53 protein-coding genes (2 of these 53 only partly in view) are annotated in these 57,671 nt (G+C 61.4%); 27 read left to right on the top strand and 26 right to left on the bottom strand.

Annotated elements, in window-relative coordinates:
- A protein-coding gene (locus REA38_RS12165) for an ATP-binding cassette domain-containing protein (RefSeq protein WP_164134145.1) crosses the window boundary here: on the top strand, positions 1-400 show its final stretch. Its footprint begins 1,352 nt before the window's first position; the window shows 400 of its 1,752 coding nt (coding positions 1,353-1,752); its start codon lies off the left edge, out of view; the stop codon is at positions 398-400.
- A gap of 77 nt (positions 401-477) precedes the next feature.
- On the opposite strand, the gene REA38_RS12160 is transcribed toward REA38_RS12165, so the two are convergent.
- Both REA38_RS12160 and pepT read right to left on the bottom strand, forming a co-directional pair.
- Complete coding sequence (locus tag REA38_RS12160; protein ID WP_308885947.1) at positions 478-1,566, bottom strand: malate/lactate/ureidoglycolate dehydrogenase; 1,089 nt, start codon at positions 1,564-1,566, stop codon at positions 478-480.
- A gap of 90 nt (positions 1,567-1,656) precedes the next feature.
- Positions 1,657-2,886 carry a peptidase T gene (gene pepT / locus REA38_RS12155; RefSeq protein WP_004941154.1) on the bottom strand — a complete coding sequence of 410 codons (1,230 nt, stop codon included), beginning with the start codon at positions 2,884-2,886 and terminating at the stop codon, positions 1,657-1,659.
- Positions 2,887-2,943: 57 nt separating this feature from the next.
- On the opposite strand from pepT, the gene REA38_RS12150 reads away from it, so the two are divergent.
- From REA38_RS12150 to REA38_RS12125, 6 genes are all read left to right on the top strand, one after another.
- Positions 2,944-3,216, top strand: a complete 273-nt coding sequence (locus tag REA38_RS12150; RefSeq protein WP_101456414.1) for a hypothetical protein — start codon at positions 2,944-2,946, stop codon at positions 3,214-3,216.
- A 25-nt stretch (positions 3,217-3,241) separates the two neighbouring features.
- Positions 3,242-4,357: a spermidine/putrescine ABC transporter ATP-binding protein PotA gene (gene potA / locus REA38_RS12145; protein ID WP_033653862.1), complete on the top strand. Its 1,116-nt coding sequence runs from the start codon at positions 3,242-3,244 to the stop codon at positions 4,355-4,357.
- Positions 4,341-5,201 (top strand): spermidine/putrescine ABC transporter permease PotB, encoded by an 861-nt coding sequence (gene potB, locus REA38_RS12140; RefSeq protein WP_033646379.1) that lies wholly within the window; start codon positions 4,341-4,343, stop codon positions 5,199-5,201. Before potA ends, potB begins: the two co-directional genes overlap by 17 nt.
- Entirely contained in the window at positions 5,198-5,980 is a 783-nt protein-coding gene (potC, locus tag REA38_RS12135; RefSeq protein WP_308885946.1) for a spermidine/putrescine ABC transporter permease PotC, read from the top strand. The genes potB and potC overlap by 4 nt, the downstream gene beginning before the upstream one ends.
- Before the next feature lie 219 nt (positions 5,981-6,199).
- Entirely contained in the window at positions 6,200-7,759 is a 1,560-nt protein-coding gene (locus REA38_RS12130) for a PTS transporter subunit EIIC (protein WP_041034745.1), read from the top strand.
- Between the two features lie 24 nt (positions 7,760-7,783).
- Positions 7,784-9,169 (top strand): glycoside hydrolase, encoded by a 1,386-nt coding sequence (locus REA38_RS12125; RefSeq protein ID WP_308885945.1) that lies wholly within the window; start codon positions 7,784-7,786, stop codon positions 9,167-9,169.
- 17 nt (positions 9,170-9,186) lie between these two features.
- Here the strand turns inward: REA38_RS12125 and REA38_RS12120 are convergent, their stop codons facing one another.
- Complete coding sequence (locus tag REA38_RS12120; RefSeq protein WP_033638186.1) at positions 9,187-9,888, bottom strand: MurR/RpiR family transcriptional regulator; 702 nt, start codon at positions 9,886-9,888, stop codon at positions 9,187-9,189.
- Between the two features lie 236 nt (positions 9,889-10,124).
- On the opposite strand from REA38_RS12120, the gene potD reads away from it, so the two are divergent.
- Positions 10,125-11,168, top strand: coding sequence for a spermidine/putrescine ABC transporter substrate-binding protein PotD (gene potD, locus REA38_RS12115; protein ID WP_308885944.1), 1,044 nt, complete (start codon positions 10,125-10,127; stop codon positions 11,166-11,168).
- A gap of 48 nt (positions 11,169-11,216) precedes the next feature.
- Here potD and cobB read toward each other — a convergent pair whose 3' ends face one another.
- From cobB to lolC, 5 genes are read right to left on the bottom strand one after another with little or no spacing between them, the layout of a single operon-like run.
- The gene (cobB, locus tag REA38_RS12110; RefSeq protein WP_033638183.1) at positions 11,217-12,053 is read right to left on the bottom strand and encodes a Sir2 family NAD+-dependent deacetylase; all 837 of its coding nucleotides are present in this window, start codon (positions 12,051-12,053) and stop codon (positions 11,217-11,219) included.
- Between the two features lie 11 nt (positions 12,054-12,064).
- The gene (gene nagK, locus REA38_RS12105) at positions 12,065-12,985 is read right to left on the bottom strand and encodes an N-acetylglucosamine kinase (RefSeq protein WP_308885943.1); all 921 of its coding nucleotides are present in this window, start codon (positions 12,983-12,985) and stop codon (positions 12,065-12,067) included.
- A 53-nt stretch (positions 12,986-13,038) separates the two neighbouring features.
- Positions 13,039-14,286: a lipoprotein-releasing ABC transporter permease subunit LolE gene (gene lolE, locus REA38_RS12100; RefSeq protein WP_033646382.1), complete on the bottom strand. Its 1,248-nt coding sequence runs from the start codon at positions 14,284-14,286 to the stop codon at positions 13,039-13,041.
- On the bottom strand, positions 14,286-14,990 hold the full coding sequence (lolD, locus tag REA38_RS12095) for a lipoprotein-releasing ABC transporter ATP-binding protein LolD (protein ID WP_033638178.1): 705 nt from the start codon (positions 14,988-14,990) through the stop codon (positions 14,286-14,288). Before lolD ends, lolE begins: the two co-directional genes overlap by 1 nt.
- Positions 14,983-16,185, bottom strand: a complete 1,203-nt coding sequence (gene lolC / locus REA38_RS12090) for a lipoprotein-releasing ABC transporter permease subunit LolC (RefSeq protein ID WP_060452862.1) — start codon at positions 16,183-16,185, stop codon at positions 14,983-14,985. The genes lolD and lolC overlap by 8 nt, the downstream gene beginning before the upstream one ends.
- A gap of 38 nt (positions 16,186-16,223) precedes the next feature.
- On the opposite strand from lolC, the gene REA38_RS12085 reads away from it, so the two are divergent.
- The 4 genes from REA38_RS12085 (at position 16,224) to dauA (ending at position 22,513) form a co-directional block, all read left to right on the top strand.
- Positions 16,224-16,472, top strand: a complete 249-nt coding sequence (locus tag REA38_RS12085; RefSeq protein ID WP_060418453.1) for a hypothetical protein — start codon at positions 16,224-16,226, stop codon at positions 16,470-16,472.
- 22 nt (positions 16,473-16,494) lie between these two features.
- Positions 16,495-19,968: a transcription-repair coupling factor gene (gene mfd / locus REA38_RS12080; protein ID WP_101426814.1), complete on the top strand. Its 3,474-nt coding sequence runs from the start codon at positions 16,495-16,497 to the stop codon at positions 19,966-19,968.
- A gap of 138 nt (positions 19,969-20,106) precedes the next feature.
- Positions 20,107-20,592, top strand: a complete 486-nt coding sequence (locus REA38_RS12075; protein ID WP_101426813.1) for a heme-degrading domain-containing protein — start codon at positions 20,107-20,109, stop codon at positions 20,590-20,592.
- A gap of 232 nt (positions 20,593-20,824) precedes the next feature.
- Positions 20,825-22,513: a C4-dicarboxylic acid transporter DauA gene (dauA, locus tag REA38_RS12070; protein WP_308885941.1), complete on the top strand. Its 1,689-nt coding sequence runs from the start codon at positions 20,825-20,827 to the stop codon at positions 22,511-22,513.
- A gap of 47 nt (positions 22,514-22,560) precedes the next feature.
- On the opposite strand, the gene kdsA is transcribed toward dauA, so the two are convergent.
- The 6 genes from kdsA to hemA are packed head-to-tail and all read right to left on the bottom strand — an operon-like array spanning position 22,561 to position 27,935.
- On the bottom strand, positions 22,561-23,415 hold the full coding sequence (gene kdsA, locus REA38_RS12065) for a 3-deoxy-8-phosphooctulonate synthase (protein WP_004941087.1): 855 nt from the start codon (positions 23,413-23,415) through the stop codon (positions 22,561-22,563).
- Positions 23,416-23,473: 58 nt separating this feature from the next.
- Positions 23,474-24,283, bottom strand: coding sequence for an invasion regulator SirB1 (gene sirB1, locus REA38_RS12060; protein ID WP_033646388.1), 810 nt, complete (start codon positions 24,281-24,283; stop codon positions 23,474-23,476).
- Positions 24,280-24,681, bottom strand: coding sequence for a SirB2 family protein (locus REA38_RS12055; protein WP_170310367.1), 402 nt, complete (start codon positions 24,679-24,681; stop codon positions 24,280-24,282). The genes sirB1 and REA38_RS12055 overlap by 4 nt, the downstream gene beginning before the upstream one ends.
- 41 nt (positions 24,682-24,722) lie before the next feature.
- Positions 24,723-25,556 (bottom strand): peptide chain release factor N(5)-glutamine methyltransferase, encoded by an 834-nt coding sequence (prmC, locus tag REA38_RS12050; RefSeq protein WP_308885940.1) that lies wholly within the window; start codon positions 25,554-25,556, stop codon positions 24,723-24,725.
- Positions 25,556-26,641, bottom strand: coding sequence for a peptide chain release factor 1 (gene prfA, locus REA38_RS12045; RefSeq protein ID WP_033638166.1), 1,086 nt, complete (start codon positions 26,639-26,641; stop codon positions 25,556-25,558). Before prfA ends, prmC begins: the two co-directional genes overlap by 1 nt.
- 31 nt (positions 26,642-26,672) lie before the next feature.
- Positions 26,673-27,935: a glutamyl-tRNA reductase gene (gene hemA / locus REA38_RS12040; RefSeq protein ID WP_033638164.1), complete on the bottom strand. Its 1,263-nt coding sequence runs from the start codon at positions 27,933-27,935 to the stop codon at positions 26,673-26,675.
- 468 nt (positions 27,936-28,403) lie between these two features.
- Between hemA and lolB the strand changes: the two genes are divergently transcribed.
- The 3 genes from lolB (at position 28,404) to prs (ending at position 31,012) form a co-directional block, all read left to right on the top strand.
- Complete coding sequence (lolB, locus tag REA38_RS12035; RefSeq protein WP_033638163.1) at positions 28,404-29,027, top strand: lipoprotein insertase outer membrane protein LolB; 624 nt, start codon at positions 28,404-28,406, stop codon at positions 29,025-29,027.
- A complete protein-coding gene (gene ispE / locus REA38_RS12030) occupies positions 29,024-29,890 on the top strand; it encodes a 4-(cytidine 5'-diphospho)-2-C-methyl-D-erythritol kinase (RefSeq protein ID WP_033638162.1) in 867 nt (288 codons plus the stop codon). Before lolB ends, ispE begins: the two co-directional genes overlap by 4 nt.
- A gap of 174 nt (positions 29,891-30,064) precedes the next feature.
- Complete coding sequence (gene prs, locus REA38_RS12025; protein ID WP_004941061.1) at positions 30,065-31,012, top strand: ribose-phosphate diphosphokinase; 948 nt, start codon at positions 30,065-30,067, stop codon at positions 31,010-31,012.
- Positions 31,013-31,197: 185 nt separating this feature from the next.
- Here prs and ychH read toward each other — a convergent pair whose 3' ends face one another.
- Positions 31,198-31,476, bottom strand: coding sequence for a stress-induced protein YchH (gene ychH / locus REA38_RS12020; protein ID WP_025302491.1), 279 nt, complete (start codon positions 31,474-31,476; stop codon positions 31,198-31,200).
- Positions 31,477-31,777: 301 nt separating this feature from the next.
- On the opposite strand from ychH, the gene pth reads away from it, so the two are divergent.
- Complete coding sequence (gene pth / locus REA38_RS12015) at positions 31,778-32,368, top strand: aminoacyl-tRNA hydrolase (RefSeq protein WP_308885939.1); 591 nt, start codon at positions 31,778-31,780, stop codon at positions 32,366-32,368.
- A gap of 37 nt (positions 32,369-32,405) precedes the next feature.
- Here pth and REA38_RS12010 read toward each other — a convergent pair whose 3' ends face one another.
- Positions 32,406-33,935 (bottom strand): SulP family inorganic anion transporter, encoded by a 1,530-nt coding sequence (locus REA38_RS12010; RefSeq protein ID WP_033653847.1) that lies wholly within the window; start codon positions 33,933-33,935, stop codon positions 32,406-32,408.
- Positions 33,936-34,269: 334 nt separating this feature from the next.
- Here REA38_RS12010 and ychF point away from each other — a divergent pair, with 334 nt between their 5' ends.
- Complete coding sequence (gene ychF / locus REA38_RS12005) at positions 34,270-35,361, top strand: redox-regulated ATPase YchF (protein WP_033646394.1); 1,092 nt, start codon at positions 34,270-34,272, stop codon at positions 35,359-35,361.
- 244 nt (positions 35,362-35,605) lie between these two features.
- Here ychF and REA38_RS12000 read toward each other — a convergent pair whose 3' ends face one another.
- Entirely contained in the window at positions 35,606-36,286 is a 681-nt protein-coding gene (locus REA38_RS12000; protein WP_230298428.1) for a helix-turn-helix transcriptional regulator, read from the bottom strand.
- Between the two features lie 375 nt (positions 36,287-36,661).
- Here REA38_RS12000 and REA38_RS11995 point away from each other — a divergent pair, with 375 nt between their 5' ends.
- The 6 genes from REA38_RS11995 to REA38_RS11970 are packed head-to-tail and all read left to right on the top strand — an operon-like array spanning position 36,662 to position 43,601.
- Positions 36,662-37,204 (top strand): fimbrial protein, encoded by a 543-nt coding sequence (locus REA38_RS11995; RefSeq protein WP_033638153.1) that lies wholly within the window; start codon positions 36,662-36,664, stop codon positions 37,202-37,204.
- A 59-nt stretch (positions 37,205-37,263) separates the two neighbouring features.
- Complete coding sequence (locus REA38_RS11990) at positions 37,264-38,016, top strand: molecular chaperone (RefSeq protein ID WP_223182005.1); 753 nt, start codon at positions 37,264-37,266, stop codon at positions 38,014-38,016.
- A gap of 20 nt (positions 38,017-38,036) precedes the next feature.
- Positions 38,037-40,571: a fimbria/pilus outer membrane usher protein gene (locus tag REA38_RS11985; RefSeq protein WP_308885938.1), complete on the top strand. Its 2,535-nt coding sequence runs from the start codon at positions 38,037-38,039 to the stop codon at positions 40,569-40,571.
- Positions 40,572-40,600: 29 nt separating this feature from the next.
- The gene (locus tag REA38_RS11980; protein WP_161765114.1) at positions 40,601-41,941 is read left to right on the top strand and encodes a fimbrial protein; all 1,341 of its coding nucleotides are present in this window, start codon (positions 40,601-40,603) and stop codon (positions 41,939-41,941) included.
- The gene (locus REA38_RS11975) at positions 41,941-42,690 is read left to right on the top strand and encodes a molecular chaperone (RefSeq protein ID WP_308885937.1); all 750 of its coding nucleotides are present in this window, start codon (positions 41,941-41,943) and stop codon (positions 42,688-42,690) included. The genes REA38_RS11980 and REA38_RS11975 overlap by 1 nt, the downstream gene beginning before the upstream one ends.
- A 44-nt stretch (positions 42,691-42,734) precedes the next feature.
- The gene (locus REA38_RS11970; RefSeq protein ID WP_043147256.1) at positions 42,735-43,601 is read left to right on the top strand and encodes a hypothetical protein; all 867 of its coding nucleotides are present in this window, start codon (positions 42,735-42,737) and stop codon (positions 43,599-43,601) included.
- 5 nt (positions 43,602-43,606) lie between these two features.
- Here the strand turns inward: REA38_RS11970 and REA38_RS11965 are convergent, their stop codons facing one another.
- From REA38_RS11965 to ebgR, 7 genes are all read right to left on the bottom strand, one after another.
- On the bottom strand, positions 43,607-44,200 hold the full coding sequence (locus tag REA38_RS11965; RefSeq protein ID WP_033638144.1) for an ATP-dependent Clp protease proteolytic subunit: 594 nt from the start codon (positions 44,198-44,200) through the stop codon (positions 43,607-43,609).
- Positions 44,201-44,243: 43 nt separating this feature from the next.
- Positions 44,244-44,573 (bottom strand): SRPBCC domain-containing protein, encoded by a 330-nt coding sequence (locus tag REA38_RS11960; RefSeq protein WP_033646406.1) that lies wholly within the window; start codon positions 44,571-44,573, stop codon positions 44,244-44,246.
- A complete protein-coding gene (locus tag REA38_RS11955; RefSeq protein ID WP_033646407.1) occupies positions 44,570-44,884 on the bottom strand; it encodes a helix-turn-helix transcriptional regulator in 315 nt (104 codons plus the stop codon). Before REA38_RS11955 ends, REA38_RS11960 begins: the two co-directional genes overlap by 4 nt.
- A 102-nt stretch (positions 44,885-44,986) precedes the next feature.
- The gene (locus tag REA38_RS11950) at positions 44,987-46,489 is read right to left on the bottom strand and encodes an amino acid permease (RefSeq protein WP_041034703.1); all 1,503 of its coding nucleotides are present in this window, start codon (positions 46,487-46,489) and stop codon (positions 44,987-44,989) included.
- A 58-nt stretch (positions 46,490-46,547) separates the two neighbouring features.
- The gene (locus REA38_RS11945; RefSeq protein ID WP_033646409.1) at positions 46,548-47,000 is read right to left on the bottom strand and encodes a beta-galactosidase subunit beta; all 453 of its coding nucleotides are present in this window, start codon (positions 46,998-47,000) and stop codon (positions 46,548-46,550) included.
- Positions 46,997-50,086 (bottom strand): beta-galactosidase subunit alpha, encoded by a 3,090-nt coding sequence (ebgA, locus tag REA38_RS11940; protein WP_308885936.1) that lies wholly within the window; start codon positions 50,084-50,086, stop codon positions 46,997-46,999. Before ebgA ends, REA38_RS11945 begins: the two co-directional genes overlap by 4 nt.
- A 166-nt stretch (positions 50,087-50,252) precedes the next feature.
- A complete protein-coding gene (gene ebgR, locus REA38_RS11935) occupies positions 50,253-51,233 on the bottom strand; it encodes a transcriptional regulator EbgR (RefSeq protein WP_033646411.1) in 981 nt (326 codons plus the stop codon).
- A 331-nt stretch (positions 51,234-51,564) separates the two neighbouring features.
- Between ebgR and ygjJ the strand changes: the two genes are divergently transcribed.
- Together ygjJ and ygjK are read left to right on the top strand one after the other, a co-directional pair.
- Positions 51,565-52,635, top strand: a complete 1,071-nt coding sequence (ygjJ, locus tag REA38_RS11930; RefSeq protein WP_308885934.1) for a protein YgjJ — start codon at positions 51,565-51,567, stop codon at positions 52,633-52,635.
- A gap of 17 nt (positions 52,636-52,652) precedes the next feature.
- Positions 52,653-55,028, top strand: coding sequence for an alpha-glucosidase (gene ygjK / locus REA38_RS11925; protein WP_308885933.1), 2,376 nt, complete (start codon positions 52,653-52,655; stop codon positions 55,026-55,028).
- 43 nt (positions 55,029-55,071) lie between these two features.
- Here ygjK and REA38_RS11920 read toward each other — a convergent pair whose 3' ends face one another.
- Both REA38_RS11920 and REA38_RS11915 read right to left on the bottom strand, forming a co-directional pair.
- The gene (locus REA38_RS11920; RefSeq protein WP_033638134.1) at positions 55,072-55,497 is read right to left on the bottom strand and encodes a universal stress protein; all 426 of its coding nucleotides are present in this window, start codon (positions 55,495-55,497) and stop codon (positions 55,072-55,074) included.
- 147 nt (positions 55,498-55,644) lie between these two features.
- A complete protein-coding gene (locus REA38_RS11915; protein ID WP_308885932.1) occupies positions 55,645-56,163 on the bottom strand; it encodes a hypothetical protein in 519 nt (172 codons plus the stop codon).
- A 236-nt stretch (positions 56,164-56,399) separates the two neighbouring features.
- Here REA38_RS11915 and metQ point away from each other — a divergent pair, with 236 nt between their 5' ends.
- Both metQ and REA38_RS11905 read left to right on the top strand, forming a co-directional pair.
- Positions 56,400-57,215, top strand: a complete 816-nt coding sequence (metQ, locus tag REA38_RS11910) for a methionine ABC transporter substrate-binding lipoprotein MetQ (RefSeq protein WP_060426322.1) — start codon at positions 56,400-56,402, stop codon at positions 57,213-57,215.
- 185 nt (positions 57,216-57,400) lie between these two features.
- On the top strand, positions 57,401-57,671 hold the start of the coding sequence (locus REA38_RS11905; RefSeq protein WP_033638131.1) for a TAXI family TRAP transporter solute-binding subunit. It continues 764 nt past the right edge of the window; 271 of the gene's 1,035 nt are visible here — the first part of the coding sequence; the start codon lies at positions 57,401-57,403; its stop codon lies beyond the right edge, outside the window.

Raw genomic sequence — 57,671 nt, 5'->3', positions numbered from 1 at the left:
GAAGCACGCACAGCTCAATGACCTTCCACTTAATAACTCAACCTCGTTATTGGATCTCAGAATTGGCGACAATGGCATGACATTATCCGGAGGGCAGCGCCAGCGATTATCTTTGGCTCGACTGTTTTTACGTCAACCTAAAATCATCATTTTGGATGAAGTGACTTCATCTCTTGATATCATTAATGAAAGAGAGGTACTGGAAAACATCAAAGCCGCTTATCCATCTTCTATCGTGATTAATATCAGCCATCGACGTTCCACCTTCGATTACTCAGATGAAATCATCGTGCTGGATCAACAAGGCATTGCAGATAGGGGGGAGCTGTCCTCATTGGCTGATAGAAACATCTATATTCAATCCATTCTGCATAAAAATACATTGGACGCCGCTGTCTGAAAGAATCAATACCAAACGCCCCGACAGTATCAGTAGCGTAACCAGGCTCGTCATCCAATGTACCAATCATAAAGTTTTTATCCCTGGCGCGCCTGCGCGCGGTAATCCGCCAGTTCCCCCGCCGTCATGCCCGCCTGTTCCGCCGCCGCGCAAATCTGCCGCCAGGTATTGGCATCGATCGGGATGCCCTGCTCCAGCCGCGCCGCGCGGTTGGCCTCTTCCCATTCTCCCGGCACCGCGATCGGCTGTTCGCCGTTCGGCGGCGAAGCCTTCACCCAACCGATAAACGCTTCGGCCTCGGCCTGCATTTGCGGGGCGTCGAAGGCCAGAGGATCGAGGATCAGGGTGGTCATGCAGTTGAAGATGGCGTCGCTGTCGGCTTTCAGCGTGGCGTCGTGGGTGGTGCGGCCGCCGGAGAGCGCGCCGCCGAGGATTTCGCACATCGCCGCCAGCGCGTAGCCTTTGTGCAAGCCGAACGGCAGCAGCGAACCGAACGGCGCTTCGTGCATCACCTTCGGTTCGGTAGTCGGCTGCCCGTGTTCGTCGATCAGATAGCCCGGCGCCACCGACAGCCCTTTGTTATAGGCCACCCGGGTTTTGCCGAAGGCGATACCGCTGGTGGCAAAATCCAACAGCAGCGGCGTGCGGCCCGGCCGCGGGAAAATGGCGCAGAACGGGTTGGTGCCGAAGCGGCGATCGCTGCCGCCGAACGGCGCCACCATCGGATCGCCCACCACGTTGACGAAGTGAATCGAGATAAAACCGGCGCGGGCGCACTGCTCCGCCCAATGGCCGATGCGGCCGATATGGTGCGCGTTGTGCAGCGCCACCGCCGCCAGCCCCAGCTTGCCGGCGCGTTCAATGCCCAGCGCCATTGCTTCGCTGGCCACCACCTGACCGAAACCGCGCGCACCGTCGAGCGTCAGCACCGCGCCGGCGTCGCGCACCACTTCGGCGTGCTGATTGAGCTGCAATTGCCCCTGCGCCAACGACGCCATGTAGCTGGGGATCATGCCGACGCCGTGCGAGTCGTGCCCGGCCAGATTGGCCTGCACCAGATGATCGGCCACCAGCTCGGCTTCGCGCGCCGTACTGCCGGCTTGGCGCCAAATCGCCTGAACGAACTGCGCCAAATGCGGGCTGGCGATACGGTATTCGGTGCTCATCATGCGGTCCTTATGCGTGGGGAATGTGCTTCCACACTATGAGCAACGCCTTGTTGCGGCAAGCGATTATGATAATCGCAAGCGTCCCGTTTACCGCGCCCGCTCGGCGGCCAGCGCCGCGATGCGCATGATCACCGCCACCGCTTGCTCCATGCCTTCCAGCGTCACGAACTCGTGCTTGCCGTGGTAGTTGTAGCCGCCGGTGAACAGGTTCGGGCACGGCAGGCCGCGGAACGACAGCTGCGCGCCGTCGGTGCCGCCGCGGATCGGCTTCATCACCGGTTCGATGTCGCAGTCGCGCATCGCCTGCTGCGCCAGCGCAATCACGTGCGGGTGCTCCGCCACCTGTTCGCGCATGTTGTAATAGCTGTCTTCGATGCTCACTTCGATATAGCAATCGCGCGGCAGACCTTTGCCGACCTCGCGGGCGATGTCCACCATCTTGCGCTTGCGCGCCTCGAACCCCTCACGCTCGAAGTCGCGCAGGATATAGTGCATTTCGGCGCGCTCTACGCTGCCCTTGATGCTGCTGAGGTGATAAAAGCCCTGGTAGCCTTCGGTTGTCTCCGGCGCTTCGTCCGCCGGCAGCGCCTGATGAATGCGGGTGGCCAGCGACAGCGCGTTGACCATCACGCCCTTGGCGCTACCGGGGTGCACGCTGTTGCCGAGGATTTTGATCGTCACCGAGGCGGCGTTGAAGTTCTCGCACTCCAGCTCGCCGACGCCGCCGCCGTCCACGGTATAAGCCCATTCGGCATTGAAGGCCGCCACGTCGAACAGCTGCGCCCCCTTGCCTACCTCCTCGTCCGGGGTGAAGGCTACGCGGATGTCGCCATGCGGGATTTTGCGCGCGCGCAGGCGCACCATGGCGGTGAGGATCTCGGCGATGCCGGCCTTGTCGTCGGCGCCCAGCAGCGTTTTGCCGTCGGTGGTGATCAGGGTTTGCCCCAGCATCTGGTGCAGGATCGGGAACATCACCGGCGACAGCACTTCATCGCCGATGCCGAGCGCGATGTCGCCGCCGCGATAGTTCTCGACGATCTGCGGATTGACGTGTTTGCCGCTGAAATCCGGCGAGGTATCCAGATGGGCGATAAAACCGACCGCCGGCACCGGCCAGGCGACGTTGCCCGGCCAGGTGCCCATCACGCAGCCGTGTTCGCTGAGCGACACCCGCTCGAAGCCGAGCGCGATCATTTCCTGCTGCAACGCACGCGCCAGCTTCAACTGCCCGTCGGTGCTCGGCACATGCTTTACGTTCGCTTTGGACTGGGTGTCGAAAGAGACGTAGTTGAAAAAGCGGTCAAGTAATTTGTCCATGGTAGCGGCCCCTCAGAATATCGCGTTTCATTATGCGGAACCGATCAGGATCAAATATTGCGTCAGGTCATTTTTAACCAGAATTCGCCAATATCATTAATCTTTGTGATGATTTCTGAGGGAAATAACACTGTCATCACAGGGTCATTTGTCGCTATCATGATGAAAAACGCGGCATCTGGGCCGGATCGGCTTTCAATTCCGGCATTCAGCGTCTATCATGCGCGCTCGAAAAATTTCCATTGGCGCAACTGGTTTGAGCTTCATTTGATCAGCGGGCATCCCGCAAGCTCCGGCAGTCTTTTCCAGTTGCGGTTCTATCTGCATTAGCCCACGGGATAGAGTAATACGATAAATGACTGAGACATCCTCTCGAGCACCCCTTGTTGAACTGCATGCCCTGAGCAAAGCGTTCGATGGCAAAACCATCATTGCCGATCTCGAACTGACGATTAACCACGGCGAATTCCTCACCATTCTCGGCCCCTCCGGCTGTGGCAAAACCACGGTGCTGCGCCTGATCGCCGGTCTGGAAGACGCCGATTTGGGCCGCATCGTGCTCGACGGCCAGGACATCACCGCCATTCCGGCCGAGCATCGCCACGTCAACACCGTGTTTCAGAGCTATGCGCTGTTTCCGCACATGTCGGTGTTCGACAACGTCGCCTTCGGCCTGCGCATGCAAAAGGTGCCGGCGGCGGAACTGACGCCGCGCGTCGAAGAGGCGCTGCGCATGGTGCAGCTGGATGCCTTCGCCCAGCGGCGGCCGGGCCAGCTCTCCGGCGGCCAACAGCAGCGCGTGGCCATCGCCCGCGCGGTGGTCAACAAGCCGAAGGTGCTGCTGCTGGACGAATCGCTGTCGGCGCTGGACTATAAGCTGCGCAAACAGATGCAGAACGAGCTGAAGGCGCTGCAGCGCAAGCTGGGCATCACCTTCGTGTTCGTCACCCACGATCAGGAGGAAGCGCTGACCATGTCGGATCGCATCGTGGTGATGCGCGAAGGCCGCATCGAGCAGGACGGCACGCCGCGCGAAATCTACGAAGAGCCGAAGAACCTGTTCGTCGCCAGCTTTATCGGCGAGATCAACATCTTCGACGCGGTGGTTCTGCAGCGCCTCGATCCGCAGCGGGTGCGCGCCAACGTCGAAGGCCGCGAGTGCGACATCTACGCCGATCTGCCGGTGGAGCCGGGCCAAAAGCTGAAGGTGCTGCTGCGCCCGGAAGACCTGCGGGTGGAAGAAGTGAACGACAGCGCGCAGCACGACGGGCTGATCGGCTACGTGCGCGAGCGCAACTACAAAGGCATGACGCTGGAATCGGTGGTCGAGCTGGAGAGCGGCAAAACGGTGATGGTCAGCGAGTTCTTCAACGAAGACGATCCGGACGTCGATCACTCGCTCAATCAGAAGATGGCGGTGACCTGGGTTGAAAGCTGGGAGGTGGTGCTGGCCGATGAAGAAATCGCGTAAAGTCTTCCAGAATGTGGTGATCGTCGGCGTCGTCGCCTGGCTGCTGCTGTTCGTGTTCATGCCGAACCTGATGATCATCGCCACCAGCTTCCTGACCCGCGACGACGCCAATCTGGTGCAGATGGTGTTCACGCTGGACAACTATCGGCGCTTGTTCGATCCGTTGTATGCCCAGGTGCTGCTGCACTCGCTGAACATGGCGCTGATCGCCACCCTGTGCTGCCTGGCGATCGGCTATCCGTTCGCCTTTATCCTGGCGCGGTTGCCGCAGAAGGTGCGGCCGCTGCTGCTGTTTCTGCTGATCGTGCCCTTCTGGACCAATTCGCTGATCCGCATCTACGGCCTGAAGCTGTTTCTCAGCACCCGCGGCTATCTCAACGACGCGCTGCTGTGGATCGGCGTCATCGACAAGCCGCTGCGCATCATGTACACCTCGGAAGCGGTGATCCTCGGCCTGGTATATATCCTGCTGCCGTTTATGGTGATGCCGCTCTACTCCAGCATCGAAAAGCTCGATAAGTCCTGCCTGGAGGCGGCGCGCGATCTCGGCGCCGGCAAGCTGCAGACCTTTATCCGCATCATCGTGCCGCTGACCATGCCGGGCATTATCGCCGGCTGCCTGCTGGTGGTGCTGCCGGCGATGGGGCTGTTCTTCGTCGCCGATCTGATGGGCGGCGCCAAGAATCTGCTGATCGGCAACGTGATTAAAAGCCAGTTCCTCAATATCCGCGACTGGCCGTTCGGCGCGGCCACCAGCATCTGCCTGACGCTGGTGATGGGGCTGTTGCTGCTGGTCTATTACCGGGCCGCCCGCCTGCTGAACAAGAAGGAGGATCTGGCATGATCGGACGTCTGCTGCGCGGCGGCTTTATGGCGCTGGTATACGCCTATCTGTATATCCCGATCGTCATCCTGATCGTCAACTCCTTCAACGCCTCGCGCTTCGGCATCAGTTGGCAAGGAGCCACCACCCAGTGGTACAGCACGCTGCTCAACAACGACAGCCTGCTGCAGGCCGCCGGCCATTCGCTGACTATGGCAGTGCTCTCCGCTACCTTCGCCACGCTGATCGGCTCGCTGACCGCGGTGGCGCTGTACCGCTACCGCTTCCGCGGCAAGCCGTTCGTCGGCGGCATGCTGTTCGTGGTGATGATGTCGCCGGACATCGTGATGGCCATCTCGTTGCTGGTGCTGTTCATGCTGCTGGGCATTTCGCTCGGCTTCTGGTCGCTGCTGTTCTCGCACATCACCTTCTGCCTGCCGTTCGTGGTGGTGACCGTCTACGCGCGCCTGAAAGGCTTCGACGTGAAGATGCTGGAGGCCGCGCGCGATCTCGGCGCAAGCGAGTTAACCATTCTGCGCAAGATCATCCTGCCGCTGGCGATGCCGGCGGTGGCGGCCGGCTGGCTGCTGAGCTTCACCCTGTCGATGGACGACGTGGTCGTCTCCTCCTTCGTTACCGGCCCGAGCTACGAGATCTTGCCGCTGAAGATCTATTCGATGGTGAAAGTCGGCGTCTCGCCGGAGGTCAACGCGCTGGCCACCATTTTGCTGCTGCTGTCGCTGGTGCTGGTGATCGCCAGCCAGTGGGTGATGCGCGATCGCGCGCCCAGGGCCGAATAATCCTCCCCGCCGGGCGCTGCGGCGCCCGGTTGTGATCCCCTTCACAATCGGCACCGGTTGTCACTCCCTGACCATCGGTGCCTATTTCCGCCCCGCCGATTGCAGCGGCGAAAACTTCCCCCTATAACTGAATCCAGGCAAGGTGCCTTATTTTTTTCTCGCTTCCAGGGAGTTTATTCAGCAACGTCGTCATCCATTAAAATATAAAAAGGAACTGCCATGAAAGGTATTATCGATAATATCTTAAGCAAGCTGCAGCTTTTCTCCAAAGCCATGATGGGGCCGATATTTTTCCTGCCGGTGATCGGTCTGATTCTGGCGCTCAGTTCTATTCTCACCAATGCCACACTTATCAATGAACATTCCGCCGTGTTCTCTATCGGTAAAATGATCGGCGATACCTTCTGGCCGTTATTCGGCAATCTCGGGCTGATTTTCTGCATCGGCATCACCTACGGCCTGGCCAAAGACAAAAAAAGCGAAGCGGCGCTGGTTGCGGTGATGTGCTTTATCATGTTCCTCGGCGCCAATTCGTCTTATCTGCAGCTCAGCGGCCACGTCGCGGCCAAGATCAACGGCGAATATTACGGCACCGGGCAGACGGAACTGCTGGGCTTTACCGTGGTGGATATGGGCATTTTCCTCGGTCTTATCCTCGGCGTCACCATCGCCTGGGTGCACAACCGCCTGTGCAACGTCGAACTCAACGGCGTGTTCTCGGTCTACGGCGGCGCCAAACTGGTGCTGATCGCCATGACGCCGATCATCATGCTGTACGCCGTCGCCTTCAGCTACCTGTGGCCGGCCATCTCACAGGGCCTGATCGCGCTGACCGGCTTTATGAAAAGCTCCGGTTCGCTCGGGGTTTTCGTCTACGGCTTCTTCGAAAAATTCCTCATCCCCACCGGGCTGCACCACTTTATCTGGTCGCCGTTCCAGCTCACCAGCATCGGCGGTTCAATCGTGCAGGACGGCCAGACCGTCTCCGGCTCGCAGGCAATTTTCCTGGCCTATATGCGCGACCCGAGCATCTCGCCGCTGATGAACGAAGCGCTGCGCTTCTCGCAGCAAGGGATGGTGACCATCTTCGGCCTGTCGGGCGCGGCATTGGCTTTCTATCACACCGCCAAACCGGAAAAGAAAATGCTGGCCAAGGCGATTCTGATCCCGGCCATCACCACCTCGATCCTGGTCGGCATCACCGAGCCGATAGAGTTCACCTTCCTGTTTATCTCTCCGCTGCTGTGGGTGATCCACGCCGTGTTGACCGCGCTGTCGCAGGTGGCCTGCAACCTGTTCCAGGTGCGCCCCTGGGGCGCCAGCGGGCTGGTCGAGTTCCTGGCCTATAACCTGCCGCTGCCGGTCTCCCTCACCCGCTGGCCGCTGTATGTGGTCATCGGTCTGGTGCAGTTTGCGGTGTATTACCTGGTGTTCAAAACGCTGGTGCTGAAGCTCAATCTGAAGACGCCGGGCCGCGAAGATGATCAGGACGTCAAACTCTATTCCAAACAGGATTACCGGAACCGCAAAAATAACCCGGACGAGCCGAGCGGCATCATTATTCGCGCGCTGGGCGGCAAGGAAAACATTATTTCCGTCGACAACTGCTTCACCCGGCTGCGGGTGGAATTAAAGGATATGGCGCGGGTAGATGAGGCTGCGTTGAAAAGCACCGGCGCCAAAGGCGTGGTGAAGAATCGCCGTGAAGTGCAGGTGATTTACGGCGTCACGGTCGGCAAGGTCAAAAATCAGGTAGAGAAATATTTAGCGGCACTCTAACGCTTTATTAATGGGAGATATCGAATGAAATTAACCGTTCTCGGCGGCGGCGGCGTGCGTTCCCCGTTCCTCGCCAAATCCATCGCCTATAACGCCCATCGCATCGGCATTACCGAAGTGGTGTTTATGGATACCGATGAGCGCCATCTGGCGATCTACGGCGCCCTCGCGCAGGGCGTATTCCAGCGCATTCGCGGCGACATTGCTTTCAGCCTCAGCAGCGATGCGCGCCAGGCGCTGCAAGGCGCCGACTACATCATCACCACCCTGCGCATCGGCGGCGAGGAAGGCCGCATCCATGACGAGCGCATCGCGCTCAATCACCAGTTGCTTGGGCAAGAAACCACCGGCGCCGGCGGCTTCGCCATGGCGATGCGTTCGATTCCGGCGATCCTCGACTATTGCCGCCTGATCGAGCAGCTTTCCTCGCCGGACGCGGTGTTGTTCAACTTCACCAATCCTTCCGGCATGGTGACCGAGGCGATCATCAAATCCAGCTTCCAGCGCCGGGTCTACGGCATCTGCGACGCCCCCAGCGAGTTCATCCGCGAACTGGCCGAACTGCTGGACTGCCGCGAAGACCAGCTGAGCGTCGACTGCTTCGGCCTCAATCACCTTTCCTGGTTCCGCAATGCGCGCGTCAACGGCGAGCCGGTCACGGAACGGTTGCTGGCGGATCCGCGCCTGTATCGCGAAACCTGCATGAAATACTTCTCGCCGGAGCTGGTGGCGCTGTCGGACAACCTGATGCTCAACGAGTATCTCTACTATTACTACTACCGTGAGCAGGCGATCGCCGCCATCGTCGAGGGCGGCGAGACCCGCGGCGAACAAATTGCGGCGATCAACCGCCAAATGCTGTCGGCGTTGGGCGAGCTGGACATCCCCCGTCAGTTGGAGCATGCCTTCTCTGTCTACTTCAGCCATTACCTGCAGCGCGAAAATTCCTATATGCAGCGCGAGTCCAGCCAGGGCAAGGTGAAAACGCGTGAGATGCTGACGCTGCAACAGTTTATCGAACAGCCTGACAGCGGCGGCTATGCCGGGGTGGCGATCGATATTCTGGAGGCGGTCAACAGCGGCCGGCAAAAACGCGTGGTGGTATCGATGCAAAACCGCGACACGCTCGATTTTCTGCACCCGGAAGACGTGATCGAAATCAGCTGCGAATTGAGCAGCGCCGGCATTCAGCCGGTCAAAATGCGCGATATTCCCGACACCCAGAAGAACCTGATTTCGCAGGTGAAAGAGTACGAACGGCTGGCGGTGGCGGCGATCCTGACCGGTAACCGCCAGTTGGCCATCAAGGCGCTGATGGTGCACCCGCTGGTCAACTCCTACTCGCTGGCGAAAACGCTGGTGGAGGAGTACCTGCAGGCCCACCGTCAGTATGCCGGGCACTGGCGCTAAACGGCGCGGCGCGGCCGTCAGCGGCCGCGTCGTTCAAACCAGGCGGTGATCACATTCTCGAATCCCAACAGACAGTGGCCGAAAAACGGATTGGGATAGTAGATATCGTGATCGTATTTTTGCCGGTCCTCAAACAGAAAGGTCATGTCGGCCTGCTGCGCCAGCGGGCTGTCGCCGTCGCCGCAGAAGGCCGCCAACAGGATGCGGTTACGCTTCACCGCCTCGCTCCAGCTCAGCGCCGAGCCGCTGTTGCCCGACTTTGAAATCACGATCACCATATCGAAGCGAAAGCGCGTCTCACGGTCAAGAATGTCGAAATCCGGCCACAGCGACAGGTAACTGTCTACGCCCAGCGTCATAAACTTGTTGTACATATACTGCGCCACCAATTGCGAAAAACCGCTGCCGTGGATCAGGATTTTGCCGCTGTCGAGCAGATCGAGAAACTGCGCCGGCGGTGCCGCCGGCGTAGCGCGCTCCGCCTGATAGGCCGGCGCCATCGTCAGGTTGAATTTGATGAAATAGACCAGTTCGAGATAGCCGCGAAAGCCCAGCTTTTTGGCCAGCCGCACCAGCGTCGAGGGGGAACTGTAGCAGCGTGCGGACACCGCGCGGATGCCGTCGTCGATGCAGGCGTCCGGATTATCGAGAATGCAGTGCAAAATCGTCAGATCCGTCTTGCTGAGCTCCGCCTGGCTGAAGACCTGTTTGAAATTCATCGCCGCCCTCGTTTATTCGCCAAAACTATTGTTTCGCACGCGCTTCACTGCCTGTCCAGCGCGAGACAATCAAATTGTGATGCGCTTTAAGCCGCCAAACCCCTTGATTTGCCTGCGGGATAACCGCCTTTACCCACCCCGCCCCGCCCCCTATAATGGCCCCTTTCTGGGGTATGGCGCGGCCGAAAACGGCGGCTCATACGGGTTCGGCTCACTACTGCTGAAGGATACGCTGCATGAAAAAGTGGTCACATCTGCTCGCAGCCGGGATGATGGCGCTGAGTATCTGCTCTGCAAACGCCTCTGACGGCAAAACACTGTATTTCTATAACTGGACTGAATACGTCCCGCCGGGGCTGCTGGAGCAGTTCACCAAGGAAACCGGCATCAAGGTGATTTATTCCACCTATGAATCCAACGAAAGCATGTACGCCAAGCTCAAGACCTATAAAGACGGCGCGTACGATCTGGTGGTGCCTTCCACGTACTTCATCGCCAAGATGAGCAAGGAAGGCATGCTGCAAAAAATCGACAAGAGCAAGCTCAGCCACTTCAAGGATCTCGATCCTACCCTGCTGAACAAGCCGTTCGATCCTAACAACGACTATTCCATTCCTTACATCTGGGGCGCTACCGCCATCGGCGTCAACAGCGACGAGCAGGATCCCTCTACCGTTACCACCTGGGCCGATCTGTGGCAGCCGCAGTACAAGGGCCGCCTGCTGCTGACCGACGACGCGCGCGAAGTGTTCCAGATGGCGCTGCTCAAGCTGGGCTACTCCGGCAACACCACCGACCCGAAAGAGATCGAAGCCGCCTATCACGAACTGCAGAAATTGATGCCGAACGTGCTGGCCTTCAACTCCGACAACCCGGGCAACCCGTTTATGGAAGGGGAAGTCAACGTCGGTATGGTGTGGAACGGTTCGGCCTTCGTGGCGCGCCAGGCCGGCACGCCGCTGGAGATCGTCTGGCCGAAGGAAGGCGGGATCTTCTGGATGGACAGCCTGGCCATTCCGGCCAACGCGCGCAACGTCGAGGGGGCGCTGAAGCTGATAGACTTCCTGCTGCGGCCGGAAATCGCGGTGCAGGTGGCGGAAACCATCGGTTACCCGACGCCGAACCTGGCGGCGAAGAAACTGCTGTCGCCGGAGATCGCCAACGACAAGTCACTCTACCCGGACAAGGCGGTGATTGAGCACGGCGAGTGGCAAAACGACGTCGGCGACGCCAGCACGCTGTATGAAAGCTACTTCCAAAAGCTGAAAGCCGGGCGCTAATACGCCCCGCCATCCCATCAGGGCGCGCAGTGCGCCCTGATGCCTTTCTCAGGGCCTGTCGGCCCGCGCCACCTTGCCCACCAGGAACTTGTGCACAAAGCGCGGCACCACTTCGCTGGCAAGACCGTAGTGCTTCTCGTCGAACTGGCTCTCCACCTGGCTTGGCTCCAGGTTCAGCTCCATGGCGTAGGCGCCGCCCAGCCGCGCCTCATGCACGAAGCCGGCCGCCGGGTAGACGTGGCCGGAGGTGCCGATGGCGACGAAGAAATCGGCCTTGCTCAGCGCCTGGTAAATGTCGTCCATGCCCAGCGGCATCTCGCCGAACCACACCACGTGCGGCCGCAGCGGCGCCGGGAACTGGCAGCAATGGCAACGATCGTCAACGCTGAGATCGCCGGGCCATTCGAACACCTGCCCCGACTGGGTGCAGCGCACCTTCAGCAGTTCGCCGTGCATGTGCAGCACCCGCTTGCTGCCGGCGCGCTCATGCAGGTTATCGATGTTTTGCGTGACCAGCAGGAAGTTTTCCCCCAGCCACTCTTCCAGATCCGCCAGCGCGCGGTGCGCGGCGTTCGGGGCGATCTCCTCCGTCTGCAGCTGGCGGCGGCGTTCGTTGTAAAACGCCTGCACCAGCGCCGGATCGCGCTGAAAACCTTCCGGCGTGGCGACGTCCTCCACCCGGTGCTCTTCCCATAGCCCATCCGCGGCGCGGAAGGTGCGAATGCCCGACTCGGCCGAAATGCCGGCCCCGGTCAACACCACCACAAACGGCTTTTTCAGCTCGGCCGCCGCCATGGTGTCACGGTGAAAAATGCGTGAACGAAAGCGCTGATGCAGCACATGCTTACTCTTGCGAAACTGACACAGCCGATGGCGAGTGTGCATTAACTCTCTCCTTACTTTTCCCTGTTTACCAAATTGAGGAACGCTGCGCCGCGCACGCCGCCGGCGTCGCCATAGCGCGCCTTCTCGATGCGCGGCAGCCGGGCCACCCGCAGCAGGTGCGCCGGCAACCGCTGCGGCAACGCCTGATAAATGGCGTCGAAGTTCGACAGCCCGCCGCCGATCACCACCAGGTGCGGATCCAGCACCGTCAGCAGGTTGCCCAGGCAGATCGCCAGCACGTCCATAAAGCGGCCGACGTGAGCCACCGCCTGCGCCTCACCCGCCTGATAATGCGCAATGATCTCGGTGGCGGGCAAGTGCCGGCCATAGAAATGGGCGTACATCCATTCGAAACCGCGGCCCGATATGTAATTTTCAATGCAACCCTGGTGGCCGCACCCGCAGGCGACGCGAGGCACATCACGCCCCAGCACCTCGAGCGCGTCCACCGGCAGGCGCAAATGGCCGAACTCGCCGGCGATATAGTTGCGCCCAGGCACCGTCTTGCCATCGACGATCAGGCCGCCGCCAACGCCGGTGCCGAGGATGATGCCCAGCACCGTCGGGTAGCGGCGAAACTCGTCGTCCCAGGCCTCCGACAGCGCAAAGCAGTTGGCGTCGTTATCGACGCGCACCTCGCGCCCGATCAGCGCCGCCAGATCGCGCGGCAACGGCCGCCCCATCGCCGCCGGCACGTTGGCGGTAAACAGCGTGCCGTCATCGTCGTTGGGCAAGCCCGGAATGCCGATGCCGACGCTGCCGCGCCGGCCACAGAACGCATCCGCCTCGAGGGTCAGATCGCCCAGCGTGGCCAGCAGCTGCCGGTAGTCTTCACGCGGCGTCGGCACCCGCTTTTGCCAAATGCGCTGCAGGTTGTCGTCGAATACCCCCAGCTCAATCTTGGTGCCGCCCATATCGAAACCGTAGTACATAACCCATCCCCAGGCTAAAAAAACGGGGCGGCATCGCTGCCTCCCCGTGGGTTTTATTGTCCGCTGAGCACCCGTGCCGGATCGATGCGGCTGGCGCGCCTCGCCGGATACCAACTGGCCAACAGGCTCAGCACGATGGCGGTCGCCAACACGATCAGCACGTCCAGCCAGTGCAGCTCGGAAGGCAGAAAATCGATGAAGTAGATATCGCCCGACAGGAAGGAGTGGCCGACCAGTTTCTCGATGCCCCGGATAATGTTGGTTAGCTGCAGCGAGGCGATCACCCCGATCACCACGCCGCTCAGGCTGCCCAGCAGCCCGGCCAGCAGCCCGTACCAGATGAAGATGGCGCGGATAAAGCCGTCTTTGGCGCCCAGGGTGCGCAGCACCGCGATGTCGGCGCTTTTGTCTTTCACCGCCATCACCAGCGTGGAAACGATGTTGAAGCAGGCCACGCCGATCACCAGCACCATCGCCAGATACATGATGGCGCGGATCATCTGGATATCGCGGTACATATAGCCGTATTTGCCGATCCAGCTCTTGATGTAAATGTAGGCGTTGGTCACTTCGCCGGCGTCGCGCACCAGTTTGTTGGCGGCGAACACGTCGTTCATCTTGAGGGCGATACCCGTGACGCTGTCACCCATGTCGAGATACTGCTGCGCGTCGGCCAGCGGCACCAGCGCCAGGCTGTGATCGAGCTGGCCGCTGAGCTGCAAAATGCCGGTCACGTGCAGACGGATGCGCTTCGGCTGCAGCAGCTTCATTTCCGGGTCGCTGTTGGGGATCATCACCGTCACATAGGCGCCTTGCTTCACGCCCAGCGCGTCGGCCACGCCCTTGCCGAGGATCACCTGCTGTTCGCCGGCCTTGAAGTTGGCCCAGGCATCACCCTGCACATACTGCGGCAGCGCGCTCAGCCGGCTCTCCTGCTGCGGATCAACGCCTTTGACTTCCACCGCGCGCAGCTGCGCGCCGTTCTCCATCAGGCCGGTAAAGTTGATGTACGGCGCGGCGGCCACAATGCCCGGCACCTTCTCCACCCGCTGCAGAATCGACGGCCAGCCGCTGAACGGCTGATTGACCGGTTCGAGTTCGCCGTGCGGTACCACCGCCAGAATGCGGTTTTTCAGCTCGCGCTCAAAGCCGTTCATCGCGCTCAGGCCGACGATCAACACCGCTACCCCCAGCGCGATACCGATGGTGGAGATGACCGAAATCAGCGACACCATGCCGCCGCGTTTACGGCCGCGGCTGAAACGCAGGGCCGTCAGGAAGGACAGTGAGGCTCCCGCCATTACTCGGCCCCCATCAGGGTCAGCTGCGCCTGCAGGTGGCCGTCGGCCATTTCCAGCTGGCGGCTCAGGCGCTTGGCCAGCTGCAGATCGTGCGTCACCACCAGAAAAGCGGTGCCCTGACGCACGTTCAGCTCGCCCAGCAGATCGAAGATGCTGTCCGCGGTGCGTTTGTCCAGATTGCCGGTCGGTTCGTCCGCCAGCACCAGCGCCGGGTTGTTGACCAGCGCGCGCGCGATCGCCACGCGCTGACGCTCGCCGCCCGAGAGCTCGGACGGGCGGTGCTTGCTGCGTTTTTCCAGCCCGACCGCCGCCAGCATCTCCCGCGCCTTCTCCTGCGCCTGCGCCGGTTTGGCGCCGCCGATCAGCAGCGGCATGGCGGCGTTTTCCAGCGCGGTGAAGTCCGGCAGCAGATGGTGGAACTGATAGATGAAGCCGAGCTGGCGGTTGCGCAGCTCGGCCTTGGCCGCCGAAGACATGGCGTTCAGCGATGCGCCCTTGAAGATCACCTCGCCGGAGGTCGGCGAGTCCAGCCCGCCCAGCAGGTGCAACAGGGTGCTCTTGCCGGAACCCGAGCTGCCGACGATCGCCATCATCTCGCCCTGCTGCATGGCAAAGCTGACGTTGCGCAGCACGTCGGTGTGCAGATTGCCTTCCTGATAGGTCTTGCACAGGTTGTCACACTGCAGCAAAAGATGGTTACTCATAACGTAAAGCCTCAGCGGGTTGTACGGCGGCAGCGCGCCATGAAGGATAAAGCGTGGACAACAGGGAAACCGCCATCGCCACCACGGCGATGATCGTCACCTGCAGCGGATCGACCGCCACCGGCAGCGAAGCGCCGTCGATCAGGGCGCCGAGGATCGGCATCAGGTTATTCAGGTTGGTGGCCAGCAGCACGCCGAGCAGCGTGCCGAGCAGCGAACCGATGATGCCGGCGCTGGCACCCTGCACCATAAACACCGACATGATCTGGCGGCGAGTCAGCCCCTGAGTCTGCAGAATGGCGACCTCGCCCTGCTTTTCCATTACCAACAGGCCGAGCGAAGTAATGATGTTAAACGCCGCCACCGCCACGATCAGGCTGAGCAGCAGCCCCATCATGTTTTTCTCCATGCGCACCGCCTGGAACAGCTCGCCCTTGCGATCGCGCCAGTCTTTCCAGACCGTGCCCGCCGGCAGCGCCTGTTGGCTGAGGGTATCGACCGCCAGCGGCTGCTGCAGGAACAGGCGCCAGCCGGTGATGTTGCCCGCCGGGTAGCGCATCAGGCGCGAAGCGTCCTGTTGGTTGACCAGCAGCTGATAGCCGTCCACCTCGCTGTTGGCGTGGAAGGTGCCGATAAGGGTGAACAGACGCTGGCTGGGAATGCGGCCCATCGGCGTGAACTGGCTGGCGCTCGGCACCATCACGCGCAGCGAATCGCCGCGTTTGACGCCGAGTTGCCCCGCCAGCTGTTCACCGATGATGATGTTGTATTGGCCCGGCTGCAGCTGCTGCTGCTTGACGTTGACCAGATACGGGGTCAGCGGATCGGCCTCGTCGGGATTGACGCCGAGCATCACCCCGACCGCCACGCTGCGGGCGCTTTGCAGCACCACGTCACCGGTGGTCAGCGGCGCAACGCGCGTGACGCCCTGCAGCTTCTGCACCTCGGAGGCCGGCAGCTGCTGCGGGTTGACCGATCCTTGCGGGCTGGTGATCAACGCCTGCGGCATCAGGCCGAGAATGTTGTTCTCCAGATCCTTTTCGAATCCGTTCATCACCGACAGCACGGTGACCAACGCCATCACCCCCAGCGTAATGCCGATGGTGGAAAGCCAGGAAACAAACCGCCCGAAGCGGTCTGAGGCTCGCCCGCGCATGTAGCGCAGGCCAATGAATAACGCGACAGGTTGATACATGAAATCCGTTTGATAGCCGTGGCTTAAGCAAAGTGATCATGGATGATAAAGGCTCTCCCTCGTTTAGGGAACACCCGACGGCCTTTTATTGCGTGGCGCAGAGGAGAACGGCGGCGGCAGATGAGCGCAATATCGACCCGTTGCCGCAAAAAGTCGACGGCGTCAACCGGTTAAATAACCGGCAAAAAAGCGATGAGCAGCGCTTTTTGCTGTGTCAGTTTGCCGGCCGCTGGGCTACTATAAACAGCATAAAGGCGCTGGGTTATCCGTGCCGGAACGCCCTCTAACACATTGATTAAAGATACCTGAATGAGCACTTCCGATAGCCGTAACCGTTCCTCATCCCCTCGTTATTCTCTGCCCGATCGCGCAGGCGATCTGCGCCAGCTGGGGCAATTGACCGGCGCGGCCTGCGCCGTGGAGTGCGCCGAGATCGTCGAACGCCACCCTGGCCCGGTGATGCTGATCGCGCCGGACATGCAAAACGCCCTGCGGCTGCGCGACGAGATCCAGCAGTTCACCGACCAGATGGTGACTACGCTGTCCGACTGGGAAACCCTGCCGTATGACAGCTTCTCGCCGCATCAGGAAATCATCTCGGATCGTTTGTCGAGCCTGTATCATCTGCCGACCATGGCGCGCGGCGTGATCATTTTGCCGGTCAATACCCTGATGCAGCGCGTCTGCCCGCACGAGTTCCTGCACGGCCACGCGCTGGTGATGAAGAAAGGCCAGCGCCTGTCGCGCGACAAGCTGCGCGCGCAGCTGGAACAGGCCGGCTATCGCAGCGTCGATCAGGTGATGGAACACGGCGAATTCGCCACCCGCGGCGCGCTGCTCGATCTTTACCCGATGGGCAGCGATGAGCCTTACCGCATCGACTTTTTCGATGACGAAATCGACAGCCTGCGCATCTTCGACGTCGATACCCAGCGCACGCTGAGCGAAGTCGAGGCCATCAATCTGTTGCCGGCCCACGAGTTCCCCACCGACAAGAACGCCATCGAGCTGTTCCGCAGCCAGTGGCGCGAGCAGTTTGAGGTGCGCCGCGACGCCGAGCACATCTATCAGCAGGTCAGCAAAAGCGCCTGGCCGGCCGGCATCGAATACTGGCAACCGCTGTTCTTCAGCCAGCCGCTGCCGTCGCTGTTCAGCTACCTGCCGGCCAACACGCTGATCGTCAATACCGGCGATCTGGAGGGCGCCGCCGAGCGCTTCTGGCAAGACGTCAACCAGCGTTACGAAAGCCGCCGCGTCGATCCGATGCGCCCGCTGCTGGCGCCGGATACGCTGTGGCTGCGCGTCGACGCGCTGTTCGGCGAGCTGAAGGCCTGGCCGCGCATCGCGCTGAAAACCGATGAGCTGCCGGCCAAGGCCGGCAATACCAATCTGGACTACCATGCCCTGCCCGATCTGGCGGTGCAGGCGCAGCATAAATCCCCGCTGGATAACCTGCGGCGCTTTATTGAAGGCTTCGACGGCAGCGTGATTTTCTCCGTCGAGAGCGAGGGGCGGCGTGAAACGCTGCAGGATCTGCTCGGCCGCATCAAGCTGGCGCCGGCGCTGATTCAGCGCCTCGATCAGGCGGAAACGGCGGGCCGTTACATGATGGTCGGCGCCGCCGAACACGGCTTCCTCGACGGCCTGCGCCGGCGGGCGCTGATCTGCGAAAGCGATCTGCTCGGCGAGCGCGTCAGCCGCCGCCGGCAGGACAACCGGCGCACCATCAACACCGATACCTTGATCCGCAACCTGGCGGAGCTGCATCCCGGCCAGCCGGTGGTGCACCTGGAGCACGGCGTCGGCCGCTACGTCGGCCTGACCACGCTGGAGGCCGGCGGCATCAAGGCCGAGTACCTGATCCTCTCCTACGCCGGTGAGGACAAGCTGTACGTGCCGGTTTCTTCGCTGCATCTGATCAGCCGCTACGCCGGCGGCGCGGACGAAAACGCGCCGCTGCACAAACTGGGCGGCGACGCCTGGACGCGCGCGCGGCAGAAAGCGGCCGAGCGGGTGCGCGACGTGGCGGCGGAGCTGCTGGATATCTACGCCCAGCGCGCCGCCAAGGCCGGTTTCGCCTTCAAACACAACCGCGAACAGTATCAGCTGTTCTGCCAGAGCTTCCCGTTCGAAACCACGCCGGATCAGGAACAGGCGATCAATGCCGTATTGAGCGACATGTGTCAGCCTTTGGCGATGGATCGCCTGGTGTGCGGCGACGTCGGCTTCGGCAAAACCGAAGTGGCGATGCGCGCCGCCTTCCTAGCGGTGGAAAACGGCAAGCAGGTGGCGGTGCTGGTGCCGACCACCCTGCTGGCGCAGCAGCACTTCGACAACTTCCGCGATCGCTTCGCCACCTGGCCGATCCGCATCGAGATGATGTCGCGCTTCCGCAGCGCCAAAGAGCAGCAGCAGGTGCTGGACGACGCGGCAGAAGGCAAGGTGGATATCATCATCGGCACCCACAAGCTGTTGCAGAGCGATCTGCGCTGGAAAGACCTGGGGCTGCTGATCGTCGATGAAGAGCACCGCTTCGGCGTGCGCCATAAGGAGCGCATCAAGGCGATGCGCGCCGACGTCGATATCCTGACGCTGACCGCCACGCCGATCCCGCGCACCCTGAACATGGCGATGAGCGGCATGCGCGATCTGTCGATCATCGCCACCCCGCCGGCGCGCCGCTTGGCGGTGAAGACCTTCGTGCGCGAATACGACAGCCTGGTGGTGCGCGAGGCGATCCTGCGCGAAGTGCTGCGCGGCGGCCAGGTTTACTACCTCTACAACGACGTCGAAAACATCGAGAAAGCGGCGCAGCGCCTGGCGGAGCTGGTGCCGGAAGCGCGCATCGCCATCGGCCACGGCCAGATGCGCGAGCGCGATCTGGAACGGGTGATGAACGATTTCCACCACCAGCGCTTCAACGTGCTGGTGTGCACCACCATCATCGAAACCGGCATCGATATTCCCAGCGCCAACACCATCATCATCGAGCGCGCCGATCGCTTCGGCCTGGCGCAGCTGCACCAACTGCGCGGCCGCGTCGGGCGCTCGCACCACCAGGCTTACGCCTATCTGCTGACGCCAAACCCGAAAGCCATGGGCGCCGACGCCCATAAACGGCTCGAGGCCATCGCGTCGCTGGAAGATCTCGGCGCCGGTTTCGCGCTGGCGACCCACGATCTGGAGATCCGCGGCGCCGGCGAACTGCTGGGCGAAGACCAGAGTGGCCAGATGACCACCGTCGGCTTCTCGCTCTACATGGAGCTGCTGGAAAGCGCCGTCGATGCGTTGAAAAATGGCCGCGAACCGTCGCTGGAAGATCTCACCAGCAGCCAGACCGAGGTGGAACTGCGCATGCCGACGCTGCTGCCGGAAGATTTCATTCCCGACGTCAATACCCGCCTGTCGCTGTACAAGCGCATCGCCAGCGCGAAGAGCGACGGCGAGCTGGATGAGCTGAAAGTCGAGCTGATCGACCGCTTCGGTCAGTTGCCGGACGCGGCGCGCAACCTGTTGCAGTGCGCGGCGCTGCGCCTGCATGCGCAGAAGCTGGGCATCAAACGCATCGAGAGCAACGAGCGCGGCGGCTTTATCGAGTTCGGCGACAACAACCGCGTCGATCCCGGTTATCTGATCGGCCTGTTGCAAGGCAATCCGCAGGTTTACCGCCTGGACGGCCCGAGCAAGCTGAAGTTCACGCTCGATCTGGCCGATCGCCAAAAACGCCTGGCGTTCACCGAAGAGCTGCTGGACGCCTTCCGCGAACACACGCTGGCGGCCTGAGGCCACGCGCCCCGCTCGCCGGGGCGCACACTCCCATCCCCGGCTGCGGCCGGGCGGTTCTATCTTATCGCCAAGCCTTCTATCCCTCCCCAGGCGCTTCAGGCTACTCTGTGCCCTGTGTTATTGGGGGAGAACCGCATGAATATCGACGATGAACTGCAGGCGCTCAGCGAACAGGAAGCGACGCTGGCCTTTACCCATTTTGACGCCGCCACCGCCTGGGAACTGGGCGCGGCGCTGAAAACCGCCGCCGAGCGGCGCGGCCTGAGCATCGCCATCGAGATCCAACTGGCCGGGCAAACGCTGTTTTATTACGCCATGGCGGGCGCCACGCCGGACATTGCCGACTGGGTGAGGCGCAAGCGTAATCTGGTGAACCATTTTCACAAAAGCTCTTACGCCATCGGCCTGCGCCTGCAGCAGCGGCAAACGTCGCTGGAAGAGCGCTACGGGCTGAGCGTGCGCGACTATTCGGTGCACGGCGGCGCCTTCCCGCTAACCCTGACCGGCCTCGGCTGCGTCGGCAGCATCAGCATTTCCGGCGCGCCGCAGAAGGAAGATCACCAGCTGCTGGTAAGCACTTTAGCCCACTTTCTCGGCTTATCCCTGCCCGCGCTCAACTAGCCGTTAAAACCTTGATTATTCCTTTCCTTTTCAGCCGCAGAATCTGCGGCTGACTTATCTATTATCCGCATTTAGCGCCAAACAAAAGGGCGACTCTCTGATTTCCTGCGCCAAATTGACACAGGTCTGGTAATCCGCTGAACAAAAGGCGTATGGTATCTGTCACGTGACAAGACGGACCTCATCGGGCCCGCCATTCCTTTCACTTTTGAAGATTTGGTACGCACCGTAGATGAAAACGCATGAAATAAACAAAATTCGCCCCTTCAGCGCGCTGATAGACGCCTGCTGGCGGGAACCTTATAGCCTGGCGCGGTTGCTGAAAGACGCTATCGCCGGGGTGACGGTCGGTATTATCGCCATCCCGCTGGCGATGGCGCTGGCGATCGCCAGCGGCGTGCCGCCGCAGTACGGCCTGTATACCGCCGCCATCGCCGGCATCGTCATCGCCGTCAGCGGCGGTTCGCGCTACAGCGTCTCCGGCCCCACCGCCGCCTTCGTGGTGATCCTCTATCCGGTTTCGCAGCAGTTCGGATTGGCCGGCCTGCTGGTCGCCACGCTGATCTCCGGAGTATTTCTGCTGCTGATGGGGCTGGCGCGCCTGGGCCGGCTGATCGAGTACATTCCGCTGCCGGTGACGCTCGGCTTTACCTCCGGCATCGCCATCACCATCGCCACCATGCAGATCAAGGACTTCTTCGGCCTGCAGCTGGCGCACACGCCGGAAAATTACGTCAGCAAACTGCACGTCCTGCTGCAGGCGCTGCCGACGCTGGATTTCGGCGATACCCTGATCGGCGCGGTGACGCTCTTGATCCTGATCTTCTGGCCCAAGCTCGGCCTGCGGGTGCCTGGCCACCTGCCGGCGCTGCTGGCGGGCACTGCGCTGATGGGGCTGCTGGCGCTGTTTGATCACCCGGTGGCGACCATCGGCTCGCGCTTCAGCTACCTGCTGGCCGACGGCAGCAGCGGACAGGGCATCCCACCGATCCTGCCGCAGTTGCTGCTGCCCTGGGATCTGCCGGGCGGCGGCGGGCAGCCGTTCACCCTGAGCTGGCAAACCGTTTCCGCCCTATTGCCGGCGGCGTTTTCGATGGCGATGCTCGGCGCGATCGAATCGCTGCTGTGCGCGGTGGTGCTCGACGGCATGACCGGCAAGAAGCACAACTCGAACAGCGAACTGATCGGCCAGGGCGCGGGCAACATCATCGCGCCGTTCTTCGGCGGCATTACCGCCACCGCCGCGATTGCCCGTTCGGCGGCCAACGTGCGCGCCGGCGCCACCTCGCCGGTGTCCGCCATTATCCACGCGCTGCTGGTGCTGCTGGCACTGCTGGTATTGGCGCCGTGGCTCTCTTACCTGCCGCTGGCGGCGATGGCAGCGCTGCTGCTGATGGTCGCCTGGAACATGAGCGAGGCGCACAAGGTGGTTTACCTGCTGCGCCGGGCGCCGAAGGACGACATTCTGGTGCTGCTGCTGTGCATGTCGCTGACGGTGCTGTTCGACATGGTGATCGCCATTACCGTGGGCATCGTGCTGGCGTCGCTGCTGTTTATGCGCCGTATCGCCCGTATGACAAAGCTGAGTGAGCTGAGCGCCGACCACGGCCGCCTGGTGCTGCGGGTGAATGGCCCGCTGTTCTTCGCCGCCGCCGAGCGCATCTTTACCGAACTGCTGGCGCGCAGCGAAGGCTACCGCACGATCGTGCTGCAGTGGGATGCGGTGCCGGTGCTCGACGCCGGCGGCCTGAGCGCCCTGCGGCGCTTTATCGACGAGCTGCCGGCGGACAAAAAGCTGGTGATCACCGACGTGCCGTTCCAGCCGCTGAAAACCCTGGCGCGCGCGCGGGTGCAACCGATCGAGGGCCGCCTGCAGTTCTACCCGACGCTGCCGGAAGCGCTGGCGGCCACCGGCGCCTAAACGTAAAAAAGCCCGACGAGTCGGGCTTTTTTTATGGTGACGAGCGCTTAGTTGCTGGTATCCAGCTCCGGGAAGCTCTTCACCAGGTCGTCGATGGCTTTCATCTGCGCCAGGAACGGCTCCAGCTTGTCCAGCGGCAGCGCGGACGGGCCGTCGCACTTGGCGTTGTTCGGATCCGGGTGCGCTTCGAGGAACAGACCGGCCAGGCCGACCGCCATGCCGGCGCGCGCCAGCTCGGCCACCTGAGCGCGACGGCCGCCGGACGCGGCGCCGAACGGATCGCGGGTCTGCAGCGCGTGGGTCACGTCGAAGATCACCGGATGGCCGCCGGTCACGTTTTTCATCACGTTGATGCCCAGCATGTCGACCACCAGGTTGTCATAGCCAAAGTTGCTGCCGCGATCGCACAGGATCACCTGGTCGTTGCCGCCCTCTTTGAACTTGTCGACGATATTGCCCATCTGCCCCGGGCTGACGAACTGCGGCTTCTTGACGTTGATCACCGCGCCGGTTTTCGCCATCGCTTCCACCAGATCGGTCTGGCGCGCCAGGAAGGCCGGCAGCTGGATCACGTCAACCACTTCGGAAACCGGCTGCGCCTGCGCCGCTTCATGCACGTCGGTGATGATTTTCACGCCGAAGGTTTTTTTCAGCTCTTCGAAGATCTTCATCCCTTCTTCCAGGCCCGGACCGCGGTACGAGTGAATGGAAGAGCGGTTGGCCTTGTCGAAAGAGGCCTTGAATACGTAAGGAATGCCCAGTTTTTGCGTCACGGTGACGTAGTGTTCGCAGATGCTCATCGCCAGATCGCGCGATTCCAGCACGTTCATACCGCCAAACAGCACAAACGGCAGATCGTTTGCTACGTCGATATCGCCAATGCTAACCACTTTCTGTTTCATGCTTTCGCCTTTGTTAAGGTTGTAACCGTCGCCTTGCACACTGCGCGGAGTCATTGAATTAATGCAGCGTCACCTGTTTCGGCTCAATCGAATGGATCTGCACTTTGATCACTTCGCTGACCGGGTCTTCAGGACACTGCTCGACAAAATAGTTGAGATCGGAAATCGCGATATGGTTGCACTCCAGCTGGGCGTAAATCAGCCCGCGGTCGCGGATCTCGTACGGATCTTCCGGATCGAAGCACAGCACCGTTTCGCTGGTGCGCAGCGCCATTTCCAGCTGTTTTTCTTCCATCAGGGCGGCCTTCAGCGTATCGAGCATCTTGCGCACCACCATGATGTTCTCCGACTCGTCGAGGTCGTCGTCTTCCAGCTCGGCGCCCAGCCCCAGGTTGCCCTTGATCCACACTTCCAGCTGGTGTTCGCTCAGGGTTTCGCCGTTAAGCGGGTTGATCAGCCACAGCTCCTCGTCCAGCCAGTCGGCGCGCAGGATCAGCTGAGTGGGGAAAATCACCGGCAGCAGCGGCAGATCCAGCGCGTTGGCGATGTGCAGGAAAATGGTGCCCAGCGAGACCGGCGTGCCCTGCCGCCCTTCCAGCACCTTGTCCAGCCAGATGGCGTCCGACAGGCGGTACACGCCGCTGGCGCCACCGAAGCCCCAGGTCTTGTAAAACAGCTCGATGAGCGCATCCAGTTGCTGCTCCTGAGTGATATCGGCCGGCACCGCCGCGCGCGCTTCGTCTACCAGCTGTTGCAGCTTGCGCTCCACGTCGGCAGCCGGGAAATCGCGCCGCACCGACTGCGACACCAGGATCACCCCTTCGCTCAGCGGCGAGGCGTTAAATTCAAAATCAGCAATGCTACTCATAGGTATCCCATCAGAAACGGTATTTTCGTCGTGGCAAGTTTAATTATCAGGTACAGGCAGCCCAACGCCAGCACGAACGCCACGGTTCGCAGCCGCTGACTTTTGGTCTTCTTGCCCAATGCGACGTAGCCAAGCAGGATATAGATAATAACGCCAAACAGCTTCTCGGTCAGCCATGAGTCCATACCCAGCAGCGGATAAAACCCGAACGTCACCACCAGCGCGATGCCGCTGACGAACAGCAGTGTGTCGTTCAGGTGCGGCGCTACCTTGACCCAGCGGCGGCCCATGATCGGCGAGCGGCGCCACTGCCAAAAGAAACGCAGCACAAACAAGGTAATACTGATGGCGACCGTCAGCAAATGGAAATGTTTCAACGCGGTGTATGCAGTCATGATGCTCCCTTAAATGGCCCGGGCGTCGTTATTATCAGTGGCGATTATCCCGGCCATTGGCCGAGCGTCACGCGGTCGTTGTCGCCGTAATCACGGTGGGTGGCGACAGCGGAAAATCCGGCGGCCTGCAGCAGCACGCGCACGCTCTCGCCCTGCTGCCAGCCATGTTCCAACAGCAGCCAACCCTGCGGCTGCAAATGGTGCGGCGCCTGGCCCACGATGGCGGCCAGATCCGCCAGCCCATGATCGGCGGCGATCAGCGCACTGCCCGGCTCGAAGCGCACGTCGCCCTGCGACAAATGCGGATCGGCGGCGTCGATATAGGGCGGATTGCTGGCGATCAGCGCGAAGCGTTGCCCCGCCACCGGCGCAAACCAGCTGCCCTGTAGAAATCGGACGTTGTCGATCTTCAGCTTGTGCGCATTGTGTTGCGCCAGCGCGACCGCCTCCGGCTGCACATCGACGCCGATTGCCGAACAATCTGGGCGCTCGCTGGCCAGCGCCAGCGCGATGGCGCCGGTGCCGGTGCCGAGATCGAGGAAGTGGCAGGGTTGCGGCGGCAGACGCGCCAGCGCCAGTTCCACCAGGCATTCGGTATCCGGGCGTGGGATCAGCGTTGCGGGCGAAACCGACAGCGGCAGCGACCAAAACTCGCGCTCGCCCACCAGATAGGCCACCGGCTCACCGCGCTCGCGGCGCGCCAGCAGCGTCTCCAGTTGCTGTTGCTGCGGCGGCGTCAGCAGGGTTTCCCCGAACGCCATCAGGAAAGTTCTGGCCTTGCCGGTCACGAAACCCAACAGGATTTCCGCGTCGCGCCGGGCGCTGTCGCTGTGGGTCAAACGCGCGGCGGCGGCTTTCAGCCAGTGTTGATAGTCCATCACTCTTGCTCGGCGGACAGCGCAGCCAGCTGGTCGGCCTGATACTCCTGCACGATCGGCTGGATCAGCATGTCCAGTTTGCCTTCCATCACCTCGTCCAGACGGTAGAGCGTCAGGTTGATGCGGTGGTCGGTCACCCGCCCCTGCGGGAAGTTGTAGGTGCGGTTACGGTCGGAACGATCGCCGCTGCCCAGCAGGTTGCGGCGAGTGGACGCCTCGGCCTGCTGGCGCTTGGCCATCTCGGCGGCGCGAATGCGCGCGCCCAGCACCGACATCGCCTTGGCTTTGTTTTTGTGCTGTGAACGCTCGTCCTGGCACTCCACCACGATGCCGGTCGGCAGGTGGGTGATGCGGATCGCCGAGTCGGTGGTGTTAACGTGCTGGCCGCCGGCGCCGGAGGAGCGGAAAGTGTCGATTTTCAGATCGCCCGGGTTGATGTCCGGCAGCTCGGCTTCCGGCACTTCCGGCATCACCGCCACGGTGCAGGCGGAGGTGTGGATGCGCCCCTGGGATTCGGTTTCCGGCACGCGCTGCACGCGGTGGCCGCCGGATTCAAACTTCAGCTGACCGTACACGCCGTCGCCGGAGACTTTGGCGATCACTTCTTTAAAGCCGCCGTGCTCGCCTTCGTTGGCGCTCATCACCTCGACGCGCCAGCGGCGGCTTTCCGCATAGCGGCTGTACATGCGGAACAGATCGCCGGCGAAGATCGCCGCCTCATCGCCGCCGGTGCCGGCGCGCACTTCGAGGAAGCAGCTGCGCTCATCGTCCGGATCTTTCGGCAGCAGCAACACCTGCAGCTGCTGCTCCAACTCTTCGCTGGCCGCCCGCGCCTGTTTCAGCTCTTCCTGCGCCATCTCGCGCATCTCCGGATCGTCCAGCATCATTTCCGCCGTCTCCAGATCCTCCTGCACCTGACGCCATTCCAGGAAGCAGCGGCTGACGTCAGTCAGCTGCGCGTATTCTCGCGACAGCGCGCGGAACCGGTCTTGGTCGGCGATAACGCCGGCATCGCCGAGCAGCGCCTGCACTTCTTCATGGCGCTCTTGTAACGCTTCCAGTTTGGCAACAATAGAAGGCTTCATGCGTGGTAATAAACCCTGTTAATAGAGAAAACTAATGCTGATCCAGCCCGAGGCTGTCGCGTAATAACTGCAACCGCTCCACGTCGCCGTCGCCGGCGGCCTGCTGGAGGGATTTGGTGGGGGCATGAATAAGACGGTTGGTCAGTTTATGGGCCAGCTCGTGTATCACCTGCTCCACGTTGGCGCCCTGCGCGATGGCGGCCAGCGCTTTGGCTTCCATCTCTGCGCGAATTTGGTCGGCCTGCGAACGGTAGTCGCGGATGGTTTCCACCGCGCCCTGCGAGCGCAGCCAGGCCATGAAGTTGGTGCTTTCCTGCTGCACGATCGATTCCGCCTGCACCGCCGCCGCTTTGCGCTGCGCCAGGTTGCTTTGAATGATGGCGTGCAGATCGTCCACGCTGTACAGATAGGCGTTGGCCAATTTGCCGACCTCCGGTTCGATGTCGCGCGGTACGGCGATATCCACCAGCAGCATCGGCTGGTTGCGGCGCGCCTTCAGCGCGCGCTCCACCATGCCCTTGCCGATGATCGGCAGCGGGCTGGCGGTGGAACTGATGATGATGTCGGCGTCCGCCAGACGTTCGTCGATCTCAGGCAGGGTGATCACTTCCGCGCCGACCTCGTCCGCCAGCAGCTGTGCGCGCTCGCGGGTGCGGTTGGCGATGATCATGTGCCGCACTTTGTGTTCGCGTAGGTGACGCGCCACCAGCTCGATGGTTTCACCGGCGCCCACCAGCAATACGTTGAGATCGGCCAGCGATTCGAAGATCTGGCGCGCCAGGGTACAGGCGGCGAACGCCACGGAGACCGCGCTGGCGCCGATGTCGGTTTCGGTGCGCACGCGCTTGGCGACGGAGAAGGATTTCTGGAACAGACGCTCCAGCTCGCCGGAGAGCGACTGGCCGCGTTGCGACTCGGCGAAGGCCTTTTTCACCTGGCCGAGGATCTGCGGTTCGCCCAGTACCAATGAGTCCAACCCGCTGGCCACCCGCATCAGATGGCTGACCGCGTCGTTGCCCTGATGCCAGTACAGGCTTTTCTTCACCTCTTCCGGACGCAGGTTGTGATAGGCGCACAGCCAGGCGACCAGTTGCTCGTGCATGTGTTCCTGCTGCTCTACGCTGAGGTACAGCTCGGTGCGGTTGCAGGTGGACAACACGACGCCGCCCTGCACCAACGGTTGTTGGAGCAAGCTGGTCAGCGCCTCATCGATGGACTCTGGCGAGAAGGTCACCCTTTCACGCAGAGAAACCGGAGCGGTTTTGTGATTTATACCTAACGCCAGCAGGGTCATTGCTTCGAGTAATACTTATCTTGGTACGGGTTCTCGTTGAACGGCATTCTACTTGATGCGCGGGATCAATAAAAGTAACAACCGCATCTTCCGTTCAATCGCTGTCATAGATGACATCAATTAATGAATAAGCAATAAATACAGCAGGATAAATAGTCATGAGGTAGGTCGATTGCTTAAATTTTAGCGCAGTTTGCGATAACGCGCACGCTATTCGGCGTACACAACGGCGGCGTTTGCGCAACGAAGGCACCGCTTATCGGGCGCGCCTCCCCCGCCTTCAGGCGATTGTGTTACGCTTAATGGCGACCCCGACGCGCGTGCCGGGTTGGCATTGCGCCGGTAAAAGCGGCAAGATTCAACGCGATGCAGCAAAAAATTGACGCGCCGCCGCCGCCTCGTTAGCGTGAGCGCTGAATCCGGGTTTCGTCGCGCATGCCCGCAAGGACAAAAGGACAAGAGAAAGTTATGCCAATACGCAAAGTTAGTTTGCTCCGTCTGATCCCGCTGGCCAGCCTGGTGCTGGCCGCCTGTACCACCACCAAGCCGACCGGCCCGGCCACCAGCCCGACCTCACCGCAGTGGCGCGCCCATGAGCAGGCGGTGCAGCAGCTCAGCACCTATCAGACCCGCGGCTCCTTCGCCTACTTGTCTGATCAGAAAAAAGTCTACGCCCGCTTCTTCTGGCAGCAGTTCTCGCCGGAGCGCTACCGCCTGCTGCTGACCAACCCGCTCGGCAGCACGGAAATGGATCTCAACGTGCAGAAAAACGTGGTGCAGCTGACCGACAACCAGGGCAAACGCTACGTCAGCGACAATCCGGAAGAGATGATCCGCAAGCTGACCGGCATGGCGATCCCGCTGAACAACCTGCGCCAGTGGATGCTCGGCCTGCCGGGCGAAGCCGGCGATTTTGCGCTGGATGACCAATATCGCCTGAGCAAGCTGACCTACCAGCAAGGCGGCCAGACCTGGAAAGTGGATTACCAGGGCTACAGCAACGAGGTGCAGCCGACGCTGCCTAACCGCCTGGAGCTGCAGCAGGGCGACCAGCGCATCAAGCTGAAAATGGACAACTGGACGCTCAAATGATCCGCCAGTGGCCCTCCCCCGCGAAACTCAACCTGTTTCTGTACATCACCGGCCGTCGTGAAGACGGCTATCACCTGCTGCAGACGCTGTTCCAGTTTTTGGACTACGGCGACACCCTGACCATTGACCCGCGCCAGGACGATCGCATTCATCTGCTGACGCCGGTCGACGGCGTGCCGGACGAGCAGAACCTGATCGTGCGCGCCGCCCGCTTGCTGCAGCGCTATTGCGATGAGCGCGGCCTGCAGACCGCACCGCGCGGCGCCGACATCAGCATCGACAAGCGCCTGCCGATGGGCGGCGGTTTGGGCGGCGGCTCCTCCAACGCCGCCACCGTGCTGGTGGCGCTGAACGAACTGTGGCGCTGCGGTCTTGGCGACGACCAATTGGCCGAGCTGGGGCTCAGCCTCGGCGCCGACGTGCCGGTGTTCGTGCGCGGCCACGCCGCCTTCGCCGAAGGCATCGGCGAGCGCCTGCAGCCGGCCGAGCCGCAGGAAAAGTGGTATCTGGTGGCGCATCCCGGCGTCGGCATCCCGACGCCGGTTATCTTCGGCGATCCCGAATTGAAAAGAGACACCCCGGTTCGCTCCTTAAGTGAGCTGTTGCAGGCACCGTACGCAAATGATTGCGAACCGATCGCAAGAAAACGTTTTCGCGAGGTTGAACAGCTTCTTTCATGGCTGTTAGAATACGCCCCGTCACGCCTGACTGGCACAGGTGCTTGTGTGTTTGCTGAATTCGACACAGAAATCGCCGCCCGTCAGGTGTTAAATCAAGCCCCGGAGTGGTTGTGTGGTTTTGTAGCGCGCGGCGTTAACGTCTCCCCACTACATCGCATTCGTTCCGGGCGGTTTGAGTCGTAGCTCAACGTTTCGCTGCGCAGGGTCATGCACACCTGGCCCTGTTATCCCTGCGCTGCCTGCGGTCTCAATTTTAGTTTTACATACCCGTATGTATATTGCGCCGGCGTCGCCGACTGCCCCTTGGCGATGTCGTATGACAATATCTTCTCTGGACGCAAGCCTGAGGTTCTTCTCGTGCCTGATATGAAGCTTTTTGCTGGTAACGCCACCCCGGAACTAGCACAACGTATTGCCAACCGTTTGTACACCAGCCTTGGTGACGCCGCTGTAGGTCGTTTTAGCGACGGCGAAGTGAGCGTGCAAATCAACGAAAATGTACGCGGCGGTGATATTTTCATCATCCAGTCCACCTGTGCCCCGACCAACGACAACCTGATGGAACTGGTTGTGATGGTCGACGCCCTGCGTCGCGCCTCCGCAGGTCGTATTACCGCCGTTATCCCTTACTTCGGCTATGCCCGCCAGGATCGCCGCGTGCGTTCCGCGCGTGTGCCGATCACCGCCAAGGTGGTTGCCGATTTCCTCTCCAGCGTAGGGGTTGACCGCGTTCTGACGGTGGATCTGCATGCTGAGCAGATTCAAGGCTTCTTCGACGTTCCGGTAGACAACGTGTTCGGCAGCCCGATCCTGCTGGAAGACATGCTGCAGCAGAACCTGGAAAACCCGATCGTGGTTTCCCCGGACATCGGCGGCGTAGTGCGTGCCCGCGCCATCGCCAAACTGCTGAACGACACCGACATGGCCATCATCGACAAACGCCGCCCGCGCGCGAACGTTTCTCAGGTGATGCACATCATCGGTGACGTGGCAGGCCGCGACTGCGTGCTGGTCGACGACATGATCGACACCGGCGGTACCTTGTGCAAAGCGGCTGAAGCGTTGAAAGAACGCGGTGCCAAGCGCGTATTCGCCTACGCGACGCACCCGATCTTCTCCGGCAACGCCGTGGACAACATCAAGAACTCGGTGATTGATGAAGTGATCGTCTGCGACACCATTCCGCTGTCGCCGGAAATCAAGGCACTGAAAAACGTTCGCACTCTGACCCTGTCCGGCATGCTGGCTGAAGCCATCCGCCGCATCAGCAACGAAGAGTCGATCTCTGCGATGTTCGAGCATTGATTCGTCGTCTTTCCGGTGCGGCGCCCACCGCGCCGGAAAGATAGCGAGCCCGACAGCAGAAAAAGAAAAACCCGTTGGTGCGTAAGCAACAACGGGTTTTCTACTCGTAGTCCAACATGACCTCAAACCTTAATGCACGGCAGATTTTCCCTTGCCCTGCTCTCGCTTCCCTTCTGATTTTTTAATCAATGCGACGAACGATGTTGGTCGTTGCGGCACCGTTTATCAAAGTGTTTTACCCACCAGTAGCGATCCGCCACCTGCTCGCGGCCGCCGATACGCGCGCCCACCAGCCACAACAGCGCGCCGACGAAGATACTCATGATGGCGCCGTGGGCGAAAAATTGCGGTAAATTGAACTGGGATACTTCAGCAATAATGGAGTATCCGACGCCGCCGATCATCACGACCAGCCCCAGCCCCATAAAAAAGTTGCCCATTCTGTCCGCGCTTCTACGTTTCATATGCCACCTCCATGATTGCCATGTGCCAACCGGGATAACGCTGCAACTTGTTAACCCACTTTGATAAGTTAAGTATAGTCCTTGTTGCGGCAAGGGGATTGCGGAGGCGATCACAAATGGTAAAGAATTATTGACACTTCTTAACGCGCCGCTGAAAATTAGCGGACAAATTGAATTATTCAGCTAATGAATCATTCGTCTTTCTTACCTAAGGCGACGGCGGGGATCGGATTTTGTCATTCGCCGCCCCGGCAGGTAGACTAAGGCCCTTTCCATTACCCTGATCATAGTGAATCTCCCAGTGAGCAGTATTAAATTGATAGTTGGCCTGGCCAACCCGGGCGCGGAATATGCCCAAACGCGCCACAACGCCGGCGCCTGGTACGTCGATCTGCTGGCCCAGCGCCACAATCAGCAGTTGAAAGAAGAGAGCAAGTTCTTCGGCTATACCGCTCGTTTGAACCTGGCGGGCAACGACGTGCGCCTGCTGGTGCCGACCACCTTCATGAACCTGAGCGGCAAAGCGGTGCTGGCGATGGCCAACTTCTACCGCATCGAACCGAACGAGATCCTGGTGGCGCACGACGAGCTGGATCTGCCGCCCGGCGTGGCCAAAATCAAGCTCGGCGGCGGCAACGGCGGCCACAACGGCCTGAAGGACATCCAAAACAAGTTCGGCAACAACCCGAACTTCTATCGCCTGCGCATCGGCATCGGCCATCCGGGCGACAAGAACAAGGTGGTGGGCTTCGTGCTCGGCAAACCGCCGGCCGGCGAGCTGAAGATGATTGACGAAGCGATCGACGAGTCGCTGCGCTGCACCGAGATGCTGATGAAGGACGGGCTGGAAAAAACCGTTCAGCGCCTGCACAGCTTCAAGGCGCAGGCCTGAACCTTGCCGCAGCGGGCGCCCTGCCCGCTGCCTGCTTCTAGCCGCGCGGGTTGAAGGTCTCCTCGCTCACGCGGCGGTCATCGGCGGTGAAGCCCTCCTCCGCCACGTAATACTGCGGATCGTCCAGCTCATGGCTGCAGAAAGGGCCTGCGCGCTTAAGTAAACGCACGCAGTCGCCGCTCAGGTGGCGCAGCCGAATGCTTTTCCCCGCCGCCAGGTAACGCGCCGTCAGCTTATCGATCGCCTCTACGCCGCTGGAATCCATCACCCGGGTGCCGGCAAAATCCAGCACCACGTTCTGCGGATCGCTTTGCGGCTCGAACAGCTCGGCGAAAGCGGCGGCAGAGCCGAAGAACAGCGGGCCATCGAGCTGATACACCGCCACGTCGCCCGTTACCTGCCGCTGGCGCACGCGAATGCGCGCCTGCTGCCAGGCAAACACCAGCGCCGAGATAATCACCCCGCTGATCACCGCCACCGCCAGATCGGTAAAGATGGTGATCAGCGTGACGGCGAGCATCACCAGCGCGTCCGCCTTCGGCATACGGCGCAAACGGCGCAGCGAACTCCACTCGAAGGTGTTGTAACACACCACCAGCATCACCCCGGCCAGCGCCGCCACCGGCAGCAGGCCGATATAGCGTGACAGGCTGACCACGAACAGAATCAGCAGGATGGCGCCCACCGTGCCGGAGAGGCGCCCGCGCCCGCCCGAGGTAAAGTTGATGATCGACTGGCCGATCATCGCGCAGCCGGCGAAGCAGCCGAACAGACCGCACACCGCGTTACCGGCGCCCTGCGCGATGCTTTCGCGATTGCCGTTGCCCTTCTTGCCGCCCATTTCATCCAGCACCGTCATGGTCAGCAGCGATTCAATCAAACCGACCAGGGCAATCACCACCGCATAGGGCAGCACCACCCGCACCATTTCCAGGGTGAACGGCGCCGTCGGCAGGCTGAAGTGCGGCAGCGCGCCGGAAATATCCGCCAGATCGCCCACCCGCAGCGTGTGCAGATTGAGGCCGATCGCCAACGCCGAAACCACCAGCAGCGCCGCCAGCGAAGACGGAATGGCTTTGGTCAGGCGCGGGAACAGCACCACCACCGCAATCGCCAGCGCCACCAGCCCGTACATCAGCGGCCCCTGCCCAGCGATCATCTTCAGCTGCGCCAGCATGATGACGATCGCCAGACCGTTGACGAAGCCGTGGATCGCCGGCAGCGGCACCAGACGAATGAACTTGCCCAGCCGGAAGGCGCCGATCAGGATTTGAATGCCCCCGGCAAACAGCGTGGCCCACAGCACGTAGCCCATGCCGTACTGCGCCGCCAGGCTCATCAACACCACCACAATAGAGCCGGCGGCGCCGGAAACCATGCCCGGCTTGCCGCCGAACAGCGCCGTGACCAGGCCGATAATAAACGCGGTATGCAAACCGACGATCGGCGAAAGACCGGCGACCAGCGAAAAGCCGACCGCCTCGGGGATCATCGAAACCGCCACCACAAAGCCCGCCAGGACTTCATTTTTAACGTCCGCGATCCTGACGTTACTCAGGTTAAACATGCATTATTCACTTATGACAGATGACATCATCTCCCCGCGTAGCGGGTATGGGGTACCGCAAGGTGCGGCAGACTGCAGGCGGGCACTGCTCAGGGTGGCGTAGGCAAGAAATACATCCGGCGCGTTTCCTGTCGGTTAATCGGAACGGCCAGTATGGGTAAATGTGATCCAAATCTCAATCAAAAACCGGCCGCGGGCGCTGCGCTCGCCCCGGCCAAACAAGTCTGATCGAGATAAACGCCCATTACGTGTATAATGGCGGCATTATTTTGCCCTTTATGCAGTCGATTAAACCTAACCGGCTGATAGTTAAGATATTTAAGGTGATTACAACATGGGATTCAAATGCGGTATCGTCGGCCTGCCTAACGTAGGCAAATCCACCCTGTTCAACGCGTTGACCAAAGCGGGCATTGAAGCAGCCAACTTCCCGTTCTGCACCATTGAACCGAACACCGGTGTGGTGCCGATGCCCGATCCGCGTCTGGATAAGCTGGCCGAGATCGTCAAGCCGCAGCGCATTCTACCGACCACCATGGAATTCGTCGACATCGCCGGCCTGGTGAAAGGCGCGTCCAAGGGTGAAGGCCTGGGCAACCAGTTCCTGACCAACATCCGCGAAACCGAAGCCATCGGCCACGTGGTGCGCTGCTTCGAGAACGACAACATCATTCACGTCAACAACAAGGTCGATCCGGCCGAAGACATCGATGTGATCAACACCGAGCTGGCGCTGTCTGACCTGGACACCTGCGAGCGCGCCATCCACCGCGTGCAGAAGAAAGCCAAAGGCGGCGACAAAGACGCCAAAGCCGAGCTGGCGGCGCTGGAGAAATGCCTGCCGCACCTGGAAAACGCCGGCATGCTGCGCGCGCTGGATCTGAGCGACGAAGACAAAGCGGCGATCAAATACCTGAGCTTCCTGACCCTGAAGCCGACCATGTACATCGCCAACGTCAACGAAGACGGCTTCGAGAACAACCCGTACCTGGACACCGTGCGTAAAATCGCCGACGCCGAAGGCTCCGTGGTGGTTGCCGTGTGCGCCGCCGTGGAATCCGACATCGCCGAGCTGGAAGACGAAGAGCGCGACGAGTTCATGGCCGAGCTGGGCCTGGAAGAACCGGGCCTGAACCGCGTGATCCGCGCCGGTTATGAACTGCTGAACCTGCAGACCTACTTCACCGCCGGCGTGAAAGAAGTGCGCGCCTGGACCATCCCGGTCGGCGCCACCGCTCCGCAGGCGGCCGGCAAGATCCACACCGACTTCGAAAAAGGCTTTATCCGAGCGCAAACCATCTCTTATGACGACTTCATCACCTACAAGGGTGAGCAAGGCGCCAAAGAAGCCGGCAAAATGCGCTCCGAAGGTAAAGACTACATCGTCAAAGACGGCGACGTGATGAACTTCCTGTTCAACGTCTAAGCCCTTCCCCGCAGCATTGCTTTCGGCTGCCGGCAACGGAAAAATCCACGCTTCGGCGTGGATTTTTGTTTTTATCTCCCCTGACTCAGACTCCCCCATTTCCCCCTTCCACGCCGAGAACCGGTTTGCCGCCGAGTGACCGGCGAATCGCTGCCGCCGCAAAACCTGGCGCTGGCCGCCGGGCCCGGCGCCGATGAGGTCACGCGATGGCGGCTGGCCGCCGGCAAAACCCGCTAACGGCGCGCTACAGCAGCGCAATCATCTTCAGCAGTTCCACCCGATTGCGGGTGCCGAACTTTTTGCCGGCGTTATTGAGGTGCGAATAAACGGTTTTCGGGTGCAGGTTAAGCCGCCGAGCGGTCAGGCGGATATCTTCGGTGCGGGCGGTTTCACACAGCACCGCCGCCTCGCCAGGCGTGATCGCCGCCGCCCGATGCCGGTTCCCCACGTGCCGTTCGCTCGTCTCCTGGCGGGCCAGCGTTGCGCAGGTCTCTCGCACCACCTGCAGCGTTTCCCGTTTGTGCAAAATCGCATCCGGCTGCGCCGTGGCGATAAACGCCAGGATCAGCGGCGAAGTCTTATCGATAAAGAACAGTAACCGGACATCTTTATATTCACCACGTGAATATTTAATGAAATTTAAATACATCTCGAACCGGTAAATCTCCTGAGGAAACTCCATAATAATTAAATCAGGCACCCGGCTTATATTTTTAATAATATTCATATTGGGTGAGGATAAGGTTATCACGCCGCCGCCCAGTAATGTTTTCATACCCAGCCGGCACAGCGGTGAACCGTCGATATAAATCACTCTCACTTTAATTCTCCTTATCAGCATGAAAGCATGCTTCCACACCTCAGGCGGCTTGTCGTTGCTCTTTTTTGGGGTAATTCGCCTGCAAAGCACACCGATATAAAACATCTTGATAACATGTTTTTCAAATAATCACTCAACCGTCAGCATGTTGATTAATACGCAAAAAAGGCATGAATGTTTCAAATTATTTCCACAGAAAAAACTGCCGATCCAATAAAAACGCAACGCAATGATATAGATCTATTTTCTATTTTGTATGATATAAGCGGAAATGAAAAAAAATGTAACAACGGGCACCATAACCTTATTGCCTTATTCAAAACATCTATAGGGAAAATTCTTAGTTTGTTAGGATGAAAATCCATGTTTGCCGACGCGTTTAAAAAACAATTGCGCAACATGATTAATCAACAACCGCACGTCAGTAATTTATTACTGTCAGGAAAGCTTTTATCTAAAGTAAATTAAAGGGCATTTCACATGAATGTTAAATTAGTCGCATTATCCATGCTGGCTCTCTCCGGCGCCTGTGCGGCCGCTTCGTCCAATACGGTGCAATTTAAAGGCGAAGTCAGCACGCAAACCTGCTCGGTGAATATTAACGGTAACCAATCCAACCCGGTCGTTCTGCTGCCGACCGTCGCCGCCAGCAAACTCGCCACCAAAGGTGCCACCGCCGGCGACACCACCTTCACCGTCAACGTGACCGGCTGTGCGGCGGCAACCAGCGATACGGCGATCAAAACCGTGCTGGCGGGCAACAACCCGACCACCAACGGCAACCTGGGCAACGCGGGCGATGCGGGCGATGCGGCCAAGGTGTCCATTCAACTGCTGGACAGCGACGCCACTACGCCGCTGTCGTTCGCCAGCGGTTCGACCGTCACCACGTCGGCGATGACGCTGGCCAAAGACGCCACCTCCACCTCGCAGAATCTGGTGGCCCGCTACTACGCGGAAGACACCGGCGTGGCGGCCGGTTCGGTGATCGCCACCGCACAGTTCGCCATTAGCTACAAATAAGCCGGCGTCAGGCGCCATACCTGTTGATGCCAGCGCCGCCCTTCGCCGGGCGGCGCTGAATGACTCGCTCCCTTTATCGGTTCACGTTTATGCCGCAGATAACCCGCTCCGCCCGCCGATGGGCCGCCCTGTCGCTTTGCCTGATGAGTTTTGCCGCTACCCACGCCTCGGCCAGCGTGACGCTGCTCGGCAACCGCGTGATCTACCCCGCCGAGGCGCGGGAAAAAACGCTGCAGTTCACCAACGACGACGGCACCCCGGCGCTGATGCAGATCTGGCTCGACATCAATAACCCCAAATCCACGCCGGAAAACGCCGATGCACCTTTCGTCGCCTCGCCGCAGATCTTCCGCATGAATCCGCACAGCGGGCAGATGGTGCGGCTGTCGTTCGTCGGCCAGCCGCTGCCGCGCGATCGCGAATCGCTGTTCTATCTCAACTTCCTGCAGGTGCCCGCCGTGCGCCAGACGGACAGCGACAAGAACAAACTGCTGCTGGTGGTCACCAATCGGCTGAAGGTGTTCTATCGCCCCGCCGGGCTGGCCGGCGACGCCAACCACGTCATCGATCGGCTCAGCCTGCGCCAGGCCGGCAACGCGCTGCGCGTCGACAACCCGACCGGCTACTACGCCAACGTCAGCCAGGCCGCGATCCTGAGCGGCGCGAAGCGCATCGCCATCCCGCAGGCGGATCTGATCCCGCCGTTTTCACAGGCCAGTTGGCCGGTGAATGGGGAGGTGCGGCAGGTCGCACTGCGCGTCATCAATGACTATGGGGTGGAAATCTCACGCACCCTGAACGTCGCGCGCTGAAACCAGACAGGGAGGTATTCATGTTCGATGCTCGCAAGGCGGCGCCGCTGCCCACACGCTGGTGTTGCGCGCTGCTGGCGCTGCCGCTGGGCTGCGCCGCCGCCGACGGCTATACCTTCGATCCCGCGCTGCTGCGCGGCAGCGTGCTGAGCAACAGCGCCCTGAGCCAGTTCAACCAACAGGACGCCGTCGCTCCCGGCAGCTATCAGATCGATCTGTACCTCAATGGCCAGTTTCTCGAACGCGATCAAATTCGCTTCGTACGCGCAGGCAAGCAGGTGCTACCCTGTTTTGATCGGCCGCAGCTGGCGCGCTTCGGGTTGAAAAATCCGCCGACGGCCGCCGAAGCGGAATGCCTGCTGCCCGGCCGGGATCTGAAGGACATCACGGTGAACGCCGATATCTCGCGGCTGCGGCTGGATCTGAGCATTCCGCAGGCGCTGTTGAACGGCCGGCCGCGCGGCAGCGTCAATCCCGCCAGCCTGGACAGCGGCGAATCGATGGCCTTCGTCAATTACAACCTCAACCAGTACCACGTCAGTTACCGACAGGGGCAAACCCGCGATCTCGACTCGACCTACGCCAACCTGAACGGCGGCTTCAACCTCGGGCTATGGCGCTACCGCCAGCAGTCCAGCTACCGCTACGATCGGGAGTTCGGCGGCCATCTGGACACCAGCCGCCGCTACGTGCAGCGCGCGATCTTGCCCTGGCGCAGCGAAATGCTGTTGGGCGAAGGCTTTACCGACGGGCACTTCTTCTCCGGCCTGGGCTTTCGCGGCATTCAGCTCAGTTCGGACGACCGCATGCTGCCGGATTCGCAGCGCGGCTATGCGCCGGTGGTACGCGGCGTGGCGAAAAGCAACGCGCGCGTGACGGTGCTGCAGGGCAAAAGCACGCTGTATGAAACCACCGTCGCGCCGGGGCCGTTCGCCATCAACGATCTGTACGCCACCAACTACGCCGGCGATCTCACCGTGGTGGTGACGGAAGCCGACGGCAGCGTCAGCACCTTCACCGTGCCATTCGCCGCGGTGCCGGAATCCATCCGCCCCGGCCAGTCGCGCTACTCGGCGATCGTCGGCCGTTCCCGCTACGTCGGCGACAACGATCTGTTCAGCGAGGTGACCTGGCAGCACGGCCTGACCAACGCCCTGACCTTCAACCTCGGCAACCAGCTGGCGGACGGCTATCAGGCGATGATGCTGGGCGGCGTGTACAGCAGCTGGCTGGGCGCCTTCGGCATGGATACCACCTATTCCCACGCCAGCCTGCCGGACGGCGGCGCCGCCGGCTGGATGCTGCACCTCTCTTACAGCCGAACCTTCAGCCCGACGGACACCACCTTGTCCATCGCCGGCTACCGCTACTCCACCGAAGGCTTTCGCGATCTCAGCGACGTGCTCGGCGTGCGGCGCGCCGCCGCCACCGGCCAAAGCTGGCAGTCCGACTCCTACCGCCAGCGATCGCGTTTCGAGGTCGCCGTCAATCAGGGAATGGGCGCGTTCGGCAGCCTGACGATGTCCGGCTCGACTCAGGACTACCGCGATCAGCGCGGCCGCGACAATCAGCTCCAGCTGGGCTGGGGAAAAACCTTCGGCAACGGCGTGGCGCTTAACCTCTCCGTCACCCGCACCCGCAGCCTGGGCTACAGCAACGGCGACTACCGCGGCTACGGGCCGCTGGATAACGTCTACAGCGCGCCGCTGGCGCAGAGCGCGCAGACCGTCACCGCCCTGTCGCTGAGCTTCCCGCTCGGGCGTTCATCATCCGCCCCCAGCGTCTCGCTGTTGGCCAACCACAGCCAGGGCCAGGGCGGCAACTATCAGGCCGCGCTGTCGGGCAGCGTCGGCGACGAACAGCCGGTCAGCTACGGCCTGAACTTCACCACCGACGACGATCGCCAACAAAGCATCTGGGGCGGCAACCTGCAAACCCGTCTGCCTTACGCCAACGTCACCGGCTCGTTCTCCACCGCGCGCCAGTATCGACAAGGTTCCCTGTCACTGCAGGGGGCGGTGGTGGCGCACCGCGGCGGCGTGACATTAGGGCCGTATGTCGGCGATACCTTCGCCCTGATCGAGGCGCCCGGCGCCAGCGGCGCACGGGTGATGGACGGCCAGGGGGCGCGCGTCGATCGCTTTGGCTACGCGCTGGCGCCGTCGCTAGTGCCCTATCACTACAACACCGTCGCGCTGAACCCCGAGGGCATGAACGACAAAGCGGAGCTGGAAGACGGCCAGCGGCGCGTCGCCCCGTACGCCGGCGCCACGGTGCGCCTGCGCTTCAACACCGTGCGCGGCCAGGCGCTATTGATCACCGCGCAGCGGCCCGATAACGCGCCGATCCCGATGGGCGCCAACGTCCTCGACGCAACGGGCAACAGCGTGGGCATGGTCGGCCAGGCCAATCAGGTGTATCTGCGCAGCGACCGGAATGCCGGCGCGCTGACGCTGAACTGGGGCGACGCGCCCGGCCAACAGTGCACGCTGCATTACCGCCTGCCCGCCGGGGAAGACGGCCCGATTCAACGGCTCAGCGCCCCGTGCCGCTAGCCCGTTCACACTGATTCTCAGGAGAGACGATGAAACGCATTTTTTACCCGATCGCCGCCCTGGCGCTGCTCGCCCTGTCGCTGTTCGGCGCGCCCGCCGCGCTGGCGCAATGCACCCGGGTCGCCCCCTGGATCGATTCCGGTTGCGATCCCTGCGGGGTGGGCACGGCGCTGGGCCGGGTTAACCTGACCAGCACTTACCTGCAGCCCGTCGGCACGCCGCTCGGCACCAGCGTGTTCGATCTCACCTCCGGCACGCGCTATCCCGACCCCAACAAGGTGTTGTATGAGTGCGACGCCGGCGACGCGGGGCAGATCTATGAAGTCTTCGCCACCAACGGCGACGATCGCGTCGGCGGCTATTACGATCTGGGTGCCCAGGACGGTAACCCCAACTACTACGCCACCTACTTCCCCTACGTCGGCATCCGCCTGACCCATCTGGATTCCGGCAAGGTTTTTACCCGCTACTGGCAGTCGGCGCCGATTACCCGCTACGCCACCGTCGGCAGCAAAATTCAGATCCGGGTGAAAGACTTCAGCGCCATCCGCGCCGATCTGATCCGCATCAGCTCGCTGCCGGGCGCGGGCGCCAGCAACTACTGCGGCTACAGCGCCAGCAACCCGCTGGTGGGCATGGCCTCGACCACCGGCAATTCGAACTATACCTGCACGCAGCCGAACGGCTATGTCACCTTTCAGGGGCCCGGCATCGCCTCGGATCCTATCGGCAGCGACTCCGCCACCAACTACGCCACCTGGGGCACCGGGCGCTGGAATGCAATGGGCATGGGCACCGCACCAATCTCCTCATTGACCTATACCGCCACCTGCGTGGCGCGCAACGTCACGCCGCTGGTGATCCTGCCGACCATATCCGTCAGCCAGTTGACCGCCGGGCAAACCTCACAGGCGCAGTTCACCATCAATATCGAATGCGACAATGCCGCCGTGTCCGGCGTCAGCAGCAACAATACCGCCCTCGGCCTGCAGGTGCCGTATGAAAGCTACGTTGCGGCGCAGCAGCTCGGGCTGGTCAGCGCCAACGGCGGCGTGAGCTACCTGCTCTCCAGCGGCTACGGCACCGACAGCAGCGTCGCCACCGGCGTGGGCATCGCGCTCGCCAACGCCGGCAACGGCGCGCCGATGAACTTCGTCGGCTGGGCGCGCTGCAGCGCCGGGCAATGCCCGCAGGGCAACGACGCCGGCTGGTATCCGGTGCTCAACGGCGCCAGCGGCGGCGGCAGCACCGCGGCGGGGTTCACCCACTACACCACCCAGCTCACCGCCACGCTCGCCCGGCTGCCCGGGCAAACGGTCACCGCCGGCAAAGTGGACGCCAGGGCCTACGTCTGGGTTAAGGTGCAATGATGAGAAAGAAATATCTGACGATGGGATGCGCCCTGCTGCTGGCGCTGGCGGCCATGGGCGCGCAGGCGGGCATCATCGCCTCCGCCACCCGGGTGATTTTCCGCGAGGGCGACACGGAAAAAACCCTGATGTTGCTCAACACCAACGACTATCCGATCGTGGCGCAAACCTGGGTCGATAACGGCGACGTCAACGCCGCCCCCGAACTGTCGCGCGCGCCGTTTGTCACCCTGCCCAGCGTATTCGCCCTGCCGCCTTCGGCGCTGAAAGGGCTACGGATCCTGTTTGCCGGCGCGAACCTGCCCACCGACCGGGAGTCGGTGTTCTGGCTTAATCTGTATGAGATCCCGCCCAGCCAGCCGACCAGGCCGCCGCTGGCGTCGCGCGTGACGCTGGCGATGAACACGCAGATGAAAATCTTCTACCGCCCCAAAGCGCTAAAGGGAAACGCCGAAAACGCGGCCGAGGCCGTCTCGTTCTCGCTGCAAAAATCGCCGGGCGGCTATCTGCTGCGCTGTCACAACCGGTCGGCGTTTTATCTCTCCTTCGCCCGCATCGCCGTGCAAACCGGCAGGCGCGATTACCCGGTGCGGCAAGAAAGCGACATGATGACCGCGCCGTTCAGCATGCGGGATTATCACCTCGACGGCGTTGCGGCACCGACGCTCCCTTCTCAGATCACCGTTCAGGCCACCTTCATCAACGACCAGGGCCAGCAGATCGTCAAGTCATACACAGCAACCCCATAACGATAAAAAGCAGTACATTTTTTAAGTACAGGAAATAGGGAAAAATGAGTCTAAGCAGATTCCAGCTACAGTTTCACCTGGAGAAACAGGCCAACAACATCAGGCAGTCACCGGCATTTCATACCGCCATCGTCAAACACGGGGAATTATTGAAGGAGACCTACAAGAAGCATCCGCTGTTTTACAAAATCATCTTCAGGAACAGCCGGTTCATCATTTGTTCCACCATCCTGTCCATTTACTACCACCAGCCCGCCGCCGGGCTGAAAGACATCAAAGCCTTTTTTAAAGGGAAGAACATCATCAGCGAGAACTCCCTGGACTCCTTTCTGTTCTTTTTGCGGGTCGGCCGCCGGCTGGAGGTCAAACCCTGTGAACATGACAAGCGCCAACTGCGCTATAAGCCTACGCCGCACGCGCTGGCGGAAACCCAGGCGCTGATCGCCTCCATGGCATTGCCCTATCAGGCGCTGGCGCCACAGATGCCCATCGCGCCGCTGCTGGCGGCGCCCGACTTTCTGCCCACCTTTTTCGCCGCCTACGGGCAGCTGATGCTCAAGGAGATTTACCTGATCGATCTGGTGCCGCAATCCGGGCTGTTTATCAGCAAGGACGCCGGCCACATGGTGCTGCTGATGCTGCATATCGAAAGCATCCGGCAGGATTCCCCCTTTCTGCTGCTCTCCTCGGCGAAAATCGCCAAGTCGTGCTCCGTCTCACGCGCGCACGTGAATCGCATTCTGCAGGCGGCGGAAAAATCCGGCCTGCTGACCACCACCAATAACGTGGTGATCGAACTCAACAGTTCGTTCTTTATCATGGCGGAGCGCTATTTCAGCCTCTATTTCGCGATGGTCGAATTCGGGCTTGAACGAGTTTGGCACACGCCGCAGGCCGCCGAGCCCCGCTGAGCCGTTTACCGCTCCCGCAGCACCCGATCGATCAACCCCCAGGCCGCCGCTTCGTCGGCGGTCATAAAGCGATCGCGATCCAACACCCGCTCCACCTCTTCGTAGCTGAGGCCGCAATGTTTGGCGTACAGCCGGATCACCGTGTCTTTGGTGCGTTTCATCTCTTCGGCATGAATCAAGATGTCGGAGGCCTGCCCCTGAAAGCCGCCCAGCGGCTGGTGCACGTGCAGGCTGGCGTTGGGCAGCGCCATGCGGTGGCCCGGCTCTCCGGCCATCAGCAGGAACGAGCCCATCGAGCGCGCGGTGCCCATGCACAGCGTATGCACCGGCGCGCGGATATACTGCATGGTGTCGTAAATCGCCAGCCCGCTGGTGATCACCCCACCCGGCGAGTTGATGTACAGGTGGATCGGTTTCTCCGGGTTTTCCGCTTCCAGAAACAGCAGTTGGGCGCACAGCATTTCGGCCACGTCGTCGTTGACTTCGCCATTGAGGAAAACGATCCGGTCGCGCAGCAGGCGCGAATAAATATCAAAGGAACGTTCTCCCCGGCTGGTCTGTTCCACCACCATCGGGACGAGCATCATCTTCTCACGCATCGGTGAACTCCTGGGTTGGCAAAAGGGAAATGAATTTAACGCGTCAGGCGGCGAGCATCATCGTCACCGAACCGTCATTGGCGGCGTCGAGCTGGTGGATAATCCGCAGCAGGCTGCCGCCAGCGGCGTCCGGCACTATCTGCAGCGTCACCACGCTTTCAAGGAACGGCGGCCGGTCGTCACGCAGACGGTAGCTCACCGCTTCGCCCGGCGTGGCGGCCAGCGGTTCGGCCTGCGCCAAATCCCCCGGAGGCAGCCACTGCTCGCGCAGCTCGGGAATGCTGAGCGCTCGCCACACTTTTTCCGGCGGCGCATCGAGCGAATACTCCAATATCAGCCGATCGCGCGGCGGCTGCTCAGCCTGTTTGTTCATTGATCCATATCCTTCAGCAAGGTTTGCAACGCGTCGATGCGCGCCGGCCACCAGGCGCGGTACTTCGCCAGCCAATCGGCGATCTGCGCCAGCCCTTCCGGGTCGACCTGGTAATTGACGAAGCGCCCCTGCTTCGTCTCGCGCACCAGCCCGGCATTGCGCAGCACCGCCAGGTGTTGCGACATCGCGGACTGGCTGATGGGCAGCCCTTCGCGCAGCGCGCTGGCGTTCATGCTGCCGACGGCGAGCTTGTCGAAGATGGTGCGGCGAGTCGGATCGGCCAGCGCCTTGAAGATGTCATTTTCGTTCATACAAACACATTAGTATTCACTTATGTATTATGCAAGCGCCAGGGCAGGATTTTTGCGCAAAGCGAGACTCCGCGCCGGGGCACGGAGCCGATAGAGGAGAAATTACAGCGGTTTATTGCAAACGGGCGTGGTCAGCGCGGATTGCCCGGCCTGCGCCCCTTCCTGCGCTTCGAGCGCGAGGCGCGCCAAAGGCATGTCTTCGTGGTAGCGCGCCTCGGCGCTCAGGCTTTTCGCGTAGCGGTTGTACTTCCACCAGGCGTAGCCGAGGAACACCACCAGCCCGCCGACGTTATAGAACACGATGGTCATGATGCTGGCGCCGGTCGGGAACGTCGAGGCGAAGAAGCCGACGGTGAAGATGGCGATCAGCACGCTGACGATGGCGATGCCCTGCAGGCGCGAGCCCATTTTGAAATCGCGCGCCACCCGGTCGTACTTCAGGCGCAGATTCAGGTAGGCCAACATGATGAACAGCGGCGGCAGCATCGAGGCCGCGGCGGTCATGTTGATCAGCGTGTTCATCAAATCCTGCACGCTGCTGGAACCCAACGTCGGGATCAGCATCAGCGGGATGACGATGAAGAACTGGATCCAGGCGGCGCGCGTCGGCACGCCGTGCCGATTCAGACGAATGGTTTTCTCGCCGAAAATGCCCTTCGGGATCTCGGTGAAGAAAATCTTCACCGGCGCCGCCGTCCACATCAGCAGCGAGCCGAACATGGCGGTGAAGGAGACGATGCCGACAAAGCGGTTCATCAGCACAGTCGGCAGGCCGAAGTGCGCCGACAGGCCTTCGAACACCTGCACCGTGCCGCCGGTGAAATGCAGGTCAGCGCGGTGGACGAACACGTTGATCAGCAGCGAAGACACCGAATACAGCACGCCGATGAACAGCCCGGAAACGATGATCACCTTCACGAAGGCGCGGCTACCGCCTTTCACATCGTTCACGTACACCGCCACAGACTCCGCCCCGCCCGCCGCCTGGAAGATCCAGGCGGTAATGCCGAGGAACGCCCAGTTGAAGTTCGGCGTCATCGCCTGCACGTTGATCGGGTCGGCCGGTTCGATGCCGCCCAGCACCGCCGCGCCCGCCAGAACGATGTAGGAAAACGTCAGCAGCAGCATCAGCGACGAGGTCACCGAAGTCATCGGCCCCAGCAGTTTTGCGCCGCTGTTGGAGATGTAGGTCGAGAAGGCGAACAGGAAGATGCTGATGATCGCCGTGGTCAGCGGGGTAAACACGTAGTCATAGCCCAGGAACGCGTAAGAAGCGTAGGCGATGACGCGCGGCAGCAGCGCGGTGAAGAAGAACAGGTTCACGAACCAATAGGTGTAGGCGGTGATAAACGCCCAGCGCCCGCCGAGCGCGCTTTTCACCCAGGCATAAACGCCGGCCTCGGAGTTGCGGTTGAGCGAGACGAACTCGGCGATGATCAGGCAAAAGGGAATGAAGTAAATGATGGTCGCCACCAGGAACACCGGCGACGAGGCGACCCCGAGCTGAATATTGTTGTTAATCACGTTGTTGAAACTGAACACTGCCGCAAACGTCATCGACAGCAGGCCAAACTTGCCGATGGTGTTTCTGTTCGACGCAGCCATAGAGATTCTCCGAATGGTGTAGGGGACTTCGGTTTGTTGTTATCGATCGGCGAGCGCGCTATTTGTTAACGAAATAGCTGTCTTCCACCGTCACTTTTAAAATGACTTTTTTTACCTTGCCGCTTTCTGTGAAGCGGTGAGCCTGGTGATTTTCGAAGATCGCCACGTTGCCTTTGCCGACCCGGCGCCTCTCGCCTTCGCCGCTGAAAAACTCGCGGTCGGTTTCGTCCTGATAGGGCGCCACCGTCGTCAGCGCCCGCTTGTCGGCCACCTCGACGGTCTCTTCCCCCTCGAGGTAATAGTGCACGTCGAAGTAGCGGCGGTTGCCCTCCAGCCAACCGTGCTGGCGGCCGGCGCCGACGCTCAGCCGATACGTCAGCGAGTCGCCGATCGAATGGCACACGTTCGGGCTGATGCGATCGACATTGGCGATCGCCTCCATGCAGCGCAGCCACTTCTTGCCGCTGTGATAGATGCGCTGGAACTCCGCCAGGGATTCGAGAATGATCATGCGTTTTCCTCCGCAGACTGCGGGTGGTGGTGAGCGGGCGCGAAGTCATAACCGGCGAGCGCGGCGCCCTGCGTTTGCCGCCCGTCGAACGGCACCAGCGTGAAGCCGTAGCTGAACGGCGCCAGATAGACCCGGTGGGTATCCAGCACTTCGGAGCCCCAGGAGTTGGAGCCGAGGCCGAGGATCTGATCGTCCAGGTTCAGCGTCAGGCAGTCGCTAGGCTCCAGCTCGTTGATGTGCTGGGCCTGGTGCAGCATCTCGGCGCTGTAGGGCCACAGGCTGAAGTTGATCGGCCGCCGCGGCTGGATGAAGATCCCCTTGCCCGCCGCGTCCTGCAAACTCAGCCAGCGCACGTCCTGCCGATTGCCGTTGTCCTGCGGGAACGGATAGTGTTCGAACAGCGCGTCGGCGCGCTGCCGGTAGTGGCCGATAAGGTTGGCCCGGCAGCTGTCACGGTAGTTCTCGCCCGGCCCGCGGCCGTAGTATTCCACCTGTTCGAAACGGCGGCTGATGCCGAAATCGAGGCCGATTTTCGGGATAATCTGGCGGAAATCGCCGTAAGGCTCACCGGCCAGATCCAGGCTGACGTAGCCCTGCGGGGAGATGCGCCAGCGGTAGGTGCAGCGCATGCCGAAGTCGAACACCGGCGGCGCGATCAGGCTATGTACCTCGATCAGCAAATCCTCGCCCTGCCATTGCCGATTGAGGCGGCGGAAGTGCTGCTGCATGATGGGGAAGTGATGCGGCAGCCAAATCCCCTCATATTCCTGTTTATGGTTATCGATCACCGGTTTGAAGAAGGTGATGCGCGGCGCGCGCCCCACCACTTCTTCATCGTCTACCCGCCACGACAGCAGTTCACCGCTCAGCAGCGAGAACGCCAGCTGGAACCGGCCGCCGCTGACGATCAGCCGATGATTTTCCTCGCGGCATTGCAGCGCCGGCGCATCGGCCGGTGGTGGAGCCGGTCGCCGCGTCGCCGCCCGGCGCAGATGCTGATAATGACCCAGCCGCTGGCCGCTCTCGCTGTAGCGGGTGGCGCTGTCCTTATGCACCGCCACGTCGATCAGCGTTTCCCCCTGCCCCAGCACCAATACCGGCAGGTGCATGTCTTCGCTCTCGCCCGGCTGCAGGTGCGGCAGCTTGAATTCGTAACTCGCCACCTGGCGGCCGTCGGTCTTGACGCTGACCTTCAGCGTGATGTCCGCCAGCGAGCTGAACCAATAGCGGTTTTTCACCCGCAGCACGTCGCCTGCGCCTTCCTCCGCCGTCACCTCCACCGGGCACAGCACCTGCTGGTATTCACGCAGGCCGGGGCCGGGGCGCTGGTCCGGGTAGATCAGGCCGTCCATGCAGAAGTTGTAGTTGTTCGGGTAGTCGCCGTAATCGCCGCCGTACTGGTAGCGCTCGCGCCCCTGTTCGTCGTGGCTCAGCAGGCCGTGATCGCACCACTCCCAGATGTAGTGCCCCTGCAAACTGGCGTGGCGGTTGAACACCGACTGGTATTCGAACAGCCCGCCGGGGCCATTGCCCATCGCGTGGGCGTATTCGCACAGGATGCGCGGTTTGGGATGCGGGTATTCGCCGAAGGCGTTCATCATCGCCACGCGGGAATACATGGTGCTGATCACGTCGGTCACTTCGGCGTCGCGATCTTCTTCATAGTGGATCAGGCGAGTCGGATCGAGCGCCTTGCAGCGCCGGGCCATGGCGCGAATGTTACAGCCGTAGCCGGACTCGTTGCCCAGCGACCAGATGATGATCGACGGGTGGTTTTTCTGCGCCGCCACGTGGCGCTCGATGCGCTCGACGTAGGCCTGCTCCCAGCGCGGATCGTCGGTAATGCGGCTCAGATCGCCGACGTTGGCGAAGCCGTGGCTCTCCAGATCGGTCTCCGCCATCACGAACAGGCCATAGAGATCGCACAGCTCGTAAAAGCGCGGATCGTTGGGGTAATGGGCGGTGCGCACCGAGTTGATGTTGTGCTGTTTCATCAGCACGATATCGCGCTCCACCCGCGCCATATCGACGGCGCGCCCTTTGCGGTGATCGTGATCGTGCCGGTTGACGCCGTGCAGCTTGAGATAGCGGCCGTTGACGTACATCAGCCCGTCGCGCACCGCAATCTCGCGGAACCCCACCCGCTGCGGCACCACGCCCAGCAGGTTGCCGGCGCCGTCATACAGGCTGAGCAACAGCTGATACAGATAGGGATTTTCCGCATTCCACTGCTGCGGGCAGCTGACCGGCAGTTCGAAACGGCAGTTCAGCGCCCGCTCGATGCGCAGATCGTCGCGCCACTGCTCCGCCACGCAGCGTTCGCCGTCGAACAGCTGCGCCTGCAGGCGACAGCCCTCGGCGGCCTGCACACCGAGATGGCGCAGCTCGGCATCGATCGCCAACTGCGCGTCGCAATAGCGCTCATCGAAGGTGGTGACCAGCGTCAGATCGTGAAGGTGGGTAGCGCTCTGGCCGATCAGATAGACGTCGCGGAAAATGCCGGCCATCCACCACATGTCCTGATCTTCGATGTAGGTGGAGTCGGCCCACTGCATCACCCGCACCGACAGCAGATTCTCGCCCTGCCGCACATAGGGGCTGATGTCGAACTCGGCGCACAGTCGGCTGCCCTTGCTGAAGCCGACATAGTCGCCGTTGACGTACACCTCGAAGTAGGTTTCCACGCCGTCGAATTTGATCAGCACTTGCTGATCCTGCCAGCCGGCGTCGAGCGTAAAGTGGCGTTGATAGGCGCCGGTGGGGTTATTGGTCGGCACGTAAGGCACGTCGATCGGGAACGGGAAGCCCTCATCGGTGTACTGCAGGTGGCCGTGCCCTTCCAGCTGCCACATGCCCGGCACCGCCATATCGCCCCAGTCGTTCATCGGCTCTCGGTAAAACGCCGCCGGCACCTGCGCCGGGTGCTCGAAGAAGCGAAAGCGCCAGCGGCCGCTCAGCAGTTGGAAACGCCGGCTGGCGTTGCGATCGAAGCTCAGCGCCTGCCCGGCATCCGCGTAGCTGAAGAAGCTCGCGCGCGGCGCCAACCGGTGCTCCGACTGTTTTTCAATGTTTTCCCAATTATTCACGTCACGTCTCCCAACACCTGTGCAATGCGGAAACGATAGTAAATATTTAGTAAAAATTACAGTTGATATTTACCAAATGACGACAGGATCACAATAAATCTCAAAGGCCTTTTTTTATCATGACGTTAATTTTGAGCGCCAACGCCCCCGCCGAGGCGGGGGCCGGTCAGGCGACGGTGGTGTCGCGCAGCTGCAGCGAGCTGGGAACGAAGATCGACAGCGGGACGGCGCGCTCATCGCGCAGCCGCTCCGTCAGCAGGTTGACGGCCTGTGCGCCCATGGTTTCCGAAGGGATGCGCACCGTGGACAAGGCGGGGAAAATAAAGCGGGCGGTGGGAATATCGTTGACGCTGATCAGCGCGATCTGCCCCGGCACCTGAATGCCGTGTTCGTGCAGCGCGCGCAGCACGCCGATCGCGATCGAATCGGTCGCCACCAGCAGCGCCGGCGGATAGCCATTCTGGCTCTGCAACATCGCTTTCGCGCACTGGTAGCCCGACTGGCTGCTGAAATCGCCGTGGTAAATGTCCTGCGCTCGCACCACATTTTGCTGCCGGCCATACTCGACGAATGCCTGCTCGCGCTGGTCGATGCCGGCCGGATGGTCGCGCCCGCCGATAAAGCCGATGCGCTGATAGCCGCGGCCGATGAAGTAGTCGATCACCTTGCGGCTGATCTTGTACAGGTCGACATTGACGCAGTCAAACCGCTCATCCTCCACCACGCCGTCGATGAACACCACCGGCGTTTCCTGCTGCCTGAGCTGCTCATACAGCGCGGGCTGTGGCCGGCCGATCACCAGCAGGCCGTCGGCCGCCGGCAGCGCCTTGTCGCCGTTGAAGTCGTAACCGGCGCTCAGCGCCACGCCCAGCTTTTCGCACTGCGTCTCGATGCCGTAGCGCATCGCCAGGTAATAGGGATCGTTGATCTCCACACCCTGCGTATAGGTGAACAGCGCGGCGAAATGCAGGCGTTGCCCGCTTTGCCGTTTGGAAGGCGCGATCTTGTATTCGAGGCGTTCCGCCGCTTCCAGGATCTTCTGGCGGGTTTGCGCCTTCACGCTCAGGGTGGGGTCGTCATTCAACACGCGCGAAACGGTGGCGACGGACACATTAGCGGCTTCAGCAATTTCCTTCAGTGTGGCCATAGAGTCCCAATGCACAGACGAAAAACGGTAGCTTAATCGGATAGCGCCGCGGCGTACAGCGCCGCCCGCCTCCTCTCCTTCCCAGACCAGGCCAGAACACGCTCATGCCAGCCGTTGCCGGGCGCCTGCAGCGAAAGATACCCATTTCACCCGCTGTGATCAAGTTAACGATTTACTGATTAAAGCATATTTTTTACTAAATATTTTACTAATATACCTGCCGTTTACCGTCCCGCCGGGGCGGTTTTTTCTCCCAGGGAGCCGGGAGCGACCTCGCGTGAGCCGCCGCTCGGCTGACGTTCCGATCCACCCAACACCAGGCCTATGCCCCATGAAATCACTAAGCCATCACGCCCTGTTGCCCTTGCTGCTGCTCGTTAACGCGCCCGCCTGGGCGGCGCAGGAACCGGTGACCCCGGCGGAGCGCAATCAGCTCCCACCGCCGCCGCTACCCGATAGCGCCGCGACCGCCCTGCGTTTTTACGGCGAGCTCGGCATCGGCGGCAGCGTCTATTTGAACGGCGAACATCAGCATAAATACAGCGACGGCACCTATATCGAAGGCGGCCTGGAGATCAAACGGGGCCACTGGTTCGGCCTGATTTACGGCGAAGGCTGGACCGTGCAGGCGGACAGCCAGGGCCACGCCTGGACGCCGGGCCACGGTTGGGGCGGCTTCGAGGGCGGGTTGAACCGCTTTTACGGCGGTTACCGCACCGACGACGGCACCGAGATGATGCTCAGCGTGCGCAACGACTCGTCGCTCGACGACCTGCAATGGTGGGGCGACTTCACGCCGGAATACGGCTACGTGATCCCCAACACCCGCGATCTCAGCTACGCCGCCAAGCTGCAAAACCTGACCGGGCGCTTTCGCTACAGCGTGACGGCGGCGCCGGAAAGCCGCATCGACGAGAGCAAGGCGCTGCTGCACTTCGGCAAATACGATCGCTATTCCGACAAGTACACCTATCGGGCGATGGTCAACGGCTACACCCAGTACGACCTGCAGGACAATCTGACGCTGCTGAACGGCCTGGAAGTGACCGACGGCCTGGGGCAGCTGTTTTTGCTGGGGCTGCGCGGCCAACACCTGGCCGGCCGCGTCTGGCACCACACCGGCAAAGGCGACAGCGGCGGCCATCCCGGCAGCGAATCGGGCCTGATGCTCAGCGCGATGACGGAAACCGCCAAAGGGCTGTATCTCTCCACCGCCTACAGCTACGCCCGCCACCGGTTTGATAATGCGGCGGATACCGCCACCTCATACGCCCAGTTCGGCGTCTGGTATGAATACGCCGGCGGCAAGCTGGCCACCGCGCTGGACAGCAAATTCTTCATGCGCAACGACAGCACCGGCGCCAGCAACTCGGTGTTCCTGATGCAATATTTCTATTGGTAACCGTTGAGGCTCCTACGATGAACATGACTCCCCTGACCCCGCTGGCCACTGCCCTCACCCTCGCGCTGACGCTGACGGGCTGCGCGCCGAAAACGCCCGACGCCGACGCCCCGTTGGCCGAGCGCTATAAAAACGTCATCGACCGCCGCGGCGCGCCGCACTTTATGCTCGATTACGATTTCGACGATCACCAGCGCTTCAATCCGTTCTTCGATCTCGGCGCCTGGCACGGCCACCTGTTGCCGAGCGGGCCGGAAGGCATGGGCGGTTTCCCCGGCCCGGCGCTGCTGACCGAAGAGTACATCAACTTTATGGCCAACAATTTCGATCGGCTCAGCGTCTATCGAAACGGTAAACCGGTGCATTTCACCATGACGGCCTACAGCCTGCCCGGTGCCCTGGTGCAGCGGCTCAGCGCGCCGGGCGTGACCGTCAACCTGACGCTGCGCTTCGCTGGCGCGCGCACCTCGCTGCTGGAAACCCAAATCCTGACCGACACGCCGCTGGAGCTGGTGTGGGACGGTGAATTGCTGGAGCGCTACGCGGCCAAAGAGCAAAAACCGCAGCCGCCGGCGACCCTCGAGCAGGCATTTCCTGACTACACGCGCCGCATTGTGCCGACGGCTGACGGCCTGCGCGTCACCTTCGGCAAAGTGCGCGCGCCGTCGCAGCTGATGACTTCCGGCCAGTCCGAGTATCAGATCCACAAATCGCTGCCGCAGCGCACCACGGTCGACGGCCATCGCTTCCGCGCCACGGCACGCATCGCCGGCTCCACCACCCTGTACACCACCTACTCGCACCTGCTTACCGCCGAAGAAGCGCGGCGCGAACAACGCGCCATCGCCGACATCCTCGCTCACCCGCAGCGCTATATGGCCGCGTCGGCCCAGCGTTGGGAACGCTATCTCGCCACAGGGCTCAGCAACCCGCACGCCACGGCAGAACAAACCCGCGTGGCGGTCAAAGCGATGGAAACGCTCAACGGCAACTGGCGCGGCGCCGCCGGGGCGATGAAGTTCGACTCGGTCACCCCGTCGGTGACCGGACGCTGGTTCTCCGGCAACCAGACCTGGCCGTGGGACACCTGGAAACAGGCCTACGCCATGGCGCACTTCAACCCGGACGTGGCCAAGGACAACATCCGCGCGGTGTTCGCCTTCCAGATCCGGCCGGGCGATGCCCTGCGCCCGTGGGACGCCGGTTTCCTGCCCGACCTTATCGCCTACAACCCCAGCCCGGAGCGCGGCGGCGACGGCGGCAACTGGAACGAGCGCAACACCAAGCCGAGCCTGGCGGCCTGGGCGGTGATGGAGGTGTATCGCGTCACCGGCGATAAGGGCTGGCTGGCGGAGATGTACCCGAAGCTGGTGGCCTACCATGACTGGTGGCTGCGCAACCGTGACCACAACGGCAACGGCGTGCCGGAGTACGGCGCCACCCGCGACAAAGCGCACAATACCCCCGACGGACGCATGTTGTTCACCGTCAAGCGCGGGCAGCGCGAGCAAACGCTGGCCGGCCTCGACAATTACGATCGCATCGTGCGCGAGGGGCAGTACGACAGCATCGAGATCCCGGCGCAGACCGCCGCCTCCTGGGAGTCGGGCCGCGACGACGCGGCGGTATTCGGCTTTATCGATCCGGATCAATTGGCGCGCTACCTGGCGCAGGGCGGCAAACGCGAAGACTGGCAGGTGAAATTCGCCGAAAACCGAGCGCCGGACGGCACGTTGCTCGGCTATTCGCTGCTGCAGGAGTCGGTGGATCAGGCCAGCTACATGTACAGCGACAACCGCTATCTGGCGGAGATGGCCGATATTCTCGGCCACGGCGCCGAGGCCGCCGCCTTCCGCGCCAAAGCCGACCGGCTGGCGGCCTACATCAACACCTGCATGTTCGACAAGCACAGCGGTTTCTTCTATGACATCCGCATCGAAAAGCGGCCGTTGGCCAACGGCTGCGCCGGCAAACCGATCGTCGAACGCGGCAAAGGGCCGGAAGGCTGGTCGCCGCTGTTCAACGGCGCCGCCAGCCAGCCGCACGCCGATGCGGTGGTCAGGGTGATGAAGGATCCGCGCGAGTTCAATACCTACGTGCCGCTCGGCACCTCGGCGCTGACCAATCCGGCGTTCGGCGCGGACATCTATTGGCGCGGCCGCGTGTGGGTCGATCAGTTGTATTTCGGCCTCAAGGGCATGGAACGCTACGGCTATCGCGACGATGCGGTGGCGATGGCGCAGGCTTTCTTCCGCCACGCCGACGGCCTGGTCGCCGACGGGCCGATCCGCGAGAACTACAACCCGCTCACCGGCAAGCAACAGGGCGCGCCGAACTTCTCCTGGAGCGCGGCGCACCTGTACATGCTGTATAACGACTTCTTCACGCAATAAGCCACAGCGGCCACCGCCATCGTTGCCCGGCGGTGGCCCGCGTTTATGAGCGGATCGGGATCACCAGCACGTCGATATTCAGCTGGTTGATGGCGTTGCGGGTGGAAGAAAACAGGTTGCTCCACAAATCGTGGTGGTGGCCGAACACCAGCAGATCGATATTCTTGTCCACCACTGCCGTGCGCAGTTCGTCAACAAAGCCGCCGCGCCCGATAATCACTTCCGCGATCGGATAATTGACGTTTTGCGTGGTGGGTTCCAGCTCTTTGCGGATCTTCTCTTCGAACGACGCGCCCTCATAGCTGTGCTCCGAAAAGCCGATCGCCGCGTGGTAGGTGTCGTAGTGAACGTCCACATAGATCAGCGAGAGTTTGGCCTTCAGCGCCTCCGCTAACAGCGCCCCCTTTTCGACCAATCGCTTGCCGTCATCGCTCAGATCGGTGGCGATGACAATATGGTGGTAACACATAGCGCCTCCTGTCATGGACTCGGTAGAGCCGAGGCTCCGATATCACGTCAGAGTCATATCGTTATGGTTAATTTTAGTTCAGAAACGGCGCGCGCGGCGGGAGAGATAACGGCGGGGAAGCCCCGTTGCCGGGGCGGAAGGGAGAGATTACTTTTCGCGCTGAGCCTCAAACCAGACGTTGCACAGCGACAGGATCAGCGTGTTGGCGTCTTTCACCAGCACGTTATCGCCGGGCACCCCATCGGTGCCCTGATCGGTGATGCCTTTGATGACGGTATCCGTGTGCTGAATGGCCACGCGCTCGACCGACGGCGTGCTGATGCCCAGCATCGGGAAATCGATGTAGGAACTGCTGCCGGAATTGTCCTCGACGAACTCCTGCGCTTCTACGGTGCTGACGGTGGCGCCTTCGCTTTTCAGCGCCGTGCCGTTCCAGCTGAATGCATCCGCCTTATAGCTGATTTTACCGCCGATCAGGCTCTGCGCCTGCTGTTGATCCCAGCAGCCGGTGGTCTGAGTCGGCACAATTTTACTGACGCGCCAGTTGCCCAGCAGCTGTTTGGGGATCGGCCCGGTATCGCTCTCCGCCGCCCGAACCTGAGTCGCCGAGACGCAGGCCAACACCACCAGCGGCAGCAGCGCCTTGCTCCAAGTGTTCAATCGCATTGTTTTTTCCTTCGTTTCAGTACCCAGTCTGCCCTCGCGGGCCAACGGCTATCATAATAAGCCCGCCGATTCGCCGTCAAAACAATCCGCACCACGCCAGACGGCGGCCGCTCATAGCTAATCGCTATGAGTCATAGAGAATCAGTATTTTGTTTTATCCCAGCGATTACCTACAGTCACTGCCACTATTCTGCCCGCCCAAATTAGCAGGCAATGTTGACAAGGACCCTGGGAAAATGACATTTACGCTGAAAAACCTCACCCTGGCGCTGGCCGCCGCCGGCACGCTGCTGCTGACCGCCTGCGGCCCGACGGCACAGGACGATCACCACATCAAGGTCGGCATCAGCGCCGGCATCGATCAGTCGCTGTGGGCGGTGGTGCAAAAGGTCGCCAAGCAGAAATACGATCTGGACGTGGAAGTGGTGACTTTCAACGACTATGTGCTGCCAAACGAAGCGCTGAACAACGGCGATCTGGACGTCAACGCCTTCCAGCACAAGCCGTATCTCGACAAGCAGATGCAGGAGCGCGGCTACAAGCTGGCGGCGGTGGGCAACACCTTCGTCTACCCGATCGCCGGCTATTCGAAGAAGATAACCGCACTCAGCCAGCTGCCGGACGGCGCGCAGGTGGCGGTGCCGAACGATCCGACCAATCTGGGACGCTCGCTGCTGCTGTTGCAAAAACAGGGGCTGATCACCCTGAAAGACGGCGTCGGCCTGCTGCCGACCGCGCTGGACATCGTCGGCAACCCGAAAAAGCTGAAGATCGTCGAGATTGAAGCGCCGCAGCTGCCGCGCGCGCTGGACGACCAACAGGTGACGCTGGCGATCATCAACACCAACTATTCCAGCCAGATCGGCCTGTCGCCGGCCAAGGACGGGCTGTTTGTCGAAGACAAAAACTCGCCGTACGTCAACATTTTCGCCAGCCGCATCGACAACAAAGACAGCGAGAAAGTGAAGGATCTGGTCAAGGCCTATCAGACCGACGAAGTGGCAGCCAGCGCCGCCGATATCTACAAGGGCGACGCCGTCAAAGGCTGGTAACCCTCCCCCGCATGCCCGTGGCACCCGCCACGGGTTTTCCATTTCCGCCCTCCGCCGCGCCGTTCAATTTTCGCCCACTCAGATCACAAATCAAGCACGGCGCTTTAGGTGAATAAAGCTGCCATGTTGTATACAAGTTTGCGTAAATGTTTTCTATTTGTTTCAAAAAACCGCTGGGGAAAATGATGAAAAATAGAAAAATCAAAGCGTTGCTTGTTACCTGTGCCGTGGTCGGCGCCGCGTTGCTGGCCATCGCCGGTAAAGCGGAAAACGCCGATAAAACCTTCCTCTCCGTCGCCACCGCCTCCACCGGCGGCACCTACTACCCAATGGGCGTCGGGTTGGCCAACGTCTGGAGCAACCGGCTGAAACGCCAGGGGATACAGGTCACCGGCCAATCCTCCGCCGGTTCGATCGAGAATATCGACCTGCTGCAAAAAGACGAGGCGCAGCTGG

The organism is Serratia sp. MF1(2023) (assembly GCF_030954545.1).
Lineage (GTDB): Bacteria > Pseudomonadota > Gammaproteobacteria > Enterobacterales > Enterobacteriaceae > Serratia > Serratia sarumanii.
This window is presented reverse-complemented; position numbering and strand designations above follow the sequence as displayed.

Coding starts and splice junctions, on each gene's coding strand:
- REA38_RS12160 (WP_308885947.1), bottom strand. CDS start 1,566: ATGAGCACCGAATACCGTATCGCCAGCCCGCATTTGGCGCAGTTCGTT.
- pepT (WP_004941154.1), bottom strand. CDS start 2,886: ATGGACAAATTACTTGACCGCTTTTTCAACTACGTCTCTTTCGACACC.
- potA (WP_033653862.1), top strand. CDS start 3,242: ATGACTGAGACATCCTCTCGAGCACCCCTTGTTGAACTGCATGCCCTG.
- potB (WP_033646379.1), top strand. CDS start 4,341: ATGAAGAAATCGCGTAAAGTCTTCCAGAATGTGGTGATCGTCGGCGTC.
- potC (WP_308885946.1), top strand. CDS start 5,198: ATGATCGGACGTCTGCTGCGCGGCGGCTTTATGGCGCTGGTATACGCC.
- REA38_RS12130 (WP_041034745.1), top strand. CDS start 6,200: ATGAAAGGTATTATCGATAATATCTTAAGCAAGCTGCAGCTTTTCTCC.
- REA38_RS12125 (WP_308885945.1), top strand. CDS start 7,784: ATGAAATTAACCGTTCTCGGCGGCGGCGGCGTGCGTTCCCCGTTCCTC.
- REA38_RS12120 (WP_033638186.1), bottom strand. CDS start 9,888: ATGAATTTCAAACAGGTCTTCAGCCAGGCGGAGCTCAGCAAGACGGAT.
- potD (WP_308885944.1), top strand. CDS start 10,125: ATGAAAAAGTGGTCACATCTGCTCGCAGCCGGGATGATGGCGCTGAGT.
- cobB (WP_033638183.1), bottom strand. CDS start 12,053: ATGCACACTCGCCATCGGCTGTGTCAGTTTCGCAAGAGTAAGCATGTG.
- nagK (WP_308885943.1), bottom strand. CDS start 12,985: ATGTACTACGGTTTCGATATGGGCGGCACCAAGATTGAGCTGGGGGTA.
- lolE (WP_033646382.1), bottom strand. CDS start 14,286: ATGGCGGGAGCCTCACTGTCCTTCCTGACGGCCCTGCGTTTCAGCCGC.
- lolD (WP_033638178.1), bottom strand. CDS start 14,990: ATGAGTAACCATCTTTTGCTGCAGTGTGACAACCTGTGCAAGACCTAT.
- lolC (WP_060452862.1), bottom strand. CDS start 16,185: ATGTATCAACCTGTCGCGTTATTCATTGGCCTGCGCTACATGCGCGGG.
- REA38_RS12085 (WP_060418453.1), top strand. CDS start 16,224: ATGGATGATAAAGGCTCTCCCTCGTTTAGGGAACACCCGACGGCCTTT.
- mfd (WP_101426814.1), top strand. CDS start 16,495: ATGAGCACTTCCGATAGCCGTAACCGTTCCTCATCCCCTCGTTATTCT.
- REA38_RS12075 (WP_101426813.1), top strand. CDS start 20,107: ATGAATATCGACGATGAACTGCAGGCGCTCAGCGAACAGGAAGCGACG.
- dauA (WP_308885941.1), top strand. CDS start 20,825: ATGAAAACGCATGAAATAAACAAAATTCGCCCCTTCAGCGCGCTGATA.
- kdsA (WP_004941087.1), bottom strand. CDS start 23,415: ATGAAACAGAAAGTGGTTAGCATTGGCGATATCGACGTAGCAAACGAT.
- sirB1 (WP_033646388.1), bottom strand. CDS start 24,283: ATGAGTAGCATTGCTGATTTTGAATTTAACGCCTCGCCGCTGAGCGAA.
- prmC (WP_308885940.1), bottom strand. CDS start 25,556: ATGGACTATCAACACTGGCTGAAAGCCGCCGCCGCGCGTTTGACCCAC.
- prfA (WP_033638166.1), bottom strand. CDS start 26,641: ATGAAGCCTTCTATTGTTGCCAAACTGGAAGCGTTACAAGAGCGCCAT.
- hemA (WP_033638164.1), bottom strand. CDS start 27,935: ATGACCCTGCTGGCGTTAGGTATAAATCACAAAACCGCTCCGGTTTCT.
- lolB (WP_033638163.1), top strand. CDS start 28,404: ATGCCAATACGCAAAGTTAGTTTGCTCCGTCTGATCCCGCTGGCCAGC.
- ispE (WP_033638162.1), top strand. CDS start 29,024: ATGATCCGCCAGTGGCCCTCCCCCGCGAAACTCAACCTGTTTCTGTAC.
- ychH (WP_025302491.1), bottom strand. CDS start 31,476: ATGAAACGTAGAAGCGCGGACAGAATGGGCAACTTTTTTATGGGGCTG.
- REA38_RS12010 (WP_033653847.1), bottom strand. CDS start 33,935: ATGTTTAACCTGAGTAACGTCAGGATCGCGGACGTTAAAAATGAAGTC.
- ychF (WP_033646394.1), top strand. CDS start 34,270: ATGGGATTCAAATGCGGTATCGTCGGCCTGCCTAACGTAGGCAAATCC.
- REA38_RS12000 (WP_230298428.1), bottom strand. CDS start 36,286: ATGTTTTATATCGGTGTGCTTTGCAGGCGAATTACCCCAAAAAAGAGC.
- REA38_RS11995 (WP_033638153.1), top strand. CDS start 36,662: ATGAATGTTAAATTAGTCGCATTATCCATGCTGGCTCTCTCCGGCGCC.
- REA38_RS11990 (WP_223182005.1), top strand. CDS start 37,264: ATGACTCGCTCCCTTTATCGGTTCACGTTTATGCCGCAGATAACCCGC.
- REA38_RS11985 (WP_308885938.1), top strand. CDS start 38,037: ATGTTCGATGCTCGCAAGGCGGCGCCGCTGCCCACACGCTGGTGTTGC.
- REA38_RS11980 (WP_161765114.1), top strand. CDS start 40,601: ATGAAACGCATTTTTTACCCGATCGCCGCCCTGGCGCTGCTCGCCCTG.
- REA38_RS11975 (WP_308885937.1), top strand. CDS start 41,941: ATGAGAAAGAAATATCTGACGATGGGATGCGCCCTGCTGCTGGCGCTG.
- REA38_RS11970 (WP_043147256.1), top strand. CDS start 42,735: ATGAGTCTAAGCAGATTCCAGCTACAGTTTCACCTGGAGAAACAGGCC.
- REA38_RS11965 (WP_033638144.1), bottom strand. CDS start 44,200: ATGCGTGAGAAGATGATGCTCGTCCCGATGGTGGTGGAACAGACCAGC.
- REA38_RS11960 (WP_033646406.1), bottom strand. CDS start 44,573: ATGAACAAACAGGCTGAGCAGCCGCCGCGCGATCGGCTGATATTGGAG.
- REA38_RS11955 (WP_033646407.1), bottom strand. CDS start 44,884: ATGAACGAAAATGACATCTTCAAGGCGCTGGCCGATCCGACTCGCCGC.
- REA38_RS11950 (WP_041034703.1), bottom strand. CDS start 46,489: ATGGCTGCGTCGAACAGAAACACCATCGGCAAGTTTGGCCTGCTGTCG.
- REA38_RS11945 (WP_033646409.1), bottom strand. CDS start 47,000: ATGATCATTCTCGAATCCCTGGCGGAGTTCCAGCGCATCTATCACAGC.
- ebgR (WP_033646411.1), bottom strand. CDS start 51,233: ATGGCCACACTGAAGGAAATTGCTGAAGCCGCTAATGTGTCCGTCGCC.
- ygjJ (WP_308885934.1), top strand. CDS start 51,565: ATGAAATCACTAAGCCATCACGCCCTGTTGCCCTTGCTGCTGCTCGTT.
- ygjK (WP_308885933.1), top strand. CDS start 52,653: ATGAACATGACTCCCCTGACCCCGCTGGCCACTGCCCTCACCCTCGCG.
- REA38_RS11920 (WP_033638134.1), bottom strand. CDS start 55,497: ATGTGTTACCACCATATTGTCATCGCCACCGATCTGAGCGATGACGGC.
- REA38_RS11915 (WP_308885932.1), bottom strand. CDS start 56,163: ATGCGATTGAACACTTGGAGCAAGGCGCTGCTGCCGCTGGTGGTGTTG.
- metQ (WP_060426322.1), top strand. CDS start 56,400: ATGACATTTACGCTGAAAAACCTCACCCTGGCGCTGGCCGCCGCCGGC.